This window comes from Brucella pseudogrignonensis, from assembly GCF_032190615.1.
Lineage (GTDB): Bacteria > Pseudomonadota > Alphaproteobacteria > Rhizobiales > Rhizobiaceae > Brucella > Brucella pseudogrignonensis_B.
Genome location: NZ_JAVLAT010000001.1, coordinates 926,494 through 984,164 on the forward strand (window position 1 = coordinate 926,494; position 57,671 = coordinate 984,164).

A 57,671-nucleotide genomic window follows, 5' to 3' on the forward strand; every position below is an offset into this window, starting at 1 on the left:
CGCAGTGATTTCCGGCAACTATCCAATGACGCCGGAAGAGCGCGAAAACCGGCTCGACCGTTTCTATCGCCCTTATCATGATGCCGTTGCCTCGATGAGTACGCAGGTTGCAGGCGAAAGCGGGAAAGCACCATTCATCGTCGCGATCCACTCCTTTACACCAAACTGGCGCGGCAAAGACCGCCCGTGGCATATCGGGCTTTTGTGGGATGCTGACCCGCGTGGTGTTACCCCTTTCCTTTCCATGCTGCGCAATGAGGCTGGACTGGTTGTCAGCGATAACGAACCTTATGATGGCGCACTTAAAAACGATGCGCTTTATCGCCATGCAACCGCCAGAGGCTTTGCGCATGTTCTCATTGAAGTGCGGCAGGATTTGATTGCTGATAAAGCCGGGGCAACACAATGGGCGGAACTGCTGGCGCCAATGCTGGCAAAAATCAACGCGATGCCCGAAATCCATGAAATCCGGCATTTCGGTTCGCGAACTGGCCCGATTGGCTGATCCTTTGCCCGCTATCCACAGCCTGTCGGCGATAAAAAGCGCATTTCCAAGCCCACTGGCTCTTAATTTTGCCTGCGACTCGCAGAAAAACTAAGTCCGACTTTCGGCAACGGTCCTGTTCCTGTAACGGATGACCTTTGACCCGCATTCATAATCGACTTTGAATTGGAGAAACGCGTGAGCGACGACATTACCAGCGAAGCCCAGACCATTGCTGTTGGCCAGTTGCGTGCTTTCATCGAGCGCATCGAGCGCCTCGAAGAAGAAAAAAAGACCATTGGCGACGATATCAAGGAAGTTTATGCGGAATTGAAGGGTTCGGGGTTTGACAGCAAGGTCGTAAGGACCATTATTCGTCTGCGTAAAAAAGAAGACCATGAACGTCAGGAAGAAGAAGCGATGCTCCAGCTTTACATGGACGCGCTTGGCATGGGTTGATTCTTTGGATCCAATTCCTTCTTCCTGAAATCATAACGCTAAGGCTCAGAAATGGGCCGCAGGCAAAGGAAGAGGATAGGGTCCATGGAGTTTAGAAAACTCGGACGTACTGAACTCGAGGTTTCGTCGCTGTGTTTTGGCGGCAACGTATTTGGCTGGACGGTCGATGAAGCAACATCATTTTCGCTTCTCGACCGTTTTGTCGATGTGGGACTGAATTTTATTGATACAGCCGATGTTTATTCCGCATGGGCACCGGGCAATTTCGGTGGCGAATCCGAAACCATCATCGGAAACTGGCTGAAATCTCGTGGCCTTCGTCACAAAGTTGTGATCGCCACCAAAGTCGGTTCAGAAATGGGACCAGACGAAAAGGGATTGTCTCCCGCCTATATTCGCAAAGCTGTCGATGCCTCTCTCAAGCGGCTGCAAACTGACTATATCGATCTTTATCAATCGCATTGGGATGATCCCGAAACGCCGTTCGAAGATGTATTGGGCACCTATCAGGAACTGATCAAGGCCGGTAAAGTCCGTGCTATCGGCGCATCCAATCTCACAGCAGAACGCCTGACAGAATCGCTCAGTGTTGCAAAGCAGCACAACCTACCGCGCTACGAAACATTGCAGCCGCTTTATAATCTCTACGATCGTGCAGGGTTTGAGGATGGGCTTGAAGCGATCTGCCGTGACAACGAACTTGGCGTCATCAACTATTACTCGCTGGCTTCCGGTTTTCTAACCGGCAAATACCGCTCAAAAGATGACCTTGGTCAAAGCGCACGTGGTCAAACGGTCGAAAAATATCTGACCGATCGCTGATCGCGAATTATTGCGGCACTCGATCAGGTTGCCCGCGCCAATGATGCGACACCCGCGCAGATCGCAATTGCGTGGCTGATTGCCCGGCCAGCTGTCACATCACCGATTGCAAGCGCAACGCGGCTGACTCAGCTCAATGAGCTGATCGACGCTGCACAGATCAAGCTGGACGATGAAGCAATCGCCCTACTCGACAAGGCAAGCGCTTAACCAAAAACGAAACGGAAGGGTAAACTACCCTTCCAGTTCTTCCCGCAGCATCTCCAGCTCCAGCCATTCTTCTTCCATGGCGGAATGCTCGGAGCGCTTCTTGTCGAGAAGATCGGCGGTCTTGCCAAAAAGTGTTGGGTCTTTGGCGTAAAGCTGCGGATCAGCAAGCTTGCCTTCGAGCACTGACATTTCTTTTGCCAAAGCGTCCATTTTGCCGGGCAAGGTTTCAAGCGTAAATTTTTGCTTGTAGGAAAGCTTGCGCTTTTCTTCACGCTTAGGCTGCGGTGCGTCAGTGCTTTTGTCATCAGAACGTGCAGCAGCTGTTTTCACATTGCGACGCGCTAAGGCCTGCTCCTTGCGTTGCGCCATCATATCGGCATAGCCCCCAGCATATTCCAGCCAGTTGCCATCACCTTCCGGCGCAATTACGGACGTTACCGTGCGATCAAGGAAATCACGGTCGTGGCTGACAAGGATAACGGTTCCGGGAAAGCCAGAAACCAGCTCCTGCAACAGATCGAGCGTTTCCATATCGAGATCATTGGTCGGCTCGTCAAGGATCAGCAGATTGGCAGGCCGTGCCAGAACACGCGCCAGCATCAGACGCGCACGCTCACCACCGGAAAGCTCGCGGATTGGGGTGCGCGCTTGTTCCGGCTGGAACAAAAAGTCCTTCATATAGGACACGACATGGCGCTGTTCGCCATTGATGACCAGATTTTCCCCGCGCCCATCGGTCAGATAATGCGCTAGCGTGTCATCAAGGTTCAAGCTTTCACGCTTCTGATCGAGCTCTGCCATTTCCAGATTAACGCCGAGGCGCAACGTGCCCGAATCAGGCTCAAGCTTGCCCATCAGCATCGACAAAAGCGTCGTCTTGCCCGCTCCATTTGGCCCGACAAGACCAATACGATCACCGCGCTGTATCCGGGTAGAAAAATCCTGAACAAGAACCCGTTCGCCATAAGCTTTGTTGAGCTTCTTAGCTTCGATCACCAGCTTGCCGGACTCTTTGGAATCACTTGCCGCAAGCACGGCGGTTCCTTGCGCTTTGCGATGATTGCGGAAATCAGCGCGCATGGAATGCAACTCACCAAGCCGGCGCATATTGCGCTTGCGGCGCGCGGTTACACCATAGCGCAGCCAATGTTCTTCGCGCGCAATCTGGCGGCCAAGCTTGTGATGATCACGCTCTTCTTCTTCGAGAACCTTGTCACGCCATTCTTCGAAATGCGCAAAGCCCTGATCAATACGGCGTGTAATGCCACGATCAAGCCAGACCGTCGAACGGCTGACATTTTCAAGAAAACGACGGTCATGCGAGATCAGAACGATCGCCGAACGGATCTGGCGCAACTCACCTTCAAGCCACTCGATTGTTGTAAGATCAAGATGGTTGGTCGGCTCGTCTAGCAACAGGACATCAGGCTGAGGAGCAATCACCCGCGCAAGCGCTGCACGGCGCGCTTCACCGCCTGAAAGGTGATCCGGCTTTTCTTCACCGGTCAGGCCAAGATGCTCAAGCAGATAGGTCACACGATGCGGATCATCTGCCGGTCCAAGACCGGCTTCCACATAAGCGCGCACATTGGCATATCCATCAAGGTCCGGCACTTGCGGCAGATAGCGAATAGTCGCGCCTGGATGTTTGAATATCTCACCGGATGTTGCTTCAACCATTCCCGCTGCAATTTTAAGCAAAGTGGATTTGCCGGAACCGTTGCGGCCGACCAGCGCAATGCGGTCGCCCTCACTGACAGAAAGGGCAGCCTCTTCCAGAAGCGGTGTACCGCCAAAGGTGAGCTTGATCTGGTCGAGGCGAAGAAGCGGAGGTGCCATGGTTCTCTTTGAAAACTGCCGTTGAAATTTGTGACCTGCTTGTCGAGGACAAAACGCATTCTGTCAAATGATATGGCCCGGAAAAACAAACAGGCCGGATTTCTCCGGCCTGTTTTCAAACTTAAATAGCTTAGGCGTCTTAGTTACAAGGCGCTTCGTAAACGCGACCGTAATTATCGCGGTAACGGCAATACTGAACATTGTTGCGTGTTGTTGCTGCACCAAGCAGCGTACCACCAACTGCACCAATTGCAGCGCCAGTCAAAGCGCCGCGACCGTTACCGCCGATAGCGCCACCTGCAAGCGCACCAAGCGCTGCGCCGCCAACGCCGTAACCGGCTGTACGCTGTTCACCCGTCGTGCATGCTGCTGTTGAGAACGCAAGCGCACCGACGATTGCGATCATGGAAAGACGTGATTTCATGAAACAATCTCCTATTAGAGTTACACTAACACCGACGTTGCGTCCCCAAATTCGGCGTCCCGCTTGACATATTTACAATACGTTTCGACGTACAACGTCAAGCAGTTTCAATTATTAAGGTTAGCGGCACGCCTGAACAGATAATGGATCAATCAGGTTTGCTACAAGTATCGCAAGACCAGAACGCGCGGAAACACAAAGGGTTCCGCGCACAACGTTAGAAACCGTCCATGAAGAACCGAAAGGCAAGGTCACATTGTCTAACGGCCACTCTGCATTTGTGATTGAAAGTCCTTCAACGGTACAGAAATTCACGACACTGAATGATGTACCATCAGGGAAATCGTAAACATAGTTTCCCGCAACCAGCGGCCACGCTTCTTCAACGCCGCTGGAGAGCAAAATATCACGGCCTTTGGCTGCCTGTGCCGTCGCCATCGTCAAATGCAGCAGCGTGTGATCGGTACGCGGACCACCAAAAGCACCGCAAAGAATGACGCGCTCAGCACCACGTTCGTAAGCTGCTTCCAGCGCCAACTCTCCGTCTGTCATATCTTTGGCGGCTGGAAACGTTTTTTTCGGTACATGCGCATATTGCGCAAGCAAGTCATCCGATGTGGAATCAAAATCGCCCAGCCATAGCTCCGGCTCAACACCAAGCGCCTGCGCATGGCGCATACCACTATCCGCGGCCAATACCCGTGCACCCGCTATCTGACGTTTGAGGCGTTCTGTGACAACAAGATCACCGCCAAGAAGAATAACAAATATACTCATAAGTCGCTCATAACACGCGAGAATTATCCCCGAAAGCCCGCATCTTCATCGCTTGCCCTCGGACGCGCGAACCACTATTATCGATCCTGCTCTAACGGGGTGCCATTCAGTCTTTGAATGGCTGAGAGGCCGTACTCCGGCTAACCCGCTGAACCTGATCCGGTTTGTACCGGCGGAGGGATTAGATGCTGACCGATTTTGATAACGGCGCACAATCTTTTCGAACAAAAGAAAGGAATGCCGTTATGCGGCTTTTATCTCTGCTTACATTTTCATTGACTGCGGCTTTTGCCTTTTCAGCGCAGGCGAAAGAAAAGCTCACCATTTATACCTATGACAGTTTTGTATCCGAATGGGGTCCCGGCCCCAAAGTGAAGGAAAACTTTGAAAAAGAATGCGATTGTGAGTTGGAATGGGTCGCATCGGCGGATGGTGTTGCCCTTCTTAATCGCCTCAAGCTTGAAGGCGGCAATACCAAAGCCGCCATCGTTCTCGGCCTCGATACCAACCTGACCACGGAAGCACGCGCTACCGGCTATTTCGCGCCTAGCAATGTTGATCTTACCAATGTCAAAGTGCCGGGCGACTTTAAGGACGATATTTTCGTGCCGTACGACTATGGTTATTTTGCTGTCGTTTATGATTCCGAAAAACTGCCCAACCCACCGCAAAGCCTGAAAGAGCTGGTCGAAGGTGATTCGTCGCAAAAGATCGTCATTCAGGATCCACGCACATCGACACCGGGCCTTGGCATTCTGCTCTGGATGAAATCAGTCTATGGCGATCAGGCTGATGAAGCATGGGAAAAGCTTCAAAAGCGCATTCTCACGGTCACGCCGGGTTGGTCTGAAGCCTATGGCCTGTTCACCAAAGGCGAAGCGCCGATGGTGCTTTCCTATACGACCTCGCCTGCCTATCACATGATTGCGGAAGGCACTGAGCGCTATAAGGCGCTAGCTTACCCGGAAGGTAATTACCTTCAGATCGAGCTTGCAGCACAGACAACAACCGGCGCAAAGAACCCGCTGGCGCAAAAGTTTCTGGCTTTCATGACTGGCCCCGGCTTTCAGGACGTAATCCCTGAAACCAACTGGATGTATCCAGCAGGAAAAACGTCCGCACCGCTTGCTGCGGCTTTCGACAAACTGCCAAAGCCTGAAAAAACACTGCTGATCCCGGCTGATGACGTTGCGAAAAACCGCAAGGCCTGGGTCGATGAATGGCTAGCTGCATCCAGCAAATGATAAAATCGCCGACCAAAAACTCTGCCAGAAATACGCCTGCGATGAAGCAACTCGCAGGCGTGCTGGCGCTTGGCTTTTTAGCGGTTCTGGTCGGCGGCTCTTTGATAGCATTGGCGTTTGAAGCCAGCGGCTTTAACACTGACGTTTATTTCGACGCCTATCTGCTGCGTGTTGCGCGCTTTACCGTGCTGCAAGCGGCAGCATCAGCGCTTTTGTCGGTGCTGTTTGCCATTCCTGTGGCACGCGCACTTTATTCGGAAACGAGCTTTCCCGGGCGCGGCCTGATTTTACGCCTTTTTGCGTTGCCGCTTGCATTGCCAGCACTTGTGACGGTGCTCGGCATCACCAGCATTTATGGCCGCAACGGCTTTATCGCGCAGCTTTCGCAATCAGCTGGCTATCCGGTCTCGCCCGACATTTATGGCCTCACCGGCATTTTGATCGCGCATGTATTTTTCAACATGCCGCTGGCAGTGCGGCTCATTCTGGCAGCCTACGAATCGATCCCTGCTGATTACTGGAAGCTTTCCGCTCAGCTTGGCATGGGTAACAAAGCACGCTTCCGCCTGATCGAATGGCCAGTCATCCGGCGCAATCTGCCGGGCATGATCGGCCTCATCTTCATGCTCTGCGTGACAAGCTTTACAACTGTTCTGACGCTCGGTGGCGGGCCACGTGCAACGACGCTCGAAGTCGCGATCTACCAGAGCCTGCATTTCGATTTTGATCCGGCACGGGCTGTGGCGCTTACACTGGCACAACTCACGCTTACACTGGTAATGCTGCTGGCTTTGCGACTGACCGGACGTCCATCCGAAGAAGGTTTTACGCTGACAAACACTGCTAAGCGTTATGGCAAGCCCACCGCGACTGAGCGCATTTTCAACATCGCAGCCATCGCCCTGGGCTTTCTCTATGTGGCCTTGCCGGTTGCCGGTGTTGTCATCTCCGGTCTTGCTGCCGATCTTATTCGATTGGTGAGCGAACGAACCGTGTGGCGGGCCATCAGCACCAGCATCGCTCTCGGCTTTTCCGCAGCCCTTCTTTCGGTAGTTCTTTCGCTTTCACTTGTCATTGCCCGCGAAGCAACAAGAAGTGCGCGGCTTTCGAGCCTATTCGATACCGGCTCCAGCCTCATTCTTGTGATGCCTCCCATTGTGCTTGGTGCAGGCTGGTTCATTCTGCTCAGAAACTTCACCGACCCCTTTACTGTGGCGCCTTTCATGGTGGTTACGGTCAATGCAGCCATGGCCATGCCTTTTGCTGTGCGTCTATTGCGCCCAGCGTGGGATACTTCAGCAGCACGCCATAACAGGCTCTGTGCACAGCTTGGCATAACCGGATTCAATCGCTTACGGCTGATAGACTGGCCATCCATCCGCAAACCTTTCGGCATGGCCTTTGCCTTCGCCATGGCATTATCGCTTGGAGACCTCGGCACGATCGCACTTTTTGGCAGCGATGCGCTCTTAACACTCCCCTATCTGTTATTTCAGCGCATGGGCAGCTATCGCACTTTCGACGCGGCAGGCCTTGCGCTTATCCTCGGAATCTTATGTCTTTGCCTGATGATGCTTGCAGACCGTGCAGCGTCGCGAAAGGAAACGCCACTCTCATGACAGTTCAAGCCGACATCAGGCTTCGCGATGTGCATTTCAGCTATGGCGAAACCACCATGCACTTCGACGCCATTATACCGGGCGGCGTAATTGCGGCTGTTGTCGGCCCCAGCGGTTCGGGAAAATCCACCCTGCTCAATTTGATTGCCGGCTTTGAAGCCCCCCAATCGGGGGCAATTATTATCGGCGATGCAGATGTTACCGGCCTGCCACCTGCGGCCCGTCCGGTCTCGATGGTGTTTCAGGAAAACAATCTCTTCGCTCACTTGACCGTTGAGCAGAATGTCGGCCTCGGTCGCTCCCCAAACCTCAAGCTAACCCAACAGGATCGCGCAGCCATTACCACCGCATTAGAACGCGTGGGCTTGAAGGGCAAAGAACAACGCAAACCGGAAGCGCTTTCCGGCGGCGAACGCCAGCGTGTGGCGATTGCGCGAGCGCTCGTGCGCGAGCGCCCGGTCTTGCTACTCGATGAAGCTTTTGCTTCGCTCGGCCCTGCCCTTCGGCATCAGATGCTCGATCTGGTACGAGAACTGCATCGGGAAAATGCCATGACCGTACTCATGGTCACGCACACGCCAGAAGACGCACTTTATCTCGATGCGGTGCTGCTATTTTTAGAAAATGGTCACATTACCGCTCAGGGACAGGCGAGTGATTTGCTGTCACCATCTGGACCAGACGCTTTGAAGCGCTATATCGGCGATCAGACTTTCCAGCTCAAATAGAGTTACCGTCGCGGACATATTTTGTTCGCATTCGCCTTGAACAACAGCTTTGATGACCGAACTACTTCTTGTAGGTGTTTCAGTCAGTAGCTAGATTTGTGCCAGAGTGATCGGTACTGATTCAATTGCGAGGGTAAAATACTGTTCCGTCATACGACCCGTCTTCGGGCCTCCCTGTGTCTCCCCCTTTCGCTGCCAGAATGGGCACAGCACAATTGGCGGAAATCAGCCATCGGTTTTGGCTTGCTTTCTGTTGCCGTGATTTCGGGCTGCCAGTCGATCAATTCCAGTAAGGATCTGGGCCTTCAGCCATCTTCAAATCCGGTGACCGTTGAAAACGTTTCGCGCAATGATCGCCTGGCGCAAATCGGCGCACAGCAGCACCCGCGTATTCTTGCCACCTATGGCGGCGAATATAAGGACGCAAAGCTTGAGCGCATGGTCGCCAAAATTGTGGGTAATCTCACCACCGTTTCTGACAAACCGGATCAAACCTATCGCATCACGATTCTGGATAGCCCCAACATCAATGCTTTCGCATTGCCGGGCGGTTTTCTATACATAACGCGGGGGCTCTTGGCGCTCGCCAATGACTCGTCGGAAGTTGCAGCCGTCATTGCGCACGAAATGGGCCATGTGGTTGCCAATCACGGTATTCTGCGTCAGGAAAAAGAAGCCGAGACGGCAATCGCCGGACGTGTTGCAACCGAAGTGCTGCACAATGAAAGCGCCAGCCGTGAAGCAGACATTCGTGGCAAACTGCGTCTTGCGCAGTTCTCACGCAATCAGGAACTGCAAGCCGATGCTATCGGCATCAAGATGATCGGTGAAGCGGGTTACGACCCGTTTGCGTCCGCACGCTTCCTGCAATCGATGGAAGCCTATACGGATTTCCGTTCGGTTTCTGGCGCGACCGATGCAAGCCTCGACTTCCTTGCGAGCCACCCTGCAACGCCGCAACGCATTCAGTTGGCACTTGGCCATGCGCGCCGTATCGGTGCACCGGGCGTCGGCACCACGGATCGCGATTCTTTCCTCAATGGTATTGATGGGCTGCTTTATGGCGACTCACCGAGTGAGGGCTATGTTCGCGAGCAGACTTTCATTCATCCAAAACTTGGTGTGACCTTTACAGCTCCCGCCGGTTTCACCATCGACAATTCAGCGACAGCCGTCATGGCAAGTGGTCCGGGCGAAGTGGCAATCCGCTTCGACGGCGCTTCATTACCGTCAGGCTCAAACCTCACCGATTACATCAAATCGGGTTGGGTAACAGGCTTGGACGAAAGTTCAATCCGTCCGATCACCATCAACGGCCTGCCCGCTGCAACTGCACGCGCAAGTGCCGATCGCTGGCAATTCGATATCGTGGTGATCGCCGCAAATAACAAAGTTTATCGTTTCCTCACCGCAGCGCCAAAAGGCAGCAATGCTTTGATGCCTGCATCGCAAACCGTGACACAGTCGTTCCGCCTGCTTACACGCGCTGAACAGGAAGCTATCAAACCATTGCGCATTCGCGTGGTCACTGTGAAGCCGGGCGACACCATGGCAAGCCTTTCGGCGCGCATGCAGGGCACGACGCGCAAACTTGAACTCTTCCGCCTTCTGAATGCTATGCCAGCCGGTGCGACGGTATCTGTCGGCGACCGCGTGAAGCTCATAAGCGAGTAAATCCCAATGGAAGTCATCGTCCAATCATTGCTCGCTGGTAAGATCTCTCCTCTGGGCGAGCGGCAAGCGCCAAGCGGCATTAATAAAAAGCCGGTTTCTGGCCCTGTGCGCCTGCTGCGCGATGGATTGGAGTGCGACGAACAAGGCGACAAAAAAGTGCATGGTGGGCCTGAGAAGGCCGTCCATCACTACCCACGCGATCATTACGCGGACTGGCTCAACGATTTGGGAGAAAACGAGCAGCTGAATGATGCAGGTGCCTTTGGCGAGAATATTTCTACCATCGGCCTGACTGAGCAAAATGTTGCAGTCGGTGATCGCTTTCGCATAGGCACGGCGATCATTGAAGTCTCTCAAGGCAGACAACCCTGCTGGAAGCTGAACGCTCGTTTCAATGTCGCAGATATGGCCGTCCGTGTTCAAAAGACGGGACGTACCGGCTGGTATTATCGTGTTTTGGAAGAAGGCGTCGTGGCCCAAGACGATGCAATGACACTGATCGAGCGTCTGTCGCCGGAATGGACGTTACACCGTCTCTGGAATCTGCTTTATGTCGATACGCTCAATTATGACGAACTGGCACAGATGGCCAAGATCGTTCACCTTGCCGACGGCTGGAAGCGCTATGCCATTCGCCGCCTTGAGAACCGTAAAGTCGAAGACTGGTCAGGCCGATTAAACGGAAGTCAGGGCTAAATATTAGACTTGGTAAACCGCCATTTCGTGCTGATCAAGCAGCGCGATCTTAAGTTTTTCCATCGCGCGGCTTTCAATCTGCCTGACACGTTCTTTTGAAATGCCAAGCTTTTCACCGAGCGCCTCTAACGTCACACCATCATCATCCAGACGACGCTCGCGAATGATATGCAACTCGCGTTCATTCAATGCGTGGAGTGCCGTGTGAAGCCAGCCAACACGACGTTCGCTATCGATTGCGCCTTCCACGACCTCATCCTGCAAAGGATGATCATCGACAAGAAAATCCATGCGGCTTGACGTGCCTGATTCATCGTTGTTCAACGACGCTGAAAGCGAACTGTCAGCCCCCGAAAGCCTGCTATCCATAACTTCAACGTCATTCGCCGAAACTCCAAGCTGGGTGGAAATCTGGCGATAGATTTCTGCCTTCGTCAGTGTTTCATCTTCTTGCGCAAGCTTCGAGCGCAGGCGACGAAGATTGAAGAACAGCGACTTTTGTGCCGAACTGGTGCCACCGCGAACGATCGACCAGTTACGCAGAATGTAATCCTGCATCGAAGCGCGGATCCACCATGAGGCATAAGTCGAGAAACGAACTTCACGCTCAGGATCAAAGCGTGCTGCCGCTTCAAGCAGACCGACATAACCTTCCTGAATGAGATCACTCATTGGCAGCTTAAACTTGCGGAAACGTCCCGCCATCGAAATGACCAACCGCATATGTGATGCAGTCATCCGATGCAGTGCGTTCTGATCTTTGTTTTCTTTCCACGCTATTGCCAGCGAACGCTCTTCGTCACGCTCAAGATAAGGCGCTGACATAGCGTTGCGGATCATGGATTGAGGGGAAGAAGATGGTGCAGGCACCATATTGCGCGATGCCTTCGGCAACCGCAACGAGGGAACTGATGCTGAAACTTGGGTCGGAACTGGGGAGGAACTGCTAATCGACAACATGCTCATCTGGTTCTCCTGTTCTTAGTGCAAAGCCTTCAAAAGAACTTTGAAGGACAAGACAAAAGATAAATCAGCTCTGCGAAGAACAATTGAATGAACAACTCGTATTCGTTCAAAAACCCTGTGACAGACCTGCTTTGAGGCCAGATTAATACGCCGCAAAACAAACCCGTTTACGAACTGGTTTGATTACAACGCAAAGGAAGCTCTGCGGTTCCATAAGGAACGCAACAAATCTTCAGATATCAAAGAAAATAGAGTTCAGGATCACTTGGGCAATGCCCAAATCTGTTATTCAGAAAATAAAAAGCCCGGCAGAACCGGGCTTTTTAAGGAAATTACAACAATTTATTATGCTGCTTCGACTTCATCACCTTCAGCATCGCCTTCGGCCTCAATATCAGCCTTGGTGCGCTTCGGGCTCTTAGCAAGATTTGCTTCAATGAGACGAACAGATTCTGTATCCGAAAGCTTGTTCACTGCAGCAATTTCGCGGGCCATACGATCAAGCGCTGCTTCATAAAGCTGACGCTCAGAATAGGACTGCTCTGGCTGATTTTCTGCGCGATGCAGATCACGTACAACTTCAGAAATCATGATGAGGTCGCCGGAATTGATCTTTGCATCATATTCCTGAGCACGGCGCGACCACATGGTGCGCTTGACGCGTGCACGGCCCTGTACGACCTTCAATGCGCGTTCAACATAATCGGTTTCCGACAGCTTGCGCATACCGATGCTGACAGCCTTAGCGACCGGCACCTTGAGGCGCATCTTGTCTTTTTCAAAGTCGATAACAAAAAGCTCAAGCTTGTGGCCGGCAACTTCCTGCTCTTCGATGGCAACGATCTGACCGACGCCGTGAGCTGGATAAACAATGGATTCACCGGTCTTGAAACCCTGACGAGCCGGCGCCTTCTTCTGCTGGGATGTCATACGCTCTAATACTCCCTGTTGTGCCCGGCACAACTCGCCGGTTAACACATGATTTCGACCGCACGTCTTGGGAGACGTACGGAAGTCGTTGCGGTTTTGAGCTGGAAACGCATCTCAGGCACAAATTTATCTACCGGGAGAGTTTGGTGAGGAACGGTTGCTGCATTCGCAATAATCCATCCCGGTGCCATACAGCCCAGTAAAAAAGATTAGCCCTTTCAGAGATTAACGCATTTGCGCCACGTGTTGACGTCCAGTCACCGAAATTATTTACGCAAGGTAACACAATTTCGCGCAAGAATCAACAAATTGCCAAATATGTCGCATTCCACGATTCAGAACGCATTTTTGAGGCAACTATATTTATCAAAATTAACCGAAAAAAGCTCGGACGAGCAATCAATCGCCGGGGCCAGCTTCGGCCGAGAAGAACTGCTCAAACTTACCCGACACGCCGTCCATTTCTTTCGCTTCGGGAAGCTCATCTTTTTTGGCGGTCAGGTTTGGCCACTTCGCTGCATATTCAGCGTTCAGCTCAAGCCACTTGTCGAGGCCCGGCTCAGTATCAGGGCTAATGGCTTCAGCGGGGCATTCAGGCTCACAGACACCACAATCAATGCACTCGTCCGGATTGATGACGAGCATGTTCTCGCCCTCATAGAAACAGTCGACAGGACAAACCTCGACGCAGTCCGTATATTTGCAACGAATGCAATTATCGGTCACGACATAAGTCATTGTCCAACTCCTGTTGCCACTCTCCCATTTGAAGAGACGGCTTATCTCTAGTGAACTGACAGTTAAACACGCAGATCGAACATCTGAATGTTTTCGCTCCGGTCACGTCATATGTGTCACGCATATGGTGCTACGGCGTGTGGCTTGCTTGCCAGCTCATGCCTATGCAATCGCCAACGGTGAGGTAACGATTTTATCTCGCCATGACAAGGGTCCAAACGACGCAATATCACTATGTCACGAACATCTGAAATGACATTTCTTTTGCGTGTTAAAATTCAGAAAATGCTTTTATTTTAGACGCTTAACACGAAATTTCATTCGTTAAGGCACATCAAACTGCGTCATTGCGTCCGCATCAGTGACCGCGCAAACGATCCGTTTCACGCCGTTCTTTCTTCGTTGGTCGCCCTGCACCACTTTCACGCTGTGGCTGAACAGCCTCGATAGCTTTCGATTGTTGCGTTGGTTTGGGCGTCATATCTTCATAAAGAAGCTGCGCTTCGGGTGCTGGGCCGCGGCGTTCTCCGGGAGCCAAAACCTTGTAGACCAGAATATGTCGTTCAAGCGTGATGGTGAGAACATCGCCAATCTTCACCTGATAGGCGGCCTGATCGATCTTTGCACTGTTGACCCGGACCTTGCCGCCAGCGGCGAGTTTCACCGCCAGCGATCTTGATTTAACCACGCGAGCAAAGAACAGCCACTTATCAATGCGCTGTCGTGCAATCGCTTCGGTCACCATTTTACTTCTTCATCTGCTCCTTGAGAGCAAGAAGCTTGGCAAATGGCGAATCGGGGTCGATACGAACCGGACGTTCCTGCTCAACGCGCTTGTTTGCCTGTGGGTTCACATTGTCACGCTTTGACTGGCGATGATCACGATTGCCATCGCGAGGCTTGCCTTTAAAGCCTTCACGTTTGTTCTGGCCACGATCCTGACCTTCGCCATCATTCCGACGGTTCTTGTCAAAACGCTTCGCGCCACCGCGATTATCGCGTGCGCCCTGCGCATCACCACCTTCAGAACCAGCATCTGATTTGCGCGCATCACCCTGCTGTGGGCGATGGTTGCGCTGACGATTCTGGTTCTGGTCATGATTGCGATTGCGGCCTTCAAAGCGGCCCTGCCGCCAGAGAAGAATTGGCTTTGGCTCTTCAGCTGGAGCTTCAACTGCTTCTGATGCTGCCTTTGCTTGTGCAACAGCCTTAACAGGCGCTGGAACAGGTTCCGCAGCAGGAACAGCGGGCTTTGCTTCGCTAGCCGGCGCAGAAGCTGGAACGGCTGCTTTGAAGACAGTTTCTTCTTCAACAACCTCAGCTTGAGCCGCAGTTGCAGCAGCAGCCGCAAATGCATCAAGCTCGGCAAGCTTAGCGGTGACAGCAGCCGCGTCCATCGCTTCCTGACGATAACCGAGACTTTTCAGAATTTCTTCCATGTCCTCAGCAGTTGCACCCAGAATAGACATCATCGCTGGCGTCACAATAAAGCGACCGCCATCGAATGCGCCCTCTGCACGCGTACCCGCGCCTGGACGCCAGGCAAGTGCCGGACGGATAAGATCAGCCAAACGTTCCAGAATGTCGATGCGAACAGCACGACGGCCCAGCACGCGATAGCCTGCAAGACGGTAGAACTGCTGATCAAAAGCCGGATCAACGACAACCGATGTACGGCCAGCGGCCAGGACATTGACGACATCGCCATAACCGGCGCGTTCTTTGCCTTCGTTCTTCAACGCCCAAAGCAGTGTGATCAGGCCAGCAGGAGCAGGCTTAAGCAGCATTGGCATGAAAACATGGTAAGCACCGAAGCGCACGCCAAGACGACGAAGCGCTGCGCGCGAGTCCTGATCAAGACCACGTACTTCTTCGCTCACATCGCGGCGCTGAAGAACACCAAGACCTTCCACGATCTGGAAAGCCAGACCGCGTGTCATGCCGGTCAGCGCATCAGCGGCACTGAGATCCGTCAAAGGCTTCAAAACGGTCTCAATGTGATGAGCGACAAAACGTTCTATGCGTGCAGCCACCTTATCGCGCGCTGGGCCAGTCAGCTGCTCATCAGCCAAAATGACCGCGCGCGGCTTCAACACATCATCACCCGCAACAAGCGTGGCGACAGTCGCACCAACCCAGCGCAGAACACCGTCTGAACCGAGCGCAAAATCACCGTTGGGAGCAGCAGCAAAACGCTCCGCACGACGGTCAAATTCGGCGGCCAGCGCCTTTTGTGCAGCCGTCTTTACTGCCTTCGCATCCGGTCCATCGGACTGAACGTCAGCGGTAAAACGGAATCCTTCCAGTTGCCCGACATTATGGCCTTCGACGTTTACGTCTCCGGTCGAGCTGATTTCTGCTTCTAGCATAGCATTCTCTCTCAGGCGCCTCATAAGCACGCTTGTCCTGCGGTCTACAAAGCGTTTCGTCAACCTTTCATGCAGCGCGTCGGACAATCTGTCCTCAATTTCGCGCGTCTTTTCCTGCCAGTGTGTCGGATCGGCAAGCCAACCGGGCCTGTGCGACACAAAAGTCCAGGTACGGATTTGCGCGACGCGATGAGACAGAGTGTCGATTTCCCCCTCTGTACTATCGGCGCGGCGCACCTGTTCGCTCATATAATCTTCATCAACGCTCCCTCGGCGGACCAGATCCTGATAAATGGTTGCTATGATATCGGCATGTTGAGCCGGCGCGATCTTACGATAATCGGGGAGCGCACAGGTATCCCACAAAAGTTCAATTCGCGTAGGCGTTGTTGCAAGCCGCACAATGTCTTCGTCTTTCGACAAATTTTCAAGAGCCTGCTGATCAACAGCAGGCAAAGCCTTGGTCAAACCGACAACCGGCGTTGGTGTGTCCAAAGAATAGAGCAAGGCAGTCAGCGAAGAAAAATCGAAACGACCCGTCCGCCATTGCAGAACTTTAACTGGGTCAAAGTCATGCGCCTCAATCCGCTCGACCATTTCGTCATCCAGCGGACGAACCTGACCTGTTACGCCAAACGTACCATCACGCAAATGGCGCCCGGCACGGCCCGCGATCTGTCCCAGCTCAGACGGCGTTAAATCACGAAACTGATAGCCATCAAACTTGCGATTCTGCGCAAAGGCGACATGATCAACATCCAGATTTAGGCCCATGCCAATGGCATCGGTCGCCACGAGGAAGTCAACATCACCCGACTGATAAAGCTCGACCTGTGCATTTCGGGTGCGTGGGCTCAGAGCCCCCATAACCACCGCAGCACCACCGCGCTGACGGCGGATTAATTCAGCAATCGCATAAACTTCATCCGCAGAAAAAGCGACAACCGCCGAACGGTTCGGCAAGCGGATAATCTTCTTCGAACCTGCATAGGTGAGATGTGACAGGCGCGGACGCGTCACCACCGTAATGCCACGCAACAGCTTTTCCAAAATGCCGCGCATCGTGCCAGCGCCGAGCAACAACGTTTCCTGCCGCCCGCGCAGATGCAGAATGCGATCCGTAAAAATATGCCCGCGTTCAAGATCGCCTGCTAGCTGCACTTCATCGATAGCCACAAAGGGCATATCCGTGCGGCGCGGCATGGCCTCAACCGTGCAAACAGAATAGCGCGAATTGGGCGGAGCGATTTTTTCTTCGCCGGTAATCAGCGAAACATTAGCCGCGCCCACTCTCTCGACGACACGATTGTAGACTTCGCGCGCGAGTAACCGCAGCGGAAGACCAATCATGCCACTGCCATGTGACAACATACGCTCAATCGCGAGATGCGTCTTACCGGTATTCGTCGGCCCAAGCACCGCAGTCACACCGCGGCCGCTCAAGGTCAGCGGCAGATCATGGGCAGGGAGTTGGTTCATGCCAATTGTAGAATTCCCGGAACAAATGCCATACGTAAAGCTATGCGATAGCACTATATGACTTGAGCCGAAAGCGCTCCTGTTAAGTTTAGACCTATGTTCTTAAAGGAATTCCGGCGCGGTCAAAGCCGCGACTGTTCTAGCCGGAACTCTTGCTGCATGCACCCTCAAAAAAACAAAACGGCTTATCCATGGCACTGCGCCTCAATACACATGATTCACTCTGGGTTTTCGATGCCCAGACATCTTAACAAATACGCCGTTTAACAAATAGAACGACTCTGGAACGAATCGGCGACGAATCGCTGACTCCGCACTCTTCGCCTTTTGTTCACGGCAACATATAGACGTTGGCGCCTATCCTGCCACTATATGCTGAATCGCAATCGTTAATGCATCGGACTTTTTAAGAATAGAACTGCGCGATTGTTAACCTTTGCATTCATCGACAAAATTCGCAGAGCGCAATTAAATCACTCGTTTCTAAATTATCATTTTTTTCCGGGCCTTAGTTTAATTCAGGCCGATTAAAAACGTCTTTTCATTAACCTTCAGTTCAAAGCCAGAACGAATCGGCGACGAATCGCTGATTGATCGATTTTCTGCCTTTGTTCTCACAATATGTAGTGGCTCTGTGATTGAAAGCGCCATAGGGCAGCGCATATTTGCTGCCCTATTGTCGTTTCAAGCCATATTGGCGTTAACCTTTAAGCTGTTTATGGCCGTTCCACACACATGGCGACGCCCATGCCACCACCGATGCAAAGCGTAGCAAGACCACGCTTCACACCACGGCGTTTCATCTCATAAAGAAGCGTTGTCAGCACGCGCGCGCCTGATGCGCCAATCGGATGACCAATGGCAATCGCTCCGCCATTCACGTTGACGATCTCTGGATTAATCCCAAGATCGCGAACAACAGCACAGGATTGCGCGGCGAAAGCTTCGTTGGCTTCAACCAGATCAAGATCTGCAACTGTCCAGCCAGCCTTTTCGAGTGCTTTGCGCGTAGCAGGAATTGGTCCTGTTCCCATAATCGATGGGTCAACACCGGCTGTTGCCCAGGAAACAATCCGTGCAAGCGGCTCAAGACCACGCTTTTCAGCCTCATCGGCATCCATCAGGACCAGCGCGGCAGCACCATCATTAATACCGGATGCGTTACCAGCCGTCACAGTGCCTTCTTTATCAAAAGCAGGCTTGAGTTTTGAAAGCGCTTCGATGGTCGTTCCTGCGCGAATATATTCGTCCGCAGAAACAACCGTTTCACCCTTGCGGCTTTTGACAACAAACGGCACGATTTCATCATCGAAACGGCCTGCCTTCTGCGCTGCCTCTGCCTTGTTTTGCGAAGCAAGCGCAAAGCTGTCCTGATTATCCCGACTCAGATGCCATTGTTTTGCGATGTTTTCGGCGGTGATACCCATGTGATATCCATGAAACGCATCGGTCAGGCCGTCCTTAAGCATCGTATCGATCATCTTGAAGTCGCCCATTTTCACGCCACTGCGCAGATACGCGCAATGTGGCGCCATCGACATCGATTCCTGACCACCTGCGACAATGATTTTGGCATCACCTGCCAATATTTGCTGCATTCCGAGCGCCACGGCACGTAGGCCCGAACCACAAAGCTGATTGATCGAAAAGGCAGTCGTCTCAATTGGACAACCCGCGGCCATGGCGGACTGACGAGCCGGATTCTGCCCCTCGCCTGCCGTCAACACCTGCCCGAGAATAACTTCATCCACGTCCGCAGCATCAATACCGGCACGTTCAAGTGCGGCCTTAATTGCAGCGGCTCCAAGTTCATGTGCGGGTACATTGGCGAAAGCGCCATTAAACGCCCCCACAGCGGTACGCGCTGCACTGGCGATGACGATTGCTTTCTGGGTGTGTGATGCAGTCATTCTTTCTTTCCTCCTTGAAAATCACCGACAGAGAAAGACCAAAACGCATCGCTTTGCAAGTTTCGTAGAATAAGGCGATGCGAAGTATTTTTGCTCAAATCAATAATCTGTTTCGTCATGGAACGCGCAGTTAAGACCACACGCCTCGCGCAACACGCGTTAAGTTAGGATCACGGAAACCAAGGAGATCACTATGTCCGCACTGACACTAGAAAAAGCCAATGCCATCATCACAGCCGCTTTTGCAAAAGCCACGGAACTGAAGCTAAAGCCGTTGGCCGTATCAGTCTTTGATGCCGGTGGTCATCTGAAGGCTTTTCAGAAACAGGACGGTGCATCGATTCTACGTTTTGAAATCGCATCCGGCAAAGCCTTCGGCGCTCTCGCTGTCGGCGCTGGATCACGCTGGCTTAACAACCAGGCAAAAGACCGTCCGCATTTCCTTGAAGGTCTGTCCAATGTTTCCGGCGGTAGAATCGTACCAGTGCCGGGCGGCGTTCTCATCAAGGATTCCAACAACGAAATCATCGGTGCGGTTGGCATTTCCGGCGACACCTCAGACAATGATGAGCTAGCCGCTATTTCCGGAATTGAAGCCAGCAATTTTGTCGCTGACCCGGGCTAACTCGAAACTAGAAGCCGGGCATAGCTGCCCGGCCTCCTTCGCTATTTCATATAACGTTGTTGCTAGCAAAATGCACAACCGCACCCGGCTCAGCTTTTGATAAACAACCCACCTTACAAGGTGTATCTGACATTTCTTTTGTTATATCTTCATTATAAGTTGTATTATTTATAATATAAAACAGTGACAATGTAGAATTTACAGAGAAACCTGCATTCAGAATAGCAGCCTTTAAATAGCTATCCATTTCTCCACCCCAATATTTAATAAAATAACTATATTAAAAATTATTATTATTTAATAAAGCATTTCAATTGCGGCAGAATTTTGTTTTTTTACCATATGATAAAATTATATATTTGTTTTTGAAAAAATCTTATTTTCAAAAAAACAATAAAAGAAAACGCCGCTTCCGCAAACCGGAAACGGCGTTTTTGAAAACCATCTTTCAGCTGCAAAGCAGCTTAAGACTATTCCTTAGCTTCGAGGACCTGACGACCACGATACATACCGCTCTTAAGGTCGATATGATGTGGACGACGAAGTTCGCCCGAGTTCTTGTCCTCGACGTAAGTCGGGGCCTTGAGTGCGTCTGCCGAGCGGCGCATGCCGCGCTTCGACGGAGACGTTTTGCGTTTAGGTACTGCCATGGATTCAGCTCCACTGATCGATCAATAAACGTCCGGCACGGCCCCGAAGAGCCTGTCACATCGGACAAAATTCCGGAAAGTCACGTGCCTATACACGCTCTTGCGGCATTTGACCAGCGGAGTCTTATCTTTTTTCCAGCTATTGAACACAAGTCACATAAGGACCAGCGCGTGAAGCACGTCCGGCAACAATACGTGAAATGCGCTGCATGTTGCGTGTCGGTTTGGCAGGATTGCGAAGCGCTGGGTTGGGAAGCGTTACAGCGAGCAAGGCCGACTGCTGCGCATTCAGCCGCGATGCGGGGCGTTTAAAATAATGTTGAGCCGCCGCCTCAATGCCATAGATGCCCGGACCCCACTCAGCAATATTGAGATAAATCTCCATAATGCGTCGCTTTGACAACACTGCGTCGGCGACCAGCGCCAATGGAAACTCCAGCCCCTTGCGCAGATAGGAACGGCCATTCCAGAGGAAAAGGTTCTTCACCGTCTGCATAGTGATCGTAGAAGCACCCCGACTGGGCGCGCCATCACTGTCAAGCACGAGACTAAGTTGATGCCAGTCTACGCCGCCATGGCTGCAAAATTGCCCATCCTCAGCCATCATCACGGAATTCACCAGAACTGGCGCAACATCGTCAATACTAACCCATTGCCGGTCCACATCGCGCAAAAGAACATAGTCCTTCACCATCAATGTCGAAATCGGGCGCACAAAGGGTATTGAATAAACGAGGATCAAAAAAAGCGGTAAGAGGGCAAGACCGATCAAAATCTTGAGCATAAGGGCAATCCTGCCACCCCAAACGGGATCAGCCAAGTAATTGCGACCATCTTTGCTCCTGAGAATGATTTTTGCCACATCCACCGCCCGTTATTCCTTATTAAGCGACATAAACTATTCCTTAACAATAATGAACCTGATTCCATAAAGCTTCTGACAAGAAACAACCTGTTTGATGACCGCTGGATGAAAAAGCCTGTGCTGATCGTTGTGCCCAGTTGACCAAATCTGCACTTTGGTCCATCCCCTAACATATGGAAAACGTATCTGTAGATTTTGCTCAATCCCTGCATCTGCGCGCTCTCGAAGTCGAGACAATGCTGGTCGGGCTTCTGGATCTTCGGTTGCGCACCGGCGAAGTGGCGCGCCCCGAGCGATTGTTAGCCGCTATGCGCCATGGTGTACTGAATGGTGGCAAACGCCTGCGCCCCTTTCTCGTTGTTGAGAGTGCCGCCATGTTTGGCAAGCACGGCGATTCTGTACTGCGCGTAGCAGCGGCACTCGAATGCATTCACTGCTATTCGCTGGTGCATGATGATCTGCCTGCAATGGACAATGACGACATGCGGCGCGGGCAACCAACCGTGCATAAGGCTTTTGATGAAGCCGCAGCGATCCTCGCAGGTGACAGTCTGCTAACCTATGCCTTTGATATTGTTGCGTCTGACGAAACTGATCTTCCAGCCAAAATCCGCATCGAACTAGTCTCGGCGCTGGCGCGTGCATCAGGCATCGGTGGCATGGCTGGCGGTCAGGCGCTTGATCTGATGGCAGAAAGCAACAAACCGGATGAAGCGGGTATCATCACGCTGCAAGCCATGAAGACCGGTGCGTTGATCCGCTTTGCCTGTGCAGCCGGAGCAATCATTGCAGGTGCATCGCGCGAAGACCGCGAGCGCATGGCGGAGTTTGGCTCAGCTATCGGCCTTGCTTTTCAGCTTGCCGATGACCTTCTGGACGTGACTGCGGATGCCGCCGTCATGGGCAAAGCAACTGGCAAAGATGCAGCGGCAGGCAAAGCTACGCTCGTGTCGCTTCATGGCATCGAATGGACCCGCAAACAGCTTTCCGGTCTGGTTGCTCAGGCTGAAAGCCTTCTTGAGCCATTTGGTGAAAATGCAACGATTCTCAAGCAAGCCGCCCGCTTCATCGCAGAACGGCAAAGCTAGCTAAGAAGCCACTTTCTGATCAAGCCCGAAGCGGTTCTCGATATATTCGGCAACCATTTTCTGGAAATCAGCGGCAATCTCCGGTCCGCGCAGCGTCGTCACCTTCTTGCCATCGACAAAGACGGGGGCGGACGGCGTTTCGCCTGTACCCGGAAGCGAAATGCCAATATCGGCATGTTTCGATTCGCCCGGACCATTGACGATGCATCCCATGACCGCCACCGAAAGCGCTTCCACGCCGGGATATTTTTCACGCCAGATCGGCATAGAACGGCGAATATCGTCCTGAATATTCTGCGCCAACTCCTGAAACACCGTGGACGTCGTGCGTCCGCAACCTGGACACGCGGCAACAATCGGAATGAACTGGCGGAAGCCCATGGTCTGCAACAATTCCTGCGACACCTGAACTTCGCGCGTGCGATCACCACCTGGCTCTGGTGTGAGTGAAATGCGAATTGTATCGCCAATGCCCTGCTGTAGCAAAATACCCATCGCAGCGGATGACGCGACAACGCCCTTGGTGCCCATTCCGGCCTCGGTGAGACCAAGATGCAGAGCATGATCGCAACGATTGGCAAGCATGGTGTACACAGCAATCAGATCCTGCACCTGACTGACCTTGGCCGACAAGATGATCTTATCTCGGCTCAGGCCAATCTCTTCGGCAAGGTTCGCCGAAATCAGCGCCGACTGCACAATCGCTTCACGCATGACTTCCTGTGCGCTCAAAGGCGCACCTTCCGCCTGATTGCGATCCATCAGCGTTGTCAGCAACTCCTGATCAAGCGATCCCCAGTTCACGCCAATGCGCACCGGCTTGTCATACCGGATCGCCATTTCGACGATGTCTGCGAACTGCTTGTCTTTTTTGTCCTTGAAACCGACATTGCCCGGATTGATGCGATATTTCGCAAGCGCTTCGGCACAAGCCGGATGATCGGCCAAAAGCTTGTGACCGATATAATGAAAATCGCCGACCAGCGGCACATTCATGCCGAGGCGTTCAAGACGCTCACGGATCTTCGGCACAGCCGCAGCCGATTCGTCCCGATCCACTGTAATACGCACGATCTCGGAACCGGCACGATGCAAGGCTGCAACCTGTGCAACAGTTCCATCAACATCAGCCGTATCGGTATTGGTCATCGACTGGACAACAACAGGTTCGCTGCCGCCAACGATAACTCCGCCAACGCTCACGCCAACGGATCGGCGACGGGGAAAAGGATGCGAAAAATAGCTGACGGTCTCGGAAGACATTGTGCTCTGTTCTTTTGTCCTGCTGCAATTGCCGAAGCAAATATATTTCGCGTATCGGAAACCGCTCTTCGTACGGGCCTGTTTTCAGGTGGCGTAGCAAGGCGCAATTGTCAACGCCTGCCTGCATCGTTTTCTTGTTATATAATCACTTGCCGACGGCTTGTCGCCTCCTCATTATGCAATGATTCCAGAGGAGGAGATGAAACATGGCAAATGCTAAGGCCCGCAAAACCGCTATTGTCACGGGTTCCAATTCCGGCATTGGTCTTGGCATCGCCCATGCGTTGGCCGGTTCCGGGCACAATGTTGTGATCAACTCCTTCACAGACCGTAGCGAAGACCACGATCTGGCACAAGCAATCGCCAAGGAACATGGCGTAAGCGTGATCTATATTTCCGCTGATATGTCAAAGCCGGACGACTGCCGTGCATTGATTGCAGAAAGCGTAGATGCTTTTGGCAGCGCAGACATTATCGTCAATAATGCGGGCATCCAACACGTCGCGCCCGTCGAAGAATTTCCGACCGATCAATGGGACCGGATTATCGCGATCAACCTGACATCGGCTTTTCACACCTCAGCCGCAGCGATCCCCCATATGAAAAAAGCTGGCTGGGGCCGTATCATCAATATCGCGTCAGCGCATGGGCTGGTCGCGTCACCGTTCAAGTCGGCTTATGTCGCAGCAAAGCACGGCATTGTTGGCTTCACAAAAACGCTGGCACTTGAACTTGCCACCGCAAAGATTACAGCCAATGCCATCTGCCCCGGCTATGTACTCACCCCGCTTGTCGAAGCTCAGATACCCGATCAGATGAAAGCCCATAACATGGATCGCGAAACGGTGATCCGCGAGGTCATGCTGGATAAGCAGCCAACAAAGGAATTTGTAACGACTGCCCAGATTGGCGCACTTGCGGCCTTCCTTTCAACGGATGCTGCAGCGCAGATCAACGGTGCCGCCCTCCCGGTCGAGGGCGGCTGGACCGCTGAATAAACATCGAGCAATAATCGCTCGATGTATTTTTTCCACGCATTATCCTACGCAAAACCGCTACGCACTTTTGGCTCAAATGCTTAATGCGAACTGTCCGCGTATTTTGCCAGCCCTGAGAAGGCGAGTACCACCAGCAACAGGAGAGGCAGCGACAGGAACACCACGCTGAAACCGCTATGCTTGGCAACGAAGCCAATCAGCGAAGGCGCGACCAGCATCCCCGAATAGCCCATGGTGGTGGCAATCGATAGACCAACACTTGGGTTGATGCCCGGCAGATTGCCACCGATGGAGAAGGCAATCGGCACCATATTCGAGATACCAATACCGCAAATCGCAAAGCCAAAGATTACCGCATAAGGGTGGCTCGACAGGCCGACAATCACCATGCCGATAATGGCAATCGACGTGCAAAAACGCAGCGTGTTGGTTGCGCCGAAACGGTCGCGGACAATATCACCTGCAAAGCGCATGATCGCCATAGTCATAGAGAAGGCAGCGAAGCCAAGCCCAGCAACTGTCACGGATGCGCCCAGTTCATCACGCAGATAATAGGCGCCCCAATCGAGAATTGCACCTTCGGGGATCATCGAGAACAGAGCGATAATGCCCACCAGCCATGGGAGTGCATTGCGTGGCAAAGTCAGCTTCTGCTTTTCACCACTTGGATGATAATGCTTATCGGCAATGATTGAAGGCCAAGCAAAAGCAAGCACGCCTGCGGCTACAACCGTTGCAATCAGCGCATGAGCAGTTGAGCCAACATGCGCAATCAAAAAGCCACCCGTTGCTGCCCCAATCAGTCCGCCAAGGCTCCAGAAAGCATGGCAGGACGACATGATTGCGCGACGCATATGCTTTTCGACGCCAACCGCATTCGCGTTCATTGCAACGTCCATCGCGCCGATCATGCCACCAAAATAGAACATGACAATCACGGCTGTGACGATATTGGGCACCAGCGCAATAATCAGCAAAGCCGGGACAAGGCCGATTGCAAACAGCTTCACAACCGCGCCAGATCCACGATGTGCGGACAGCGCGCCTGCCACCGGCATCATCGAAAGCGAGCCAATACCAAACACAAGGATCATCAGACCCATGCCACTGGTATCAAGCCCAAGACGACCTGCAAATTCGGGAATTTTTGGTGCCCAGCCACCAAAAATATATCCGTTCATCAGAAAGAGCAGAGCCACCGCAATGCGCTCTCTGGTTACGATTGGCGCCCGATCACTCAACGCATCATTTCGTCCGGCAGTCTGTTCCATGGCTTCCTCAGTCACGCCCTTCTGCGGCATGTATAATCGTCATGCCTGATGCCCGATAAGGCGCAAGGACATCTTCTTTTGTATCATGTTCAACAGCCATAACAGCAACAGCCTCAATGGGTATGACATCGTGCGCAGCAACCGTCCCGAGCTTGTCACTGGTGATTGCCAGCACAACCTTACGACTTCGCCCAGCGATAACCCGTTTGAATTCCGCATCTTCCAGATGAAGCGCTGTAATGCCTGTTTCGGCAGAAAAGCCGCATACTCCGAGCATACAAAGGTCAGGTCGCACCAGCTCCGCATCACGCAAAGCGCGTGCACCAACCGCTGCACTGACGCGGCGATCAATGGGACCACCGATCATCACAACATCGATCTTGTCCGACTGCAAAACAATTGCTGCAATCGATGGCGTATTGGTGACAATGGTGATCACATCACCCCGATCCACGAGCAGACGTGCAAGCGCCAGATTGGTTGAGGAGGAATCGAGAAACACCGTCATGTTTGGCTCGATCAGACCAGCCAGCGCGGCGGCAAGGGTCGTCTTGGCCTCCGGTCTTTCCGTGTCACGTTCAGAAAGCGGCGCGTAGGAAGGCGCGGCCTTCAAGGCACCTCCATAAACACGCTTGCAGAGGCCCGCAGCCGCCATCTCGCGAAGGTCACGTCGGATTGTATCTTCCGAAACACCAAAGGATTCAGCGAGTTCGCTCGCCAAGACGCGGCCAGACTGCTCAAGCAGTTGCTGAATACGCGCTTGTCTTTCGTCCAGTAATAGCTCTGTCATCGCTCATTCCTGTTACCATGCATAAACATGCATGAATCGGCGAAAACGTGCATAGCAGATTTTTATGACCACGCAAGCAAAAGAAAACGCCGCGCTCTTTTTCAGGGCGCGGCGTTTTCAAGATTTCTAAAAAAAGAAATTATTCTCCAAAGACGATCAAAAGATCCTTCGCGTCAATCTGTTCGCCGGGGCGCACGAGCACTTCGGCAATCGAACCATCGCGTTCAGCACGCAGGGCCGTTTCCATCTTCATCGCTTCGATGGACAGCAACACATCGCCAGCTTTCACGTTCTGGCCCTGAGAAACAGCGACAGTGGACACAACACCCGGCATTGGCGCGCCGACTTGGCGGTCATTGCCGAGTTCCGCTTTGCGCTTTATGCCACCCGACGCACCCTTGGCACGGTTTGGCACCTTCACACGACGCGGCTGACCATTGAGTTCGAAGAACACAGTGACCATGCCCTTTTCATCCGTTTCAGACATTGCCTGATTGACGATCACAAGTGTCTTGCCGCGCTCAAGATCAACGAACACTTCTTCTTCCGGCTTCAAGCCATAGAAATAAACTGGCGTTGGAAGAACACTGGTCGGACCATAATTTTCCTGTGCTGCCGCATAGTCGGTAAAGACCTTTGGATACATCAGATAAGAAGCGAACTCTTGATCCGTGATCTCGCGACCAAGTGTTTCCTCAATCGACTTGCGTTCAGCATCAAGGTCAGCCGCTGGAAGCAGCGAACCGGGACGAACCGTGAAAGGCTTTTCGTCTTTCAGCACCTTCTTCTGCAACGATGCGGGCCAGCCCGATGGTGGCTGACCGAGATCGCCGCGCATCATTGAAACAACTGAATCCGGGAAGGCGATATCCTTGTCCGGGTTTTCGACATCGGCAACGGTCAGGTCCTGAGAGACCATCATCAGCGCCATGTCGCCCACCACCTTGGAAGACGGCGTGACTTTGACAATGTCGCCAAACATACGGTTCACATCGGCATAGGCCTGCGCCACTTCATGCCAACGGGTTTCAAGACCCAGCGAACGCGCCTGTTCTTTGAGGTTTGTGAACTGCCCGCCCGGCATTTCATGCAAGTACACTTCCGAAGCCGGTCCCTTGAGATCGCTTTCAAAGGCCGCGTACTGATTGCGCACCGCTTCCCAATAGAAGGAAATGCGGCGGATAGTTTCCGTATCAAGGCCCGGATCACGATCTGATCCATGAAGCGCTTCGACAATCGACCCAAGGCATGGCTGCGATGTATTGCCGGAGAAGGCATCCATTGCCGCATCAACTGCATCGACACCGGCATCCACGGCTGCAAGCACAGTCGCCGCCGAAATGCCCGACGTATCATGGGTGTGGAAATGGATAGGCAGATCGGTTTCCTCACGCAGCGTCTTAAACAGCACACGTGCCGCCGCAGGCTTCAACAAGCCCGCCATGTCTTTGACGGCGATTATATGCGCACCAGCCTTTTCAACCTGCTTGGCCAAATCGACATAATATTTAAGGTCGTATTTAGCGCGTTCTGGATTGAGGATATCGCCTGTGTAGCAGATCGCCGCTTCACAAAGCTTGTTCTCTTCCAGTACCGCATCCATCGATACGCGCATGTTCTCAACCCAGTTGAGACTGTCGAACACGCGGAACAAATCCATGCCGCCACGCGCTGCTTCACGCACGAAATACTTTACCACATTGTCCGGGTAGGACTTGTAGCCAACGCCATTCGCGCCGCGCAGGAGCATTTGCAGCAGGATGTTTGGCGCGCCTTCGCGCACCATTGCCAGGCGCTCCCACGGATCTTCCGTCAAAAAGCGCATCGACACGTCAAAGGTCGCACCGCCCCAACATTCAAGCGAGAAGAGGTTCGGCAGTGCCTGCGCATAGGCATTGGCCACGCGCGCAATATCATAGGTACGCACACGCGTTGCCAGCAGTGACTGATGACCATCACGCATGGTCGTATCGGTCAACAGAACACGCTTTTCATTGCGCATCCATTCAGCAAACTTCTGCGGTCCGAGCTTGTCGAGCAACTGCTTGGTGCCGTCGACGACCGGACGATCACCAAACCACGGCACAATCGGCTTCGCCGCATCCTGAGTTGGTAACGCACGACCTTTGGTTTCCGGATGACCGTTGACCGTCACATCAGCAACGTAAGTCAGGAGCTTGGTCGCACGATCCTGACGCTTCATATGGGTGAAAAGCTCAGGCGTCGTATCGATAAAGCGCGTCGTATAATCATTCGACTGGAATTTCGGATGATTGATGATTGCTTCAACGAAGGTGAGGTTTGTCGCCACACCACGAATACGGAATTCACGCAATGCGCGGTCCATACGACGGATGGCTTCAATCGGCGTAGAGCCCGACGCTGTGACCTTCACCAGCAGCGGATCGTAATAGCGCGTGATGACCGCGCCAGAATAGGCTGTGCCGCCATCGAGACGAATGCCAAAGCCCGATGCCGAGCGATAGGCTTGAATGCGGCCATAGTCTGGAACGAAATTCTGCTCAGGATCTTCGGTGGTAATGCGGCACTGCAGCGCATGACCGTTGAGGCGAATATCCTTCTGCTCCGGCACGCCCGATTCTGGCGTACCAATCGCATAGCCTTCCAGAATATGAATCTGGGCTTTAACGATATCGATGCCTGTTACTTCTTCCGTGACGGTGTGCTCAACCTGAATGCGCGGGTTCACTTCGATGAAGTAAAATGCGCCAGTGTCGGCATCCATCAGGAATTCAACGGTGCCTGCACCGATATAATCGGTGGCATGAGCGATCTTCAGACCATAGCTGGCCAGTTCCTGACGCTGTTCGTCATTGAGGTAAGGCGCAGGCGCACGCTCAACCACTTTCTGATTGCGACGCTGGATCGAGCAGTCGCGCTCATAAAGATGAACGGCATTGCCATGCGTATCGCCGAGAATCTGCACTTCGACGTGTCGCGCACGCTCGACAAGCTTTTCGAGATAGACTTCATCCTTGCCGAAAGCAGCCTTGGCTTCGCGCTTTGCTTCCGTTACTTCGCGATCAAGATCTTCTTCAGCACGAATGGCACGCATACCGCGACCGCCACCACCCCATGATGCTTTCAGCATCAACGGATAGCCGATCTTGGCGGCAAGCTTCTTTACTTCCGCTATGTCATCTGGCAGCGGATCGGTTGCGGGCACCACAGGAACGCCAATCTCAATGGCGAGATTGCGCGCGGCAACCTTGTTACCCAGACGGCGCATGGTTTCCGGCTTAGGGCCGATGAAAATAATGCCGTTCTGCGCACAAGCTTCGGCAAATTCAGGACTTTCCGACAAAAGGCCATAGCCCGGATGGATAGCATCAGCGCCCGATAGCTTAGCCACGCGGATCACTTCATCAATCGACAGATAGCTTTCAATCGGTCCAAGATCACGCGCCAGATGCGGTCCACGACCGACCTGATAGCTTTCGTCTGCTTTAAAGCGATGCAGTGAGAGTTTGTCTTCCTCTGCCCATATTGCCACCGTTTTTATGCCAAGCTCGTTGGCTGCACGGAACACGCGGATAGCAATTTCTGAACGATTGGCGACCAGAATTTTTCTAATGGGCAAGGCAGGACTCCCAAGACTGCAATGATAGATACGACTTTGATTAGCGTGCAATCTAAGCAAGCGCAAACAAACTGTGCAATCAGGAGAGAAAAACAATATGCCCGACCAAAAGCCGGGCACACTGCTAAAATAAGAAGCAAAACTTGCTAATATATGAGGCAGATTGCACTGATTTACTCAGGAATTAGTGCATTCAGCTGACTGAACAACGTTCAGAAATCAAATTGACTGACTGAGTCTGACTTACTTCTTCTGGAAGTAGTTGTATTTGCCATCATCACCCTTGCGCCATTCAAACATCACGTAAGGCGAAAGGCTAGGATCGCCCTTTGCGTCATAGGACAGATCACCGAGAACTGTCTTGAATGGACCCTTGCCCTTGAGAGCAGCAGCAACTTCCTGCGGATCATTGTTTCCAGCGGCATTGGCTGCATCGACCAGCGACTGAACACCCGCATAAGCATAGAAGGTGTAGGCTTCTGGCTCAAATCCCTTGTCGCGGAATGCCTTGATCAAGTCAGCATTGGCTGCATCATCACGCGGGTCTGGGCCAAAAGTATTGAGCACACCGGCAACCGCATCACCTGCAATCGAGGCCAGTTCGTTGGAAACAATGCCGTCACCCGAAATGAACTGCGCCTTCAAACCCTGATCGGCCATCTGCCGGATGATGAGTGCTGCTTCCGGGTGCATACCACCCCAATAAACAGCGGTAATTCCGGCTGCCTTCATCTTGGAAATCAGCGCCGAGAAATCCTTGTCGCCCTGATTGACGCCTTCATAAAGCGTTTCTTCCTTGCCATTGGCATTGAGCGACTTTTTGGTTTCATCGGCAAGGCCCTGACCATAAGGGGTCTTGTCGTGCAGGATGGCAACTTTGCCGTCCTTGTAGTTGTCGGCAATGTACTTACCTGCAACGATGCCCTGCTGATCGTCACGACGGCATGTGCGGAAAGTGTTCCACAAATCACGCTCGGTAAAGGTTGGGTTCGTCGTACCAGGCGCAATCATCAACACGCCGTTTTCTGCATAAATATCCGATGTTGGAATACTTACGCCAGAATTGAAATGACCGATAACAAACTGAACGCCATCGCCGACAAACTTGTTTGCAACGGAAATACCCTGACGCGGATCGGCGGCATCATCACCATACACAATAGTGATCTGTTCGCCGTTCATGCCGCCCTTGGCATTGGCTTCCGCAACTGCAGCCTCAACACCACGCTTGATCTGTTCGCCATAGGCAGCCTGACCGCCTGTAAGCGGTGCACCAACGCCCAAAAGTACATCAGCGAAAGAGGCTCCCCCCATTGCCACCAACGCGGAAAGACACACACCGCAGAATAAGGATTTTTTCATTTCAACTACTCCTTAGCTAATTCACCCCTCCTCAGGGCAAACAAATATACGCCGCGATAATCGCCATCAGAATTCGACAAAGCAGATAGATTATCTTCTTTTTGAGAAGTCCACACCAATTTAAACTAAAAATCATGTTTTTTACGCATGATGTCATTCATTTAAATAATTCTAAAATAAAAATGCCCGACACAAAGCCGGGCATTCTATCAATTTACGAAATAATGCTACGAAAAACTTACTGCTGAATGTAAGTATATTTCCCGTCAGCACCCTTTTCCCACTTATACATTACGTAACCTGGGAGTTTTGGATCACCCTTCTCGTCATAGGACAGATCGCCAAGCACGGTTGGGAACGGACCCTTTTCCTTCAACGCTTTCGCAATTTCCTGTGGGTCGTTGCTGCCAGCAGCTTTTGCAGCACCTGCCAGCGACTGAACAGCGGCATAAGAGTAGAGCGTGTAAGCTTCAGGCTCAAAGCCCGCGTCGCGGAACTTCTTGACGAGCTCAGCATTGGCTGGATTGTTACGTGGATCTGGACCAAACGTATTGAGTGTTCCAGCAACCGCGTCGCCAGCAATCGAAGCCAGTTCGTTGGAAACGATACCATCGCCCGAAATGAACTGAACCTTCAGACCCTGATCAGCGAGCTGACGGATGATGAGACCGGCTTCAGCGTGAAGACCACCCCAATACAGAACATTCACACCCTGCTGCTTGAGCTTAGCGATCAGTGCCGAGAAATCTTTTTCGCCAACATTCACGCCTTCATAAACAGTTTCCGTCACGCCAAGTTCATTCAGCTTCTTCTTGGTTTCATCGGCAAGGCCCTGACCATACGGGGTCTTGTCGTGGATGACAGCAATCTTGCCATCCTTGAAATTGTCAAAGATGTACTGCCCGGCAACTATGCCCTGCTGGTCATCACGGCCGCAGGTACGGAACGTGTTCCACAGGTCACGCTCGGTATAAACCGGGTTGGTTGCAGCTGGCGAAATTTCCAGAATGCCATTTTCGGCATAAACTTCAGAAGCCGGGATCGAAACGCCGGAGTTGAAGTGACCGATCACATATTTCACGCCATCAGCAGCAAACTTGTTTGCAACGGAAATACCCTGCTTCGGATCAGATACGTCGTCGCCGAGCGTGATCGTTATTTTTTCACCATTGATACCACCGGCATCATTGATTTCCTTGATAGCGGCTTCAGCACCCTTCTGAATCTGCGCACCGTAAACAGCGTTTGGACCGGTCAATGGTGCACCGATGCCCAAAAGTACGTCTGCCCAAGCCGAGCCACTGAAAGCCATCACTGCTGCAAGAGCAACGCCGGAAAAAAGCGATTTCTTCATTTACTTGAACTCCCGATTATAGTTACCCCGAACGATGTTTTGCATCGCTTATTTTCTTGCTGATTCCCCAGCAATATCGACGCTGAATTCTATTTGTTCAACGTGATCTCGTAGAAAAACTCCGCCGCCAGAGCATTTTAGTTTTTATTTTCAGAACGACTGCTTTAAAGCCATGCTTTGCATGTCTCTCACGGCGAAATTTTAAATTACTTTGCCTTCCAGCTCAAAGGCGAAGCCTTTTCATAGAGCCAGTTATACTGACGCACCATCTGCTTGGTACGGGTAAAGCGAAACCCTATCGTTCCAACGATCACCAGAACGACGAGATCGACCAGGTAGTAGTGCCACGACAGCAGCGTACCACCAAACAAAGCATAATGAATGAAACGCACCGCCGCACCCAATGGGATAAGATACAGCAAAAGCTGCGGATAAGTCCGCCATGTCTGAGCACAGGCACGTCCTGTCATCCACGCGGCCCAACCGCCCAGAAGGCAAGTGATGAGAAAAAACAGCCAGAATGACGGTTCTTCGTAGAGAATTCCCTGCATGTTTTTCCTCCTTAATGCCTTCCGCCTTCGAGATAGGCAGCACGCACTTCCGGGTCAGCCAACAGTTCGCGGCCTGCGCCGCTCATTGTGATTGATCCATTGACCATAACATAACCGCGATCAGCAAGCTTGAGCGCACCAAATGCGTTCTGCTCAACGAGGAACACGGTCAGCCCCTGTGTGCGGTTCAACTCCTTGATCGCCTCAAAAATCTGCTTCACGATCAGCGGTGCCAGACCAAGCGACGGTTCATCCAGAAGCAGCAGCTTCGGACGCGCCATCAGTGCACGAGCGATAGCCAGCATCTGCTGCTCGCCACCAGAAAGTGTACCGCCGCGCTGTGTGATACGCTCTTTCAGACGCGGAAACAGATCAAACATCAGCGCAACATCTTCTTCAAAATATTGCTGATTATCGAGGCTTGCGCCCATTTGAAGGTTTTCGAGAACCGTCATCCGCGGGAAAATGCGGCGACCTTCCGGCGACTGCGCAATGCGCAGCTTGGCGATCTCATGCGGAGGCATGGCGGTAATGTCCTTGCCACCGAAGAGAATGCGGCCTGAGCGCGCACGCGGCGAGCCAAAGATTGTCATCATCAGCGTGGACTTACCGGCACCGTTTGCACCAATGAGCGCAACGATTTCACCCTCATTCACGGTGAGATCAATGCCCTTCAGCGCACAGATATTGCCATAGTAAGTTTCGACCTTTTCAACGGCAAGAAGCGGTTGTTTTGTCTGCATGGTTTCAGCCGTCATCATTCGCTTCCCTTCTTAGGCTTGGCCGGAGCTTTGCTGCCTTTCGGCGCTCGGGCTGCCTTTGCGGGAGTGGTCTTATGGCTTGTTGGGACATCGCCTGCTTCAACACGCGCTGAAAACGCGGTTGCCTGACCAACGCTAAGCTGTGCTGCTTGTCCAACCCAGTCTTCGCGGGCAATACGACCGTCAAATTCCAGATAGGTTTCGGCCTGAACGATGTCGGCTTCAGTCCAGGCGGCAATCTGATCGAAATGATAGATGCCGTGTTCGTTCAGCTTCTTTTCGTTGACTTCACCGATGCCCTTGATGAGCGTCAGATTGTCGGGCGTGCCATCTCGCGCTGCAGCCAGACCGCCTGCGAAACGGACCGCTTCCTCTGCCTTTTCTTCCTCGATCGCCTCTTCAGCAAGCTGCGACGCGATAAAGTCAGCAGGGTCGCCAGTACCCGGCTTGTCAGCCTCATCGATCAGATCAGCGATCTCATCATCGTCGACGCCAAGATAGGCAGCGATAACGCGCGGATCATTCTTGACCTCTTCAGGCGAACCATCCGAAATCTTGGTGCCATATTCAAGCACGATGACGTGGTCGGAAATTTCCATAACCACCGACATATCGTGCTCAATGAGCAGGATCGAGGTGCCTGTTTCCTTACGAATGTCGAGCAGAAGCTTGTTCAGCTCTGCCGATTCGCGCGGATTTAGACCCGCTGCCGGTTCATCCAAGCAAAGGATTTCCGGCTCGGTGCACATGGCGCGTGCGATTTCCAGACGACGCTGATCACCATAAGGAAGATCACCGGCCGGATCATCTGCACGATCAATCAGATTGATCTTCTCAAGCCATTGACGTGCTTTCTCGATCGCGTCCTTCGCAGCCTTGCGATAGGTTGGAAAACCAAGCAGACCGAGGATCGTATAACCCGACGAGCGCATCAGCGTGTTGTGCTGCGCGACAAGCAGGTTTTCGAGAACAGTCAGACCTGAAAACAGGCGAATGTTCTGGAAGGTACGCGCAACACGCGCATCCTGCGTAATTTTGAAATCCGGCAAGCGTTCCAACAGGAACTTCTCGCCCGTATTCCGGTTCATCGTTAGCATGCCGCCGGTCGGCTTATAGAAGCCGGTGATGCAGTTAAATACCGTGGTCTTGCCTGCACCATTTGGGCCAATGATCGCCGTGATGTCACCGCGCTTCACATTAAAGCTTAGATCGTTGATCGCGACGAGACCGCCAAAGCGCATCGACAGATGCTCAACTGTAAGAATGGTGTCTTTCGAACCATTGCCAGCCATAATTTTTGTCTCCGCCATCAGCCGTGCCCTTCCTTAGTAAAGGCACCTGACACCATCTTCTTCTGATTGAGGAATGCGCTTGGTTCTCGGCTTCCGACAAATCCACGCGGCTTCCAGACCATGACAACCACCATAGCAAGACCGAAGATCAGCATGCGGTAGAGTTCAGGCGTGAAGTTTGGACCGAAGATAGCTTTCAGGAAGCTCATCTCGCGCAGAATTTCCGTGCCGCCAATCATCACGATTGCCGCAATGGCGATCCCAACAAGCGAACCCATACCACCGAGAACAACGATAGCCAGAATGACTGCCGATTCAAGGAACACGAAGGATTCAGGACTGACGAAACCCTGACGTGCAGCAAAGAACGAACCCGCAAAACCACCGAACATCGCACCCGTCGCAAAAGCGGTGAGCTTTGTCGTAGTGGTGTTGATACCGAGCGAACGGCAGGCGATTTCATCTTCACGCAGCGCTTCCCACGCACGACCAACCGGCAAGCGGCGCAGACGAATCGTTACAAGTGCGGTGATCAGCGCCAGAATGAGGATGATATAATAGAGGAAGAACTTGTAGTGTGCCGCCGAGAAGGTCAGGCCGTAATAGGCAGCAAAACCATCCTTACTTGCATTGAACTGAAGGCCGAAGAACGTTGCCTTGGCGATCCCCGAAATACCAAAAGTACCTTTGGTGAGTTCGGTCCAGTTTATCAGCACAAGCCTGATGATTTCACCAAAGGCCAATGTCACGATAGCAAGATAGTCACCGCGCAGACGCAGAACTGGAAAACCGAGGATCACGCCCCATGTTGCCGCCAAAAGACCTGCAATTGGCAACAGAACCCAGAACGACCAACCAAAATAAGCGGACAAGATCGCATAGGAATAAGCGCCAACGGCATAGAAGGCGACATAACCCAGATCGAGCAGACCTGCGAGGCCAACCACGATGTTAAGACCCCAAGCCAGCATCACGTAGATGAGGATCTGGACGCCGAAGTTATCGACCCATTTCAGCGAACCCTGCCAGCCAACGAGGGCAACAATCAGGATTGGATAGGCAAAAAGGAACGCAACACCGAAATGCGAGAAATGCCTGCGGAAGAACGATGGCGCTTCGACCGCACCTATAGGCCGACTTGCCTTTTCAAACTTACGCGCCTGAAGCCAGGGCTGCAGGAACGCGATGAAAGCAAAGCGGCCAATGGCGGCAATCGCAACCAGTATCGCGAGTGCACCCCAGCGCTGTGTCAGCACCAGTTCATTGCTGATATTCTGATCGGTTTTGAAACCGACGATGAGAATGAAAAGTCCCAAAGCCACAAGACCGGCAATGAACCCTTCACGAATGGCCCGGGCAAAAAGGGAATCCGGGCGTGGACCTGATTGTACGGCCATGATTACACCTTTTCGACTTCAGGACGACCAAGAATGCCGGACGGCATGAAGATCAGCACGATTGCCAGGATCGAGAACGCGGCAACATCCTTGTAGTCGATCGAGAAATAAGCTGACCACAAGGCCTCGATAAGACCGATGAGCAAGCCGCCAACAACGGCGCCCGGCAACGAGCCAATCCCACCAAGAACGGCAGCGGTGAAGGCCTTAACGCCGGGTATGAACCCATCAGCAAAGGAAATGACACCGTAGAAGGAGAGATAAAGCGTACCCGCAACAGCGGCCAGCATCGCACCCATCACGAAGGTCAGCGAGATAACGCGATCGACATTGATGCCAAGAAGCGCAGCCATCTTGCGATCCTGCTCACAGGCGCGCTGTGCACGGCCAAGCGAGGTACGGTTGACGATGTACCAGAAGATTGTCAGCAGCACTGCCGTCACAACAATAACCACAATCTGCTTGAGCGAGATCGTCACATCGGTTCCGAAAATGCTGTAAGAGCCATTTAGCAACTGTGGCACCGGCTTATTGCGTGGTCCCTGCGTGACCTGAACGAAGTTGGACAACGCAATCGACATACCGATAGCCGTAATCAACGGCGCCAGGCGAAACGATCCGCGCAATGGCCGATAAGCGGCCCGCTCAATCGTCCAGCTCCACAGCCCCGTGAGAAGCATTGCAACAACCATCATCAGCATCAGCATAAGCGCAATTGGCAGCGCGCCAATGAATGTTGTTATGATTAGAAAAACAATCAGCGCCATAAAGGCGCCGAGCATAAAGACATCGCCATGTGCAAAGTTGATCATGCCGATAATGCCGTAGACCATCGTGTAACCGATGGCGATCAGGCCATAAATCGATCCGAGCGCGAGCCCGTTGATCACCTGCTGGAAGAAATATTCCATCGAGAAGCCACCCATTTAACTCTGCCGGGATTTTATTGACGCATCATTATTTCGTGCGCCTTCATTTTTTTCCCGGATAATTACACCTAACGGCTGTATTAAGGATTGCAAGCCCCTTTTGTCTCAGACAAAAGGCTAATGTCTTACTTCCTCCACAAACTAGTTATGTCCCCTAGAAAGCACCTTGTATATATATTTTTCTCCTATTTAAGGCGCGTTGTTCCATATTTTTCCCGAGGCTTCACAGACAAAAAGTAGGGATGAGAACCCTATTTTTGCCAGCCGTACCGCTTTTACGCAACAGTGAACCCATGCGCGAACGGGTCACGGTCATCAATGAAGATTGTATTGTACCCGGTCATGCGTGCCCAACCGGCGATTGAAGGGATGATTCCCGTCCTGCCACCAATTTCAACGGCCCGTTCTACGCGGCCATGAAACAGCGATCCGATGATGGATTCATGCACAAAATCATCACCCGGCTTGAGCTTTCCTTTGGCCGCAAGCTGCGCCATGCGGGCCGAAGTGCCGGTTCCGCAAGGGGAACGGTCGATTGCCTTGTCACCATAGAATACCGCGTTACGTGCATGCGCTTCCAGGTGTCTCGGCTTGCCTGTCCAAAGAATATGCGTAAGGCGATTGATATCCGCCATTTCCGGATGCTGGAATTTATATTTCGCATTCAGGCGCTCACGCAGCACCGGGCTCCACGCAATAAGTTGCAACGCGGAATAATCTTGCATATCTGTGTAATTTTCTTGCGGCTCGACAATCGCATAGAAGTTTCCACCATAGGCAACATCGACCTTAAGCGTGCCTAAATCGGGGCATTCAACCTCCATCGCTTCCGCATAAAGGAAAGCTGGAACATTGGTCAGTCGCACCCGATCAACATATTGACCGTTCTGCTCATACTCGATTGCAACCAGACCGGCAGGCGTTTCGAGATTGATTTTGCCCGGAACTTTCGGCGTTATAAGCCCCTGCTCTATCGCCATGGTAACAGTGCCGATCGTGCCGTGACCGCACATCGGCAAACAGCCGGATGTTTCAATAAACAAAACGGCTACATCACAGTCATCGCGTGTCGGCGGATAAAGGATTGAGCCAGACATCATGTCATGGCCACGAGGCTCAAACATCAGGCCTGTACGAATCCAGTCATACTCGCGCAAGAAATGTGCGCGCTTTTCCATCATGTTGGCGCCAACGAGATTTGGGCCACCACCTGCAACCAGCCGCACTGGATTGCCGCATGTATGTCCGTCGACACAGAAAAAAGAATGTCTTGCCATGATGGTCAGTTCCGAAAACGTTGTGGCTTGAAAGGTTCTATATCGAGCGCCAGCGCATTGCCCGTAATCAGATCACGAATAATGCGTGCCGTCGCTGCCGATTGTGTAAGGCCAAGATGGCCATGGCCGAAGCCATAGTAAATATTACCCCCAGCGGAGGCGCGTCCGATGACCGGCATGGAATCGGGCATGGACGGGCGATATCCCATCCATTGGCGTCCACTTTCAGTTTTTAATCGCGGCAAAAACTGTGAAGCTTTTTTCAGCATTGCAGCCGAGCGAGCATAGTTAGGAGCGAGTTCCAAACCGCCAAACTCAACCGCACCGCCAACACGCAAACCCGTAGCCATAGGCGTCACGACAAAGCCATGACCGGGGAAGGTGAGCTGTCGCTTTACATCAAAGCTGTCAACCGGAAGCGTCGTGTTATAGCCGCGCTCAGTATCGAGCGGCACAACATCACCAAAACCTTTTGCAAGCTTCTTCGACCAGGCACCTGCCATGAGAACCAGATGTGAAGCTGCAATTTCCGAACCATCATCGAGACGAACGACTGCGCCGCCATTCACTGCATGTGCACTTGTCACGGAGGCTTTCAAAAAACGCGCGCCTTTGCTTTCGGCATAGGCCCAGATCGCCTGGCCAAAAAGCTTGGGATCACTGACATTCTTCCAGCCAGGAACAAAGGTTCCGGCAACAAAACGCGGGTCGAGACCCGGCTGCAATGCTTTCAAACGCTCGCCGCGAACATGCTCATAAGCGATACCAGCTTTTGCTTTCGCATCCCATCCGGGTTGAGACGCCTTCAGTTCGGCTTCACTCTCATAAAGTTCTAGGTTGCCGTCTTCACGCAAACGGTCACGCAAGCCAGCGCGATCAATCAGACCCAACATCTCGCTTTGAGCAAGCTGCATCATATGGCCCTGCGCAACAGTGGTCTTTTCCAATGCTTGCTTGCTGCTAGCGCGCCAGAATCGATAAAGCCACGGGATCATTTTTGGGAAATACGACGCGCGGATCGTGAACGGTCCAAGCGGATCCATCAGCCAACCCGGAACTTTACCCATCACACCTTTGGAAGCCATCGGCAGAATATCAGAAAAAGCGAGCGCTGCTGCATTGCCGGAACTGGTTTCCTCACAAATGCCACTTCTATCGATGACCAGAACATCACGGCCCGCCTCTGCAAGCAATGCTGCCGTCGCCACGCCCACGATCCCGCCGCCGATAATAACAATGTCGTGCGAGGCCTTCGGATCAGATTTCATAAATGCACGGCTCCCGACCGTTTCAGCCATCATCGTCTCAGCACAAAATTCTGGCACAGTTTTGCTCTGCTAGCACGACCATCATTCAGCATCTTTTGGAATGACACCATGCGAAAAGCCCGTTATCCATGATAGTCGCTCCTTACCGTTATCGGTATTATTTTGCGACGGCAAACAGCTCTTAATTGATATATCAAAGATATATCTGTAGGCTTGATACCTGTCAATCGCAATCAGTATGAGGCTTCGACTGCATGGAACGTGCAAGTGTTAGTGATAAAGCAGCCAGCAAAAGTATAACCCTCATAGACAGCTGGGGCAGCGAAAGCCTTGCTGAACAAGCTTATCGTGTGCTGGAACGTTTGATCGTTACACTGGAACTGGAACCGGGTTCTATTGTCAATGAGCGCACGCTGATCGAATTGACTGGCATGGGTCGCACCCCGATCCGCGAAGCGATCCAGCGGCTTGCATGGGAAGGACTGGTTGAAGTGCGGCCACGTTCCGGCATTGCTATCGCGCCGATTGATCCAAAAGATTTCAACAAGGTTCTGGATGCCCGGGAAGGCGTTGAGCGCGTATTGGCTCGCGACGCTGCGCGCTTCGGCAGCAAGCGCGATTACGAACGACTACAAACTGCCGCCGATGCGATGCGAGAAGCAATCCCAACTGATAATGTTTCATTGTTTCTTGATGCTGACAAAGCCTTCGACATCGTGTTGGGAAGCGCTGCCGGTAACCCCTTCGCCACGCGCCTTGCAGCTCCATTGCAAACACACAGCCGTCGTTTCTGGTTCCGGTTGCGTCCAACAACAGGAATTGTTGGCTCAGCAAGTGCCCACGCGACACTCATTGAAGCGATCATATCACGAGAGCCAGACCGCGCGAGTGATACCGCCAGCGAATTGATGAGCTATTTGCGCACGCTGGCTCCGTAATGCAAAACTTCAACCCGCGTTCGTCAGGCGATTTGAATAGGAAGTAGAACTCACGTCGGAATCTGCTACCGAGCGGGTATCGAAGATAACTCCGTCATCAGTGCCAATGTCGTTGGTAGCCTGCACATAAGAATGCCGACTACCATGTGCCATATCAATGTTCTGAACTGTCATGATCGAAAATATGGCCATAAAGCCGAACAGTGCCTGCGACGAGTAACGCATCTCCAACGCTCCGCCATGAATTTGACGGCTCAAATTAAGCGCCGTCTCATGTCAGAATAATGGCAAATACATCGCAACAATAAGCGATCACATCACAAATATGCGATCAGCGTCAGCTGACTTTATGCCTTTAGCTGACTTTATGCATTGAGTCCGACATTCTCCGCATAACTTGAAGCGTTGTGTTTAAATCATCGTCGCTGATGCCTTCAAGAAGATCAACGCGCACTTCAGCTGCAAGGTCTACAACCTGCTGTGCAAGCGCTTTACCCTCTTCTGTCATGACGATGCGTTTTGCACGACGGTCGCCTTCAACGGCTTGGCGCTCAACAAATGCCTGACGTTCAAGCCCGTCAATCAGACGAACCATCGTAGCATTCTCAATCTCCAACACCTCTGCCAGTTCTTTCTGGTAAAGACCTTCCTGTTCAATCAGCGTCAACAGGGTACGTGCGCGTGCCAATGTCAGGCCACGTTCCTTCACACGAGCATCAAAAACAGTACGAAGCTTGCGGTTGACCTTCGCCATTGCATCGATCATTTCCGCGCTGAGTTCTGCTCTGCTCATTGCATCAACCTTTATATTAGCAGCCTAACAATTCTATCATGAGATAAAAGGCCGGAATATTATTTTCAAGCGATCTTCGACACCTCACGCAACCGTGATGGTATAGGTCGCTCTACCGTTCAAAATAAAAAAAGCGGACCGAAGTCCGCCTTTTCAAATTCTCTTTTAATGGGAAGCCGAAGCTTGTCCTTTTCAGGCCGGAAGCACCGACCCCTGCAACGTCATCAGCTGGTGCAGGAAAATCTCTGCCTTCGTGCGATGTTCGTTGCTTGTAGCATTTTCAAGATGCTTACGTGCAATTTCAATGCGCTTCTGAATATCAGCCGGATCGACATCATCAACATGCGTTGCCGATTCAGCGAGCACAGTGCAGCCCTGTGGGGTAATGTCAGCAAAGCCGCCAAACACCACGTAGGAGTCAGACTTGCCGTCGCTCAGCTTAACCGAAACGACACCCGGCATGATCGTCGTCATCAGCGGCGAGTGACCAGCAAGCGCCGTCAGGTAGCCTTCGCTGCCCGGAATGACAACTTCCGTCACTTCAGCCGAAAGCAGAAGGCGCTCTGGCGAAACGAGTTCGAATTGGAAAGCTTGAGCCATGGTTCTCACTTAAATTTCTGGAGCCTGATCCCGAAAACAAAACAGCTTCGATAAAAGATCATACTCAAACACATGAACAGGCATTTTCGGCGGGCTTTAAAACCCGCCGAAAATTCAATTCATTAAGCAGCTTCAGCAGCCAGCTTCTTCGCCTTTTCGATCGCTTCTTCAATCGAGCCAACCATGTAGAAGGCTGGTTCTGGAAGATGATCGTATTCACCTGCGCAAAGGCCCTTAAAGCCCTTGATGGTGTCTTCGAGCGCAACAAGCTTACCTGGCGAACCCGTGAACACTTCAGCAACGAAGAACGGCTGTGACAGGAAGCGTTCGATCTTACGAGCGCGCGCAACGGTCAGTTTATCTTCTTCCGACAGTTCGTCCATGCCAAGGATGGCGATGATGTCCTGAAGAGCCTTGTAACGCTGCAGGATTGCCTGAACCTGACGGGCAACCGCGTAGTGTTCTTCACCAACGATCATTGGATCGAGCATACGCGAAGTGGATTCAAGTGGATCCACAGCCGGGTAAATACCCTTTTCAGCAATCGAACGGTTCAGCGTGGTTGTCGCGTCCAAGTGAGCGAACGACGTTGCTGGTGCAGGGTCGGTCAAATCGTCGGCAGGAACGTAAATTGCCTGAACCGAAGTAATCGAACCCTTGGTCGTCGTGGTGATGCGTTCCTGCATCGCGCCCATGTCAGTTGCCAGCGTTGGCTGATAACCCACAGCGGATGGAATACGGCCGAGAAGAGCCGAAAGTTCCGAACCAGCCTGCGTAAAGCGGAAGATATTGTCCACGAAGAACAGAACGTCCTGGCCCTTGTCACGGAAGTTTTCAGCAACCGTCAGACCCGAAAGAGCAACACGAGCGCGCGCACCTGGTGGCTCATTCATCTGACCGTAAACGAGTGCGGCCTTGGAGCCTTCACCGCCACCGAGCTTGTTAACGCCCGATTCGATCATTTCGTGGTAAAGGTCATTACCTTCACGAGTACGTTCACCAACGCCTGCGAATACCGAGTAACCGCCGTGCGCCTTAGCAACGTTGTTGATCAGTTCCATGATGAGAACGGTCTTACCAACGCCGGCACCGCCGAACAGACCAATCTTACCACCCTTTGCGTAAGGAGCGAGAAGGTCCACAACCTTAATGCCCGTTACGAGGATTTCAGCTTCGGTCGACTGTTCGATGTACTCAGGAGCTTCCTGGTGGATCGCGCGACGTGCAGTGGTCTTGATTGGACCTGCTTCGTCAACTGGCTCACCAATAACGTTCATGATGCGGCCAAGCGTTTCTTCGCCAACCGGAACCATGATCGGGTTGCCCGTGTCACGTACTTCGTGACCACGAACCAGACCTTCGGTCGAGTCCATAGCAATCGTGCGAACGGTGTTTTCGCCCAGATGCTGAGCAACTTCGAGTACCAGACGGCTACCCAGGTTGTCAGTTTCCAGAGCGTTAAGGATCAGCGGAAGCTGACCGTCTTCGAACTGTACGTCGACAACAGCGCCGATAACCTGTGTAATTTTGCCAACTGCGCCTGTCGTTGCAGCCTTCGGAGCTGCATCGGCCTTAGTGGCAGCAGTCTTTGCAGGAGCCTTTTTGGCTGGAGCTTTTGCCGCTGCTGGCTTTGCTTCGGCCGCGGCGGTAGTTTTCGGGGTCGCTGCTTTTGCCATCGATCCTTTACCTTCCGTTAGCATGATCCCGAAAAGTTGCAGACCTTTCGGAGAAAACCATGCGATGAACCTTAACTCTAAAGCGCTTCCGCGCCCGAAATGATTTCGATGAGTTCTTTGGTGATCTGAGCCTGACGCTGACGGTTATACGTGATCGACAATTTGTTGATCATGTCACCCGCGTTGCGCGTTGCATTGTCCATCGCGCTCATCTTCGCGCCCATTTCGCCCGCCACATTTTCCAGCAGAGCGCGGAAAATCTGGACCGAAATGTTGCGCGGGATCAGTGTGCTCAGGATCTCCGCAGGATCAGGTTCGTACTCATAAATCGCATCGCCTGCAGTTCCTGCCTGCTCAGTAGCACCAGCCGAAGCCGGGATAATCTGCTGTGCAGTTGGGATCTGTGCAATCACCGACTTGAACTCGGAATAGAACAGTGTGCAGACATCAAATGCGCCCTGTTCAAACAGTTCGATGATCTTGTGGCCGATCTGGTCGGCATGCACAAAAGCAAGCTGTTTGACTTCTCGCAGATTGATATGGTCGATGATCAACGACGCAAATTCACGACGCAGAATATCTGCACCCTTTTTGCCGATCGTCAGAATCTTGACTGTCTTGCCTTCGCTCAGGAGCTTGCGGGCATGATCACGCGCATAACGCGCGATCTGCGAGTTGAAACCGCCGCAAAGACCACGTTCTGCCGTCGCGACGACGAGCAGATGCACGTCGTCCTTACCTGTACCAGCCATCAAAGCCGGTGCATCTTCACCGCTCACGTTCTGCGCGATGTTAGCGAGAACGGCGCCCATGCGCTGCGAGTAAGGCCGTGCGGCCTCTGCAGCTTCCTGGGCACGGCGCAGCTTCGCCGCGGCGACCATCTGCATCGCCTTGGTGATTTTCTGCGTCGCCTTGACCGAGGCGATACGGTTTCTCAGATCCTTTAGTGAAGGCATCCGTTCATCCCGTCACAAAGTTCAAGCGAAAGACTTGGCGAACGCGTCGACCGCTGCCTTGAGCTTTGCTTTGATGTTGTCGGTGAGTGCCTTTTCATCGCGGATCGCGTCGAGAACATCCTTGTGCTCGGTGCGCAGCGAAGAAAGAAGACCCGCTTCGAACTTGCCAACCTGGTTGACGGCGATCTTGTCGAGATAGCCATTCACGCCAGCGTAAATCACGGCAACCTGTTCTTCCGTCTTGAGCGGCGAGAACTGTGGCTGCTTGAGAAGTTCGGTCAGACGTGCACCGCGGTTAAGCAAACGCTGTGTCGAAGCATCAAGATCCGAACCGAACTGAGCAAATGCTGCCATTTCACGATACTGGGCGAGTTCACCCTTAATCGAACCGGCAACCTGCTTCATGGCCTTGATCTGAGCGGACGAACCAACGCGCGAAACCGACAGACCCACGTTAACAGCAGGACGGATACCCTGATAGAACAGGTTGGTTTCGAGGAAGATCTGGCCGTCAGTGATCGAGATCACGTTGGTCGGAATGAACGCGGAAACGTCGTTACCCTGCGTTTCGATGACTGGCAGAGCCGTCAGCGAACCAGCGCCGTTTTCGTCGTTGAGCTTCGCAGCGCGCTCGAGAAGACGCGAGTGAAGGTAGAAAACGTCGCCCGGATACGCTTCACGGCCCGGAGGACGACGAAGCAGAAGCGACATCTGACGGTAAGCGACAGCCTGCTTGGAAAGATCGTCATAACCGATCAGAGCGTGCTGGCCATTGTCACGGAAATATTCGCCGATAGCGCAGCCTGCGAATGGTGCAAGGTACTGCATCGGAGCCGGATCAGAAGCGGTAGCCGCGATCACGACGGAATATTCAAGAGCGCCGCGTTCTTCGAGAACCTTAACGAACTGAGCAACAGTGGAACGCTTCTGGCCGATAGCAACGTAAACGCAATAAAGCTTTTCGCTGTCCGGGCCGTTGTCGTGGATTGGCTTCTGGTTCAGGAAAGTATCGAGAATGATCGCGGTTTTACCGGTCTGACGGTCACCGATGACCAGCTCGCGCTGACCACGACCAACAGGGATCAGAGCGTCAACAGCCTTGAGGCCGGTCGACATTGGCTCATGAACCGACTTACGCGGAATGATGCCCGGCGCCTTAACGTCGACGCGGCGACGTTCGGTAGCAACGATTGGACCCTTGCCGTCGATTGGGTTGCCGAGAGCATCGACAACGCGGCCGAGCAGGCCTGGACCGACTGGAACGTCAACGATCGCGCCGGTACGCTTGACGACGTCGCCTTCCTTGATGTCACGGTCGGCGCCGAAAATAACCACACCGACATTGTCGGTTTCGAGGTTAAGCGCCATGCCGCGAATACCACCAGGGAATTCGACCATTTCGCCAGCCTGAACATTGTCCAGACCGTAAACGCGGGCGATACCGTCGCCAACGGACAGAACCTGACCGACTTCGGAGACCTCAGCCTCCTTGCCGAAGTTCTTGATTTGCTCTTTCAGGATAGCGGAAATTTCCGCGGCGCGGATGTCCATCAGCCGACCTCTTTCAGTGCAAGCTTGAGAGAAGAAAGTTTTGTGCGAAGGGACGTGTCGATCTGACGCGAACCCATTTTGACGACAAGCCCGCCGAGGATCGAAGGATCGACGGTGACATTGATCGTCACGTCCTTGCCGGCGACGCCCTTCAGCGTTGCCTTCAATTCGTTCTGCTGTGCAGCAGTTAATTCGTGCGCAGAGATAACATCGGCGGAAATTTCACCGCGATGTTCGGCTGCAATCGCACGGAAAGCGGCGATAATGCCAGGCAACGCGAAAAGGCGGCGATTAGACGCCACGACGCGCAGGAAATTGCCGACAAGACCCTTGATGCCAGCCTTATCAGCAATCGCGCCAATGGCGTGAAGCTGGTCTTCTGCATTGAAGACCGGGCTGGAAATCAGACGCTTCAGGTCTTCGCTTCCGCTCAGAAGCGCCTCGAAACGGCCAAGATCTTTTTCCACAGCAGCAACGGATTTTGCATCGAGCGCAAGCTCAAACAACGATCCGGCGTAGCGCTGTGCGACACCTGAAATGAGCGAAGACGTTTCTGCCACGAACAACCTGCTCTCTACGTTGAAACCATCTTTTTGGGAGTTCAGCAGGACCAAATGGCCCAAGCAGATGATTTTATTGAATGTTTCCGGGGAACCCCTGACGCGCGAGCGCGACAACACCGAAATGTGATTGCCGTCTAGCATAGACGAACCGGACTCGCAACACGCGAATCCCGCACTTTTGTGTAAGTTTTGCCGCTATTTTAGGTTAGAAAACGACTGACTAAGCTCACTAATCAAGCATGATGCTTTTTAGCACAGCAATCCAACTTCAGCTGATAAAGCCAAAAGCGTAAAGCAGAGCTGCGGCAGCAAGTGCAAATTCGATAACGGCAGCGATGATATTGTAAAAAGTTGCACCTTTGTCCGACATCATCGAAATGAAGCGTCCGAACAGCGCAAATCCCCAAACAGCCCCAAGCACAACCCACAAAAATGGCTGTGCAAAAATCAAACAACCGAGCCCTACACCCAGATATGGACCAGCAAGCACTGCGCGAATGGAGCTGTAAGCTTCCGGGCGTGCATTGATCGGCTGAAGACGCAGCAGCTTCATGGTAATGCCAGGCGCAAACAACATGACGACACCGGCCAGCGCTGTTACGACTGCCGCACTCCATGCAAGCCATTCGCCAGTTGTCGCAGGAAGATAGAATTCCATCAGATTTTATCCTCTTATCAATCTTGCACTCTGTAGCTGAAATCAGGGCTTGTTGTCATGCCTGCTCTCTGAGGTGGTTAGACAGCGCAGATTTTGGTTTTGCTAGGCCGAAAACGGTGGATTAGGAGAACCGGCGCGCAGCGTACTTGAAGTACGTGAGCACCGGAAGCGCACGAAGACGCCGTTTGCAGGCCAGCATAACCAAAATATCAGGTGCCTAAAGGAAGCTTTGCGGATCAATGTCAATATTCACCCGGATCGAGCCGCGTTCTTTTGGAGAAGCAGCCAACAAAGCACGGATAAACCCTTGAATATCTGCGCGTTTTGTGCCGTGAATGAGGATACGGAAGCGATGGCGCCCACGCACAATCGCAAGTGGTGCCTCTGCTGGTCCTAGCACAGAAATCTCTGGTGATGCGGGGGCTGCACGGCGCAACGCTCGCGCATGGTTCTCGGCGTCTGGCCGGTTATCCGCAGAGATAATGAGTGCCGCGAGACGCCCAAAAGGCGGCAGAACACTACGCTCCCGCTCTTCGATTTCGCGTGCATAAAAGGCTTCCGAATCGCCACTAATAATAGCCTTCATCACTGGATGATCAGGCTGATAGGTTTGTAAAAGGCCGAGACTTTTGCGGCCTGTTCGTCCTGCACGACCCGTCACCTGATTGAGCAACTGGAATGTGCGTTCAACAGCGCGTGGATCGCCATTAGCAAGCCCAAGGTCGGCATCCACCACGCCCACCAGCGTCATATTGGGGAAGTTGTGCCCCTTGGCGACAAGCTGCGTGCCGATCACAATATCCGCCTCACCCTTGGCGATGGCATCCAGTTCAAGCCGCAGACGCTTCACACCACCCGCCATATCCGATGACAGCACAATGATTCGCGCATCCGGGAAGGTTGCGGCTACTTCTTCCGCAATCCGCTCCACGCCGGGGCCACAAGCGACCAGATGATCAAGCGTACCGCATTCCGGGCAGGCTTCCGGCACTGGCTCGTGATAGCCACACTGATGACACATCAACTGATTGCGAAAGCGATGCTCGACCAGCCAGCTGGAACATTGCGGACACTGAAAACGATGGCCGCAGACACGGCACAGCGTAAGCGGCGCATAACCGCGCCTGTTGAGAAACAGCAGCGCCTGCTCACCGCGTTCCACTGTTTTACCCACAGCTTCTGTGAGCGCTGGCGACAAAAATCGCCCCGGCGGCGGCGGCGACCGTCGCATATCAATGGTTTTCAGTGTCGGCAGTGCCGCTTCCGCATAACGACCATAAAGCTTGATTCGCCTGTATCGCCCCTGATCAGCATTGACCTGGCTCTCGATAGATGGCGTCGCCGACGCCAGTATCACCGGAAAACCACCAATATGACCACGCACCACGGCCATATCCCGCGCATTGTAATAGACGCGATCTTCCTGCTTGTAAGCCGGATCATGTTCTTCATCGACCACGATCAGGCCAAGTTCTTTGAATGGTAAAAACAATGCCGAACGCGCACCGGCAACGACCCGGACTGTGCCTTCTGTCACTTGCCGCCAGACGCGTTCCCGCGTGCGCGGTGCAAGATCAGAATGCCATTCCGCAGGTTTTGAGCCGAAACGATCATGAAAACGGTCGAGAAACTGCTGCGTCAGTGCAATTTCAGGCAGGAGAATCAGCACCTGCTTACCCTGATCAAGCGCCTTGGCCACAGCTTCAAAGTAAACTTCGGTTTTGCCTGATCCGGTCACGCCATCAAGCAGCGATACGGAAAACGCATCGGCCTCAACTGATTCGGCTAGCATTTCAGCAGCCGCTTGTTGATCTTCCGAAAGTGCTGCTCGCGCATAACTCGTGTCAGGCGTGGCCACCACTGCGGGCGGAGGCAACATGACTTCTTCGAACACGCCCTGCGTTTTCAAACCATCCACAACCGTCAGCGAGACACCGGCAGCGTGCGCAAGGCCTGAACGCGTCCAGGCAAGCCCATCGCGTGCCAGTTCCATCACGCGAGCACGGGCACCAGTCATGCGTTCTGGCTCACTACCATTGTAACGAATCCCCGGTACTTTTGGCTCAGGATCAAAGGCCGCAGGCGCGCGCAACACCATCCGCGCCACCATTCCGGGCGGCGAAAGCGTATAATCTGCGGCCCAGCGCATGAAGCGCAGCATTTCGCCATCGACAGGCGGGCAATCAAAAACTTCCGTGATCGCGCGTAGTTTTTTGGAATCCACCGCATCGGTTGCGCCATCGCAGACAATGCCCGCAACCTCGCGCGGCCCCAAAGGCACGCGCACAATCGAACCGGGCTGGACATGCATTCCAGCCGGCACCATATAAGAATAAGGACGCTCTGCGGGCATAGGTACAAGCACCGGCACCACGCTTTGGGTGGGCTCCGCAAACAGGCTCAAAATATCGTGCGAATCTTTCGACATGATAGCGTGACCTTGGCGCGGCTTTGCGCTAAAGAAAAGCCACCTTGCCGGATTTAAATCAATTTAAATCCCCTAACCCGCGCTCATTATGGAGGAACGCTGTTATGAAGTTTTTCGTCGACACTGCGGACGTCAAGGAAATCCGCGAACTCAACGATCTCGGTCTGGTTGATGGCGTGACCACCAATCCATCGCTGATCCTGAAGTCCGGCCGCGATATTCTTGAAGTAACCAAAGAAATCTGCTCCTTCGTCAAGGGTCCGGTTTCGGCTGAAGTTGCTGGAACAGAATATGAGCAGATCATGAAGGAAGCTGCAGTCATTGCCAAGATCGCAGACAATATCTGCATCAAGCTGCCACTGACGCTCGATGGCCTCAAGGCTTGTAAGGCACTGACCTCCGATGGTCACAAAACCAACGTGACGCTCTGCTTCTCAGCCAATCAGGCTCTGCTCGCTGCAAAGGCTGGTGCTACATTCGTTTCGCCATTCATCGGCCGTATCGATGATATGGGCATCAACGGCATGGAACTGATTGCTGAAATCCGTACCATCTTCGACAACTACGATTTCCGTACCGAAATCCTGGCTGCTTCGGTTCGCACCGTAAACCACGTCAAGGAAGCTGCTCTCATCGGCGCAGACGTTGTTACTGCACCACCAGCAACACTAAAGGCACTCGTCAAGCATCCGCTGACCGACAAGGGCCTCGAAACATTCCTCGCCGACTGGGCAAAGACTGGCCAGAAAATCGCTTAATCAGTTCGCTGATTAAAATACAAAACGGCGGATCAGTGATCCGCCGTTTTTGTTTATCCAAGTTCCGTTTCGCCATCATGCTTGGCGACACGGATCGGCCTGCTACCGCAATATTCGGTAATCGCCTCAGCAAGCCGAGCCGAATGTGTCACCACCCATATCTGGCTGCGCTCAGAAGCGCGCGCGATCATCTTAGCAAGCGATGGTATCATATCGGGATGCAGGCTTGCCTCTGGCTCATTCAAAGCAATCAAAGGTGGCAAGCGGTAAGACAAAAGCGCACCAGCCAAAGCCAGCAAACGTATCTGCCCATCGGACAATTCACCCGGACGAAACACGCGATGCGGAAAAGCTGGGAAACTCAGACCAAATGTCGCCGTCTCTTGCGGATAGGGGGTATCGAGCTTCGCGCCTTCAAGCGCACTTGCAATCAACTCACCGAGATCAACCGTATCCTGACGGATATGCGCAAGCGTCGCAAAGACCGAAGCGAGATTGTTGCCGTCTTCATCGAGCATCGAAGCGGTTGCTGCGATTGATGGCTGACGCATAGGTGCATCGCGGTCACTTCTGAAACCATGATAGAAACGCCAGCCGCGCATTTGCGCCGCGAGATCACCGATCTCAGGATAATGCCCGGATTGTCCAAGCACCGACAATGCACTCTCCGACGTCAAAAGACGACTTGGATGTTCGGTTCGCCGCCCCTCCCCGTCGCGCGCAAAAACCGCAGGTCCTTTGCGATCCATGAGATCAACAGGACGTCGCCCGGTATCGAGATTAAGCTGCTCTTGCTTGATCTGTGGTTCGAACGGAAATGCACCCGATACCGGCGGCGGCAGACCAGCCTCGACACGATAAGACAAGCGCGAGGCAAGCCGTTCGTCTTCAAACTCGGCTTCAAGAATGATTCGGGCGGACTCCTGCTTGCGCCGCACACCGCCCCACATGGCGGATTGCATGCCACCTTCACGGACAATTTCATTTGAGAACGTACCTTGGGCGGCAGCCTTCACCAATTGCAGGGCGCGATAGAGATTGGATTTCCCGGCACCATTTTCACCAACAAAAACCGTAACCTGTCCGAGATCAAACCGGACAGACCGAAGTGAACGATAGCCTTTTGCTGAGAATGAAACGAGCCGCATAATTTCCTCTGTCAGATAAGCAAAAGGCGGCACAAGATGCGCCGCCTTTTATAATTCAACGAACTAATCCGCTCAGAGCTTCGACATCTGCATCGCGATGGCGAGATAAATCTGCTCGGCCAGTTCTTCGGCAGCACGCTTGGTCGCATCACGCTCTGCACGCAGGTTAGCGAATTCCTGACGCGGACGGTCGAAGGATGCGCCGACTGTACGCGTGCCAGCTTTCAGCGGCTTGCCGTCCTTATCAAACAACACGAAGTTGGACTTTGCATTGACCGTACCTGCCGATGGACGGCCCGTGCGATCAGTCTGATCGCCAATATCAACACTGACAAATGACGTGACCGACTTGCTCAGACCAAGACGGAGTTTGTAGACCGGATTTGCAGGCTCGCCAGCACCGCCCGAAAGCAAAAAAATCAGCCGGTTGCGAACCTGAACACCATAAATGTCGTTCACCGGCTCGACCGAGATCGATGCCAGCTTCGAGCGCATATCCGGCGTCACACTACCGCCGATGGTGCTGCCAGCACTGCCGCCGCCCGAATAGAGCGGCTGCACGGTGCAGCCAGCGAGAAGAGCTACAGCTCCCAGTGCTACAACGACACCACGGAGGCTCTTGAAAGCGGTCATGAAGCGATCAGGCAACGACATTGACGATCCTTTGCGGAACCACGATGATCTTCTTCGGCGTGCCTCCTTCGAGGGCTGCCTTGACAAAGTCAAGTTCGAGCACCGCCTGCTGGATTGTAGCTTGATCAGCGTCGCGCGCGATTGTCAAATCACCACGCTTCTTACCGTTAATCTGAACCGGCAGAACGATCTCGTTTTCCACGATCATCGCTGCATCAAACTTCGGCCATGGCGCAGTTGCGGCAATCGTTTGCTCGCCAGCAATTGTTCCACCAAGCTCGCTCACACATTGTTCAGCCAAATGCGGCATCATCGGTGCCAGCATCAGAACCAGCATTTCAGTGGCTTCGCGCACTGCACCCTTCAGCTGCTCATCAGCCTGACCAGATGCAACCTGCTGCAACGGTGCAGCAAGCGTATTGACCAACTCGTAAAGACGAGCAACAGCGCGGTTGAAAGCGAGCTTTTCAATGTCATCGCCGACAGCCTGAACCGTCTTGTGCGCAGCTTTCGTAACAGCAAGTGCTTCGCCTTCTGCACCGGACTTCGCAGCAACATCCTTCAGAACAGGAGCAGCTTCCGAAACCAGACGCCACACGCGCTGCACAAAGCGATGTGCACCTTCGGCACCCGCTTCCGTCCAGATCACATCCCGTTCTGGCGGGCTGTCGGAGAGCATGAACCAGCGTGCAGTATCAGCTCCATAAGACGAGATAATGTCGTCCGGATCGACCACATTCTTCTTCGACTTCGACATTTTTTCAATCGAGCCGATTTCAACCGGAGCGCCACTATCAAGCATAGTCGCAATGCGCTTGCCGTCTGATTCTTCAATGCGAATATCGGCAGGTGCCACCCACTGGCCATCAGCCTTATAGGTTTCGTGCACCACCATGCCCTGCGTGAACAAGCCCTTGAACGGCTCATCAATGCCGACATGGCCAGCCACTTTCATGGCGCGGGTGAAGAAGCGCGAATACAGCAGATGCAGGATCGCATGCTCAACACCGCCAATATACTGATCAACCGGCAACCAGCGATCCGCAACCGCACGATCCGTTGGCTCGTTTTCCCAAGGAGCCGTGAAGCGTGTGTAATACCACGACGAATCGACGAACGTATCCATCGTGTCGGTTTCGCGACGCGCTTCGCCACCGCATTTCGGGCACTTCACATGACGCCATGTTGCATGACGATCAAGCGGATTTCCCGGACGGTCGAACTCGACATCATCTGGCAGCTTGACCGGCAGATCGGCACGCGGCACCGGATTGACGCCACAGCTTTCGCAATGGATCATCGGGATCGGGCAACCCCAATAACGCTGGCGCGAAATACCCCAGTCGCGCAGACGGAACTGAACTTTACGTTGAGCCTGCGGGCGACCATCAAGCTCAGTCTTTTCGAGACGATCAGCCACTTCAGCAAATGCTGCTTCCGGTGTCATACCATCCAGGAAGCGCGAATTGATCATCACGCCATCGTCGGTGAAAGCCGTTTCGCCAACGCTAAAGCTCGCAGCATCCTCACCCTTTGGCAGAACAACTGGTGTGACTTTCAGCGCATATTTATTGGCGAAATCCAGATCGCGCTGATCATGCGCCGGGCAGCCGAACACCGCGCCCGTACCATATTCCATCAGCACGAAATTGGCGACATAGAGCGGCAGCTCCCAGTTTTCATCAAACGGGTGCTTGACCTTAACGCCAGTATCAAAGCCCTTCTTTTCAGCCTTTTCCAGCGCTTCAAGCGACGTGCCATGCTGATGGCACTCATCAATGAATGAGGTCAGCTCAGCATTGTTTTCAGCAAGCGTCTTCGCCAGTGGATGATCTGGAGAGATCGCAACAAAAGACGCACCGAACAACGTGTCCGGGCGGGTCGTGTAAACCTCAACTTCCGAGAAACCGGCCGGGGCCGTAGACGCATTCAATGCGAAACGAACCTGCAAGCCTTCCGACTTACCGATCCAGTTCTTCTGCATGACGCGGACTTTTTCCGGCCACTGGTCAAGTGTGTCGAGACCAGCCAGCAAGTCTTCGCTGAAATCGGTGATCTTGAAGAACCACTGCGTCAGTTCGCGCTGTTCGACCAGCGCACCTGAACGCCAGCCGCGACCATCCACCACCTGCTCATTGGCAAGCACGGTGTTGTCGACCGGATCCCAGTTAACTTTGGAGGTCTTGCGTGTAACCAGACCTTTTTCATACAGGTCAATGAACAGCATCTGCTGACGATGATAATATTCGACATCGCAGGTCGCAAACTCACGCGACCAGTCAAGCGACAGGCCCATGGATTTAAGCTGACGCTTCATCGTATCGATGTTCTGATAGGTCCATTCTTTCGGATGCACCTTGTTCTGCATGGCCGCGTTTTCCGCAGGCATGCCGAATGCGTCCCACCCCATCGGATGAAGGACGTTAAAACCCTTGGCACGCTTGTAACGCGCCACCACATCACCCATCGCATAGTTACGCACATGGCCCATGTGAATGCGCCCTGACGGATAAGGGAACATTTCGAGCACGTAGTATTTTTCGCGCGGATCGCTGTTGTCAGTCTCGAAAGTCTGGTTTTCTTCCCAGATTTTCTGCCAATGTGCTTCCGCAACACGCGGATTATAACGTTCGGATGCCATGAGCGTATTTACTCGTACGAAGGTGATGCAATAAGGAGAGTCGATATTTAATGGCGACCTTCACCACGTATTGGCGAGAGCGTCAAGTTTTTGCGGACTTAAAAGCCTGAAAGCGAGAGTTTCATGTCAGATATTGGTTCGAACCTGAACACGGTCAAGACCGCGATTGAAGATGCCGAGAAAGAAGCGCACCGCAAAAAGGGCTCTGTAACACTCGTTGCCGTATCCAAAACCTTCGATGCAGATGAAATTCGCCCGGCGCTCGATCTCGGTCAGCGGGTGTTTGGTGAAAACCGCGTTCAGGAAGCGCAAGCCAAGTGGCCCGGCTTACGCGAAGCCTATTCCGGCATAGAATTACATCTCATCGGACCGCTGCAATCAAACAAAGCAGCCGATGCTGTTGCTCTGTTTGATGTGATTGAAACTGTGGACCGCGAGAAGATCGCCGCCGCTTTAGCTGTCGAGATCAAAAAGCAGGGCAAAAGTCCAAAGCTCTATGTACAAGTGAATACCGGCCTTGAAGAACAAAAAGCTGGCATACCGCCAAAAGAGGCTGTTGCCTTTGTCGAACGCTGCCGCACGGAACACGGCCTCTTAATAGAAGGTCTGATGTGTATTCCGCCAGCGGATGCAAATCCTGGGCCGCATTTTGCACTGCTGGAAAAGATCGCCCGCGACGCAGGCGTCGAAAAGCTCTCCATGGGCATGTCGGGCGATTACGAGATCGCAGTTGGTTTTGGCGCGACATCTGTGCGCGTTGGCTCAGCAATTTTTGGCGAACGGAGCTATTCACCCTCGGCTTGAGGGGGAGTTGGGCGCCGATGTGCCCTCACCCGCTCTATTATTTGGGTGTAAATCCAAGTCAAAGTAATTGCCACCACACCACCGAATGCGATTGCCATTAATCACGTGAGCGCAAGCAGAAGCTCCTTACTGCTTGTTTGCAAAAAGCGTCCCGCATCCATTACAATCAGCACGGTTGCGGGCGCCAGACGCCAATTGAACGGATAACGATCGGTCATCAGGATCATGAAGACGGTGAACGCCTCTCCAAACAGACTGGCAACCGGCGAATATCCCACGAGTCAGATCGTGATCATACCGATAATGCATCCCACTGCCGTATTGATGGCGCGTGTTTGTGAAAGCGCAAGCGTGTTGCGGACATCGGGGTCGGAAATGATGAAACGGCAATCACCTCTGATGTCGGATAACCAATTCATCGCTCTGCCAAATTAACAAGAATATTAAATAATCAAGCTGCGTTTTATATATCTAACGTAACTATAACTACAAAGAAAATGTAAAAATATTATTTTTATAATTCAACACTACATCAATTTATAATAAAAATATTAAAATATAACATAAAAATTATATATATTTACACTTAAAAAAATATTACATACAATTCATCTTCAAATAGAATCACATGTTGAATTTGCGTATCTGAGTATAAACATTAATATATTTTATATTTATAATATTGCGAGGTCTTCATGTCTGCAATTCCAAATTATTATTCTAAAAACTTAAAAATAATAAAATTGAAACATATTCTTTTTTCAACAGCGCTTAGTTTTCCCATTGCATTTTTAGCTTCGCCTCCAGTTTCCGC

At 52.7% G+C, this 57,671-nt stretch carries 53 protein-coding genes, 1 pseudogene and 1 riboswitch (2 of these 55 only partly in view); of the genes and pseudogenes, 15 read left to right on the plus strand and 39 right to left on the minus strand.

Annotated features, from left to right (window positions below):
- From RI570_RS04565 to RI570_RS04575, 3 genes and pseudogenes are all read left to right on the plus strand, one after another.
- Positions 1–505 carry the 3' portion of an N-formylglutamate amidohydrolase gene (locus RI570_RS04565; RefSeq protein WP_313828546.1) on the plus strand. It extends 296 nt beyond the left edge of the window, so only the last 505 of its 801 coding nucleotides appear in the window; its start codon lies beyond the left edge, outside the window; its stop codon occupies positions 503–505.
- A gap of 177 nt (positions 506–682) precedes the next feature.
- The gene (locus RI570_RS04570) at positions 683–943 is read left to right on the plus strand and encodes a DUF2312 domain-containing protein (RefSeq protein ID WP_007876730.1); all 261 of its coding nucleotides are present in this window, start codon (positions 683–685) and stop codon (positions 941–943) included.
- An 84-nt stretch (positions 944–1,027) separates the two neighbouring features.
- A pseudogene (locus RI570_RS04575) lies at positions 1,028–1,975 on the plus strand (aldo/keto reductase).
- A 24-nt stretch (positions 1,976–1,999) separates the two neighbouring features.
- Here RI570_RS04575 and RI570_RS04580 read toward each other — a convergent pair.
- From RI570_RS04580 to RI570_RS04590, 3 genes are all read right to left on the minus strand, one after another.
- A complete protein-coding gene (locus RI570_RS04580) occupies positions 2,000–3,814 on the minus strand; it encodes an ABC-F family ATP-binding cassette domain-containing protein (RefSeq protein ID WP_313827204.1) in 1,815 nt (604 codons plus the stop codon).
- A 139-nt stretch (positions 3,815–3,953) separates the two neighbouring features.
- Positions 3,954–4,238, minus strand: coding sequence for a glycine zipper domain-containing protein (locus RI570_RS04585; RefSeq protein ID WP_094578220.1), 285 nt, complete (start codon positions 4,236–4,238; stop codon positions 3,954–3,956).
- Between the two features lie 120 nt (positions 4,239–4,358).
- On the minus strand, positions 4,359–5,015 hold the full coding sequence (locus RI570_RS04590; protein ID WP_313827207.1) for a thiamine diphosphokinase: 657 nt from the start codon (positions 5,013–5,015) through the stop codon (positions 4,359–4,361).
- Positions 5,016–5,100: 85 nt separating this feature from the next.
- A riboswitch (TPP riboswitch) is annotated at positions 5,101–5,213 on the plus strand.
- Between the two features lie 47 nt (positions 5,214–5,260).
- On the opposite strand from RI570_RS04590, the gene thiB reads away from it, so the two are divergent.
- From thiB to RI570_RS04615, 5 genes are all read left to right on the plus strand, one after another.
- The gene (thiB, locus tag RI570_RS04595) at positions 5,261–6,259 is read left to right on the plus strand and encodes a thiamine ABC transporter substrate binding subunit (protein ID WP_313827208.1); all 999 of its coding nucleotides are present in this window, start codon (positions 5,261–5,263) and stop codon (positions 6,257–6,259) included.
- Positions 6,235–7,878, plus strand: coding sequence for a thiamine/thiamine pyrophosphate ABC transporter permease ThiP (thiP, locus tag RI570_RS04600; protein ID WP_409558617.1), 1,644 nt, complete (start codon positions 6,235–6,237; stop codon positions 7,876–7,878). Before thiB ends, thiP begins: the two co-directional genes overlap by 25 nt.
- Positions 7,875–8,606, plus strand: a complete 732-nt coding sequence (gene thiQ, locus RI570_RS04605) for a thiamine ABC transporter ATP-binding protein (RefSeq protein WP_313827210.1) — start codon at positions 7,875–7,877, stop codon at positions 8,604–8,606. Before thiP ends, thiQ begins: the two co-directional genes overlap by 4 nt.
- 192 nt (positions 8,607–8,798) lie before the next feature.
- Positions 8,799–10,280 carry a cell division protease CdlP gene (cdlP, locus tag RI570_RS04610; RefSeq protein ID WP_313828548.1) on the plus strand — a complete coding sequence of 494 codons (1,482 nt, stop codon included), beginning with the start codon at positions 8,799–8,801 and terminating at the stop codon, positions 10,278–10,280.
- A gap of 6 nt (positions 10,281–10,286) precedes the next feature.
- Positions 10,287–10,976, plus strand: a complete 690-nt coding sequence (locus tag RI570_RS04615; RefSeq protein ID WP_313827211.1) for an MOSC domain-containing protein — start codon at positions 10,287–10,289, stop codon at positions 10,974–10,976.
- A 3-nt stretch (positions 10,977–10,979) separates the two neighbouring features.
- On the opposite strand, the gene RI570_RS04620 is transcribed toward RI570_RS04615, so the two are convergent.
- From RI570_RS04620 to RI570_RS04645, 6 genes are all read right to left on the minus strand, one after another.
- On the minus strand, positions 10,980–11,942 hold the full coding sequence (locus RI570_RS04620; protein WP_409558618.1) for an RNA polymerase factor sigma-32: 963 nt from the start codon (positions 11,940–11,942) through the stop codon (positions 10,980–10,982).
- A gap of 345 nt (positions 11,943–12,287) precedes the next feature.
- Complete coding sequence (locus tag RI570_RS04625; protein WP_313827213.1) at positions 12,288–12,872, minus strand: CarD family transcriptional regulator; 585 nt, start codon at positions 12,870–12,872, stop codon at positions 12,288–12,290.
- A gap of 399 nt (positions 12,873–13,271) precedes the next feature.
- Positions 13,272–13,610, minus strand: a complete 339-nt coding sequence (gene fdxA, locus RI570_RS04630) for a ferredoxin FdxA (protein WP_250041177.1) — start codon at positions 13,608–13,610, stop codon at positions 13,272–13,274.
- Between the two features lie 358 nt (positions 13,611–13,968).
- Positions 13,969–14,355 (minus strand): RNA-binding S4 domain-containing protein, encoded by a 387-nt coding sequence (locus RI570_RS04635; RefSeq protein ID WP_313827214.1) that lies wholly within the window; start codon positions 14,353–14,355, stop codon positions 13,969–13,971.
- A gap of 1 nt (position 14,356) precedes the next feature.
- Positions 14,357–17,458 (minus strand): helicase-related protein, encoded by a 3,102-nt coding sequence (locus RI570_RS04640; protein WP_313827215.1) that lies wholly within the window; start codon positions 17,456–17,458, stop codon positions 14,357–14,359.
- A 716-nt stretch (positions 17,459–18,174) separates the two neighbouring features.
- Positions 18,175–19,368, minus strand: a complete 1,194-nt coding sequence (locus RI570_RS04645; RefSeq protein ID WP_313827216.1) for an acetyl-CoA C-acetyltransferase — start codon at positions 19,366–19,368, stop codon at positions 18,175–18,177.
- A 193-nt stretch (positions 19,369–19,561) separates the two neighbouring features.
- Between RI570_RS04645 and RI570_RS04650 the strand changes: the two genes are divergently transcribed.
- Complete coding sequence (locus tag RI570_RS04650) at positions 19,562–19,993, plus strand: heme-binding protein (protein WP_313827217.1); 432 nt, start codon at positions 19,562–19,564, stop codon at positions 19,991–19,993.
- Between the two features lie 46 nt (positions 19,994–20,039).
- Here RI570_RS04650 and RI570_RS04655 read toward each other — a convergent pair whose 3' ends face one another.
- The 3 genes from RI570_RS04655 to mtgA all read right to left on the minus strand — a co-directional run bounded on the left by RI570_RS04655 (position 20,040) and on the right by mtgA (position 21,505).
- Entirely contained in the window at positions 20,040–20,240 is a 201-nt protein-coding gene (locus RI570_RS04655; RefSeq protein WP_313827218.1) for a hypothetical protein, read from the minus strand.
- Positions 20,241–20,463: 223 nt separating this feature from the next.
- Complete coding sequence (gene rpmF / locus RI570_RS04660; protein ID WP_006467787.1) at positions 20,464–20,643, minus strand: 50S ribosomal protein L32; 180 nt, start codon at positions 20,641–20,643, stop codon at positions 20,464–20,466.
- Between the two features lie 139 nt (positions 20,644–20,782).
- Positions 20,783–21,505 (minus strand): monofunctional biosynthetic peptidoglycan transglycosylase, encoded by a 723-nt coding sequence (mtgA, locus tag RI570_RS04665; RefSeq protein WP_313827220.1) that lies wholly within the window; start codon positions 21,503–21,505, stop codon positions 20,783–20,785.
- 176 nt (positions 21,506–21,681) lie between these two features.
- On the opposite strand from mtgA, the gene RI570_RS04670 reads away from it, so the two are divergent.
- Positions 21,682–22,596 (plus strand): farnesyl diphosphate synthase, encoded by a 915-nt coding sequence (locus RI570_RS04670; RefSeq protein WP_313827221.1) that lies wholly within the window; start codon positions 21,682–21,684, stop codon positions 22,594–22,596.
- Here RI570_RS04670 and ispG read toward each other — a convergent pair whose 3' ends face one another.
- On the minus strand, positions 22,597–23,859 hold the full coding sequence (gene ispG, locus RI570_RS04675) for a flavodoxin-dependent (E)-4-hydroxy-3-methylbut-2-enyl-diphosphate synthase (protein ID WP_313827222.1): 1,263 nt from the start codon (positions 23,857–23,859) through the stop codon (positions 22,597–22,599). It lies immediately after the preceding gene.
- Positions 23,860–24,065: 206 nt separating this feature from the next.
- Here ispG and RI570_RS04680 point away from each other — a divergent pair, with 206 nt between their 5' ends.
- A complete protein-coding gene (locus tag RI570_RS04680) occupies positions 24,066–24,857 on the plus strand; it encodes a 3-hydroxybutyrate dehydrogenase (RefSeq protein ID WP_313827223.1) in 792 nt (263 codons plus the stop codon).
- An 80-nt stretch (positions 24,858–24,937) separates the two neighbouring features.
- On the opposite strand, the gene RI570_RS04685 is transcribed toward RI570_RS04680, so the two are convergent.
- The 12 genes from RI570_RS04685 to RI570_RS04740 all read right to left on the minus strand — a co-directional run bounded on the left by RI570_RS04685 (position 24,938) and on the right by RI570_RS04740 (position 40,710).
- Positions 24,938–26,128, minus strand: coding sequence for an MFS transporter (locus tag RI570_RS04685; protein WP_313828551.1), 1,191 nt, complete (start codon positions 26,126–26,128; stop codon positions 24,938–24,940).
- 7 nt (positions 26,129–26,135) lie between these two features.
- Positions 26,136–26,918, minus strand: coding sequence for a DeoR/GlpR family DNA-binding transcription regulator (locus RI570_RS04690; RefSeq protein ID WP_313827225.1), 783 nt, complete (start codon positions 26,916–26,918; stop codon positions 26,136–26,138).
- Between the two features lie 139 nt (positions 26,919–27,057).
- A complete protein-coding gene (gene pyc, locus RI570_RS04695; protein ID WP_313827227.1) occupies positions 27,058–30,519 on the minus strand; it encodes a pyruvate carboxylase in 3,462 nt (1,153 codons plus the stop codon).
- 243 nt (positions 30,520–30,762) lie between these two features.
- The gene (locus RI570_RS04700; protein ID WP_313827229.1) at positions 30,763–31,881 is read right to left on the minus strand and encodes a branched-chain amino acid ABC transporter substrate-binding protein; all 1,119 of its coding nucleotides are present in this window, start codon (positions 31,879–31,881) and stop codon (positions 30,763–30,765) included.
- 238 nt (positions 31,882–32,119) lie between these two features.
- On the minus strand, positions 32,120–33,235 hold the full coding sequence (locus RI570_RS04705) for a branched-chain amino acid ABC transporter substrate-binding protein (RefSeq protein ID WP_313827230.1): 1,116 nt from the start codon (positions 33,233–33,235) through the stop codon (positions 32,120–32,122).
- A 206-nt stretch (positions 33,236–33,441) separates the two neighbouring features.
- Positions 33,442–33,786 (minus strand): DUF6867 family protein, encoded by a 345-nt coding sequence (locus RI570_RS04710; RefSeq protein WP_313827232.1) that lies wholly within the window; start codon positions 33,784–33,786, stop codon positions 33,442–33,444.
- 11 nt (positions 33,787–33,797) lie between these two features.
- Entirely contained in the window at positions 33,798–34,544 is a 747-nt protein-coding gene (locus RI570_RS04715) for an ABC transporter ATP-binding protein (RefSeq protein WP_313828552.1), read from the minus strand.
- Positions 34,544–35,839 carry an ATP-binding cassette domain-containing protein gene (locus RI570_RS04720; RefSeq protein ID WP_313828554.1) on the minus strand — a complete coding sequence of 432 codons (1,296 nt, stop codon included), beginning with the start codon at positions 35,837–35,839 and terminating at the stop codon, positions 34,544–34,546. Before RI570_RS04720 ends, RI570_RS04715 begins: the two co-directional genes overlap by 1 nt.
- Before the next feature lie 17 nt (positions 35,840–35,856).
- Positions 35,857–37,236, minus strand: coding sequence for a high-affinity branched-chain amino acid ABC transporter permease LivM (livM, locus tag RI570_RS04725; RefSeq protein WP_313827234.1), 1,380 nt, complete (start codon positions 37,234–37,236; stop codon positions 35,857–35,859).
- A gap of 2 nt (positions 37,237–37,238) precedes the next feature.
- The gene (locus tag RI570_RS04730; RefSeq protein WP_187546558.1) at positions 37,239–38,147 is read right to left on the minus strand and encodes a branched-chain amino acid ABC transporter permease; all 909 of its coding nucleotides are present in this window, start codon (positions 38,145–38,147) and stop codon (positions 37,239–37,241) included.
- A 293-nt stretch (positions 38,148–38,440) separates the two neighbouring features.
- Positions 38,441–39,442, minus strand: a complete 1,002-nt coding sequence (locus RI570_RS04735) for a 4-hydroxyproline epimerase (protein ID WP_313827235.1) — start codon at positions 39,440–39,442, stop codon at positions 38,441–38,443.
- Between the two features lie 5 nt (positions 39,443–39,447).
- Positions 39,448–40,710, minus strand: a complete 1,263-nt coding sequence (locus tag RI570_RS04740) for an FAD-binding oxidoreductase (protein WP_313827236.1) — start codon at positions 40,708–40,710, stop codon at positions 39,448–39,450.
- A 254-nt stretch (positions 40,711–40,964) separates the two neighbouring features.
- Here RI570_RS04740 and RI570_RS04745 point away from each other — a divergent pair, with 254 nt between their 5' ends.
- Positions 40,965–41,648, plus strand: a complete 684-nt coding sequence (locus tag RI570_RS04745; protein ID WP_313827237.1) for a GntR family transcriptional regulator — start codon at positions 40,965–40,967, stop codon at positions 41,646–41,648.
- 9 nt (positions 41,649–41,657) lie between these two features.
- On the opposite strand, the gene RI570_RS04750 is transcribed toward RI570_RS04745, so the two are convergent.
- The 9 genes from RI570_RS04750 to RI570_RS04790 form a co-directional block, all read right to left on the minus strand.
- Positions 41,658–41,906, minus strand: coding sequence for a hypothetical protein (locus RI570_RS04750; protein WP_313827238.1), 249 nt, complete (start codon positions 41,904–41,906; stop codon positions 41,658–41,660).
- Positions 41,907–42,003: 97 nt separating this feature from the next.
- On the minus strand, positions 42,004–42,441 hold the full coding sequence (locus RI570_RS04755; RefSeq protein WP_313827239.1) for a MarR family transcriptional regulator: 438 nt from the start codon (positions 42,439–42,441) through the stop codon (positions 42,004–42,006).
- A 192-nt stretch (positions 42,442–42,633) separates the two neighbouring features.
- Entirely contained in the window at positions 42,634–43,041 is a 408-nt protein-coding gene (locus RI570_RS04760) for a F0F1 ATP synthase subunit epsilon (RefSeq protein ID WP_313827240.1), read from the minus strand.
- 122 nt (positions 43,042–43,163) lie between these two features.
- Positions 43,164–44,717 carry a F0F1 ATP synthase subunit beta gene (atpD, locus tag RI570_RS04765; RefSeq protein ID WP_313827241.1) on the minus strand — a complete coding sequence of 518 codons (1,554 nt, stop codon included), beginning with the start codon at positions 44,715–44,717 and terminating at the stop codon, positions 43,164–43,166.
- A gap of 77 nt (positions 44,718–44,794) precedes the next feature.
- Positions 44,795–45,673, minus strand: a complete 879-nt coding sequence (locus tag RI570_RS04770) for a F0F1 ATP synthase subunit gamma (RefSeq protein WP_313827242.1) — start codon at positions 45,671–45,673, stop codon at positions 44,795–44,797.
- Positions 45,674–45,694: 21 nt separating this feature from the next.
- Positions 45,695–47,224 (minus strand): F0F1 ATP synthase subunit alpha, encoded by a 1,530-nt coding sequence (atpA, locus tag RI570_RS04775; protein ID WP_007876822.1) that lies wholly within the window; start codon positions 47,222–47,224, stop codon positions 45,695–45,697.
- Entirely contained in the window at positions 47,224–47,784 is a 561-nt protein-coding gene (locus RI570_RS04780; protein WP_250041224.1) for a F0F1 ATP synthase subunit delta, read from the minus strand. The genes atpA and RI570_RS04780 overlap by 1 nt, the downstream gene beginning before the upstream one ends.
- A gap of 271 nt (positions 47,785–48,055) precedes the next feature.
- Positions 48,056–48,445 (minus strand): DUF4345 family protein, encoded by a 390-nt coding sequence (locus RI570_RS04785; RefSeq protein WP_313827243.1) that lies wholly within the window; start codon positions 48,443–48,445, stop codon positions 48,056–48,058.
- Between the two features lie 217 nt (positions 48,446–48,662).
- The gene (locus RI570_RS04790; RefSeq protein ID WP_313827244.1) at positions 48,663–50,873 is read right to left on the minus strand and encodes a primosomal protein N'; all 2,211 of its coding nucleotides are present in this window, start codon (positions 50,871–50,873) and stop codon (positions 48,663–48,665) included.
- Between the two features lie 104 nt (positions 50,874–50,977).
- Between RI570_RS04790 and fsa the strand changes: the two genes are divergently transcribed.
- Complete coding sequence (fsa, locus tag RI570_RS04795; RefSeq protein ID WP_250041236.1) at positions 50,978–51,631, plus strand: fructose-6-phosphate aldolase; 654 nt, start codon at positions 50,978–50,980, stop codon at positions 51,629–51,631.
- A gap of 53 nt (positions 51,632–51,684) precedes the next feature.
- Here the strand turns inward: fsa and RI570_RS04800 are convergent, their stop codons facing one another.
- The 3 genes from RI570_RS04800 to leuS all read right to left on the minus strand — a co-directional run bounded on the left by RI570_RS04800 (position 51,685) and on the right by leuS (position 56,053).
- Positions 51,685–52,779 carry an AAA family ATPase gene (locus RI570_RS04800; protein WP_313827245.1) on the minus strand — a complete coding sequence of 365 codons (1,095 nt, stop codon included), beginning with the start codon at positions 52,777–52,779 and terminating at the stop codon, positions 51,685–51,687.
- Positions 52,780–52,851: 72 nt separating this feature from the next.
- Positions 52,852–53,433, minus strand: coding sequence for an LPS assembly lipoprotein LptE (lptE, locus tag RI570_RS04805; protein ID WP_313827246.1), 582 nt, complete (start codon positions 53,431–53,433; stop codon positions 52,852–52,854).
- Entirely contained in the window at positions 53,420–56,053 is a 2,634-nt protein-coding gene (leuS, locus tag RI570_RS04810; protein WP_313827247.1) for a leucine--tRNA ligase, read from the minus strand. The genes lptE and leuS overlap by 14 nt, the downstream gene beginning before the upstream one ends.
- Before the next feature lie 123 nt (positions 56,054–56,176).
- On the opposite strand from leuS, the gene RI570_RS04815 reads away from it, so the two are divergent.
- Complete coding sequence (locus RI570_RS04815; RefSeq protein ID WP_313827248.1) at positions 56,177–56,857, plus strand: YggS family pyridoxal phosphate-dependent enzyme; 681 nt, start codon at positions 56,177–56,179, stop codon at positions 56,855–56,857.
- Positions 56,858–56,958: 101 nt separating this feature from the next.
- Here the strand turns inward: RI570_RS04815 and RI570_RS04820 are convergent, their stop codons facing one another.
- Positions 56,959–57,135, minus strand: a complete 177-nt coding sequence (locus tag RI570_RS04820; RefSeq protein ID WP_313827249.1) for a hypothetical protein — start codon at positions 57,133–57,135, stop codon at positions 56,959–56,961.
- 3 nt (positions 57,136–57,138) lie between these two features.
- Entirely contained in the window at positions 57,139–57,276 is a 138-nt protein-coding gene (locus tag RI570_RS04825; protein ID WP_313827250.1) for a hypothetical protein, read from the minus strand.
- A 276-nt stretch (positions 57,277–57,552) separates the two neighbouring features.
- Between RI570_RS04825 and RI570_RS04830 the strand changes: the two genes are divergently transcribed.
- Positions 57,553–57,671, plus strand: the 5' portion of a protein-coding gene (locus tag RI570_RS04830; protein ID WP_313827251.1) for a hypothetical protein. 79 nt of this gene lie beyond the right edge of the window; the window shows 119 of its 198 coding nt (coding positions 1–119); it begins with the start codon at positions 57,553–57,555; its stop codon lies off the right edge, out of view.

Bases quoted from the DNA above. Each gene is read 5' to 3' on its own strand.
- rpmF (WP_006467787.1), bottom strand. From the start codon at position 20,643: ATGGCAGTACCTAAACGCAAAACGTCTCCGTCGAAGCGCGGCATGCGC.
- RI570_RS04730 (WP_187546558.1), bottom strand. From the start codon at position 38,147: ATGGAATATTTCTTCCAGCAGGTGATCAACGGGCTCGCGCTCGGATCG.
- RI570_RS04590 (WP_313827207.1), bottom strand. From the start codon at position 5,015: ATGAGTATATTTGTTATTCTTCTTGGCGGTGATCTTGTTGTCACAGAA.
- livM (WP_313827234.1), bottom strand. From the start codon at position 37,236: ATGGCCGTACAATCAGGTCCACGCCCGGATTCCCTTTTTGCCCGGGCC.
- RI570_RS04815 (WP_313827248.1), top strand. From the start codon at position 56,177: ATGTCAGATATTGGTTCGAACCTGAACACGGTCAAGACCGCGATTGAA.
- fdxA (WP_250041177.1), bottom strand. From the start codon at position 13,610: ATGACTTATGTCGTGACCGATAATTGCATTCGTTGCAAATATACGGAC.
- RI570_RS04790 (WP_313827244.1), bottom strand. From the start codon at position 50,873: ATGTCGAAAGATTCGCACGATATTTTGAGCCTGTTTGCGGAGCCCACC.
- RI570_RS04755 (WP_313827239.1), bottom strand. From the start codon at position 42,441: ATGAGCAGAGCAGAACTCAGCGCGGAAATGATCGATGCAATGGCGAAG.
- RI570_RS04800 (WP_313827245.1), bottom strand. From the start codon at position 52,779: ATGCGGCTCGTTTCATTCTCAGCAAAAGGCTATCGTTCACTTCGGTCT.
- RI570_RS04740 (WP_313827236.1), bottom strand. From the start codon at position 40,710: ATGAAATCTGATCCGAAGGCCTCGCACGACATTGTTATTATCGGCGGC.
- thiP (WP_409558617.1), top strand. From the start codon at position 6,235: ATGGCTAGCTGCATCCAGCAAATGATAAAATCGCCGACCAAAAACTCT.
- atpA (WP_007876822.1), bottom strand. From the start codon at position 47,224: ATGGACATCCGCGCCGCGGAAATTTCCGCTATCCTGAAAGAGCAAATC.
- leuS (WP_313827247.1), bottom strand. From the start codon at position 56,053: ATGGCATCCGAACGTTATAATCCGCGTGTTGCGGAAGCACATTGGCAG.
- RI570_RS04585 (WP_094578220.1), bottom strand. From the start codon at position 4,238: ATGAAATCACGTCTTTCCATGATCGCAATCGTCGGTGCGCTTGCGTTC.
- RI570_RS04620 (WP_409558618.1), bottom strand. From the start codon at position 11,942: ATGAGCATGTTGTCGATTAGCAGTTCCTCCCCAGTTCCGACCCAAGTT.
- ispG (WP_313827222.1), bottom strand. From the start codon at position 23,859: ATGTCTTCCGAGACCGTCAGCTATTTTTCGCATCCTTTTCCCCGTCGC.
- RI570_RS04720 (WP_313828554.1), bottom strand. From the start codon at position 35,839: ATGGCTGGCAATGGTTCGAAAGACACCATTCTTACAGTTGAGCATCTG.
- RI570_RS04785 (WP_313827243.1), bottom strand. From the start codon at position 48,445: ATGGAATTCTATCTTCCTGCGACAACTGGCGAATGGCTTGCATGGAGT.
- RI570_RS04710 (WP_313827232.1), bottom strand. From the start codon at position 33,786: ATGCAGGGAATTCTCTACGAAGAACCGTCATTCTGGCTGTTTTTTCTC.
- RI570_RS04770 (WP_313827242.1), bottom strand. From the start codon at position 45,673: ATGCCTTCACTAAAGGATCTGAGAAACCGTATCGCCTCGGTCAAGGCG.
- atpD (WP_313827241.1), bottom strand. From the start codon at position 44,717: ATGGCAAAAGCAGCGACCCCGAAAACTACCGCCGCGGCCGAAGCAAAG.
- RI570_RS04635 (WP_313827214.1), bottom strand. From the start codon at position 14,355: ATGGTGACCGAAGCGATTGCACGACAGCGCATTGATAAGTGGCTGTTC.
- RI570_RS04640 (WP_313827215.1), bottom strand. From the start codon at position 17,458: ATGAACCAACTCCCTGCCCATGATCTGCCGCTGACCTTGAGCGGCCGC.
- RI570_RS04645 (WP_313827216.1), bottom strand. From the start codon at position 19,368: ATGACTGCATCACACACCCAGAAAGCAATCGTCATCGCCAGTGCAGCG.
- RI570_RS04655 (WP_313827218.1), bottom strand. From the start codon at position 20,240: ATGGATAGCTATTTAAAGGCTGCTATTCTGAATGCAGGTTTCTCTGTA.
- RI570_RS04625 (WP_313827213.1), bottom strand. From the start codon at position 12,872: ATGACATCCCAGCAGAAGAAGGCGCCGGCTCGTCAGGGTTTCAAGACC.
- RI570_RS04650 (WP_313827217.1), top strand. From the start codon at position 19,562: ATGTCCGCACTGACACTAGAAAAAGCCAATGCCATCATCACAGCCGCT.
- RI570_RS04670 (WP_313827221.1), top strand. From the start codon at position 21,682: ATGGAAAACGTATCTGTAGATTTTGCTCAATCCCTGCATCTGCGCGCT.
- RI570_RS04735 (WP_313827235.1), bottom strand. From the start codon at position 39,442: ATGGCAAGACATTCTTTTTTCTGTGTCGACGGACATACATGCGGCAAT.
- RI570_RS04745 (WP_313827237.1), top strand. From the start codon at position 40,965: ATGGAACGTGCAAGTGTTAGTGATAAAGCAGCCAGCAAAAGTATAACC.
- RI570_RS04705 (WP_313827230.1), bottom strand. From the start codon at position 33,235: ATGAAGAAATCGCTTTTTTCCGGCGTTGCTCTTGCAGCAGTGATGGCT.
- RI570_RS04825 (WP_313827250.1), bottom strand. From the start codon at position 57,276: ATGAATTGGTTATCCGACATCAGAGGTGATTGCCGTTTCATCATTTCC.
- thiB (WP_313827208.1), top strand. From the start codon at position 5,261: ATGCGGCTTTTATCTCTGCTTACATTTTCATTGACTGCGGCTTTTGCC.
- RI570_RS04690 (WP_313827225.1), bottom strand. From the start codon at position 26,918: ATGACAGAGCTATTACTGGACGAAAGACAAGCGCGTATTCAGCAACTG.
- thiQ (WP_313827210.1), top strand. From the start codon at position 7,875: ATGACAGTTCAAGCCGACATCAGGCTTCGCGATGTGCATTTCAGCTAT.
- RI570_RS04760 (WP_313827240.1), bottom strand. From the start codon at position 43,041: ATGGCTCAAGCTTTCCAATTCGAACTCGTTTCGCCAGAGCGCCTTCTG.
- RI570_RS04700 (WP_313827229.1), bottom strand. From the start codon at position 31,881: ATGAAAAAATCCTTATTCTGCGGTGTGTGTCTTTCCGCGTTGGTGGCA.
- lptE (WP_313827246.1), bottom strand. From the start codon at position 53,433: ATGTCGTTGCCTGATCGCTTCATGACCGCTTTCAAGAGCCTCCGTGGT.
- RI570_RS04715 (WP_313828552.1), bottom strand. From the start codon at position 34,544: ATGACGGCTGAAACCATGCAGACAAAACAACCGCTTCTTGCCGTTGAA.
- RI570_RS04685 (WP_313828551.1), bottom strand. From the start codon at position 26,128: ATGGAACAGACTGCCGGACGAAATGATGCGTTGAGTGATCGGGCGCCA.
- RI570_RS04615 (WP_313827211.1), top strand. From the start codon at position 10,287: ATGGAAGTCATCGTCCAATCATTGCTCGCTGGTAAGATCTCTCCTCTG.
- fsa (WP_250041236.1), top strand. From the start codon at position 50,978: ATGAAGTTTTTCGTCGACACTGCGGACGTCAAGGAAATCCGCGAACTC.
- RI570_RS04580 (WP_313827204.1), bottom strand. From the start codon at position 3,814: ATGGCACCTCCGCTTCTTCGCCTCGACCAGATCAAGCTCACCTTTGGC.
- RI570_RS04680 (WP_313827223.1), top strand. From the start codon at position 24,066: ATGGCAAATGCTAAGGCCCGCAAAACCGCTATTGTCACGGGTTCCAAT.